52 protein-coding genes (2 of these 52 cut by a window edge) are annotated in these 56527 nt (G+C 65.1%); 28 read left to right on the top strand and 24 right to left on the bottom strand.

All coding sequences use genetic code 11. The features are described from left to right. The 10 genes from trbL to AC07OX_RS04800 form a co-directional block, all read left to right on the top strand. Positions 1-1324: the 3' portion of a P-type conjugative transfer protein TrbL gene (trbL, locus tag AC07OX_RS04845; protein ID WP_495260074.1), read on the top strand. 53 nt of this gene lie to the left of the window's left edge; only the last 1324 of its 1377 coding nucleotides appear in the window; its start codon lies beyond the left edge, outside the window; it ends in the stop codon at positions 1322-1324. Positions 1325-1352: 28 nt separating this feature from the next. Next, entirely contained in the window at positions 1353-2066 is a 714-nt protein-coding gene (gene trbF / locus AC07OX_RS04840; RefSeq protein WP_495260073.1) for a conjugal transfer protein TrbF, read from the top strand. Then, on the top strand, positions 2063-3103 hold the full coding sequence (gene trbG, locus AC07OX_RS04835; protein WP_495260072.1) for a P-type conjugative transfer protein TrbG: 1041 nt from the start codon (positions 2063-2065) through the stop codon (positions 3101-3103). The genes trbF and trbG overlap by 4 nt, the downstream gene beginning before the upstream one ends. After that, positions 3100-4413 (top strand): TraB/TrbI/VirB10 family type IV secretion system protein, encoded by a 1314-nt coding sequence (locus tag AC07OX_RS04830; RefSeq protein WP_495260071.1) that lies wholly within the window; start codon positions 3100-3102, stop codon positions 4411-4413. The genes trbG and AC07OX_RS04830 overlap by 4 nt, the downstream gene beginning before the upstream one ends. Next, positions 4410-4649 (top strand): DUF2274 domain-containing protein, encoded by a 240-nt coding sequence (locus AC07OX_RS04825; RefSeq protein ID WP_495260070.1) that lies wholly within the window; start codon positions 4410-4412, stop codon positions 4647-4649. Before AC07OX_RS04830 ends, AC07OX_RS04825 begins: the two co-directional genes overlap by 4 nt. A gap of 237 nt (positions 4650-4886) precedes the next feature. Continuing rightward, a complete protein-coding gene (locus AC07OX_RS04820) occupies positions 4887-5936 on the top strand; it encodes a nucleotide kinase domain-containing protein (RefSeq protein ID WP_495260069.1) in 1050 nt (349 codons plus the stop codon). A 75-nt stretch (positions 5937-6011) separates the two neighbouring features. Further along, a complete protein-coding gene (locus AC07OX_RS04815; protein WP_495260068.1) occupies positions 6012-6587 on the top strand; it encodes a TIR domain-containing protein in 576 nt (191 codons plus the stop codon). Positions 6588-6772: 185 nt separating this feature from the next. Then, entirely contained in the window at positions 6773-7774 is a 1002-nt protein-coding gene (locus tag AC07OX_RS04810; RefSeq protein ID WP_495263310.1) for a toll/interleukin-1 receptor domain-containing protein, read from the top strand. Further along, positions 7771-8583, top strand: coding sequence for a hypothetical protein (locus AC07OX_RS04805; protein WP_495260066.1), 813 nt, complete (start codon positions 7771-7773; stop codon positions 8581-8583). The genes AC07OX_RS04810 and AC07OX_RS04805 overlap by 4 nt, the downstream gene beginning before the upstream one ends. 297 nt (positions 8584-8880) lie before the next feature. Beyond that, positions 8881-10497, top strand: a complete 1617-nt coding sequence (locus AC07OX_RS04800) for a hypothetical protein (protein ID WP_495260065.1) — start codon at positions 8881-8883, stop codon at positions 10495-10497. Positions 10498-10529: 32 nt separating this feature from the next. On the opposite strand, the gene AC07OX_RS04795 is transcribed toward AC07OX_RS04800, so the two are convergent. The 4 genes from AC07OX_RS04795 to AC07OX_RS04780 all read right to left on the bottom strand — a co-directional run bounded on the left by AC07OX_RS04795 (position 10530) and on the right by AC07OX_RS04780 (position 16642). Further along, the gene (locus AC07OX_RS04795) at positions 10530-13088 is read right to left on the bottom strand and encodes a patatin-like phospholipase family protein (protein ID WP_495260064.1); all 2559 of its coding nucleotides are present in this window, start codon (positions 13086-13088) and stop codon (positions 10530-10532) included. Positions 13089-13193: 105 nt separating this feature from the next. After that, a complete protein-coding gene (locus tag AC07OX_RS04790) occupies positions 13194-13886 on the bottom strand; it encodes an Nmad2 family putative nucleotide modification protein (protein ID WP_495260063.1) in 693 nt (230 codons plus the stop codon). 1 nt (position 13887) lies between these two features. After that, complete coding sequence (locus AC07OX_RS04785; protein ID WP_495260062.1) at positions 13888-14379, bottom strand: TIR domain-containing protein; 492 nt, start codon at positions 14377-14379, stop codon at positions 13888-13890. Positions 14380-15301: 922 nt separating this feature from the next. Beyond that, the gene (locus AC07OX_RS04780) at positions 15302-16642 is read right to left on the bottom strand and encodes a M20 metallopeptidase family protein (protein WP_495260061.1); all 1341 of its coding nucleotides are present in this window, start codon (positions 16640-16642) and stop codon (positions 15302-15304) included. A gap of 237 nt (positions 16643-16879) precedes the next feature. Here AC07OX_RS04780 and AC07OX_RS04775 point away from each other — a divergent pair, with 237 nt between their 5' ends. From AC07OX_RS04775 to AC07OX_RS04760, 4 genes are all read left to right on the top strand, one after another. After that, positions 16880-17839 (top strand): Bug family tripartite tricarboxylate transporter substrate binding protein, encoded by a 960-nt coding sequence (locus tag AC07OX_RS04775; RefSeq protein ID WP_495260060.1) that lies wholly within the window; start codon positions 16880-16882, stop codon positions 17837-17839. Beyond that, positions 17840-18598, top strand: a complete 759-nt coding sequence (locus AC07OX_RS04770) for an SDR family NAD(P)-dependent oxidoreductase (RefSeq protein WP_495260059.1) — start codon at positions 17840-17842, stop codon at positions 18596-18598. A 108-nt stretch (positions 18599-18706) separates the two neighbouring features. Next, positions 18707-19900, top strand: a complete 1194-nt coding sequence (locus AC07OX_RS04765) for a CaiB/BaiF CoA transferase family protein (RefSeq protein ID WP_495260058.1) — start codon at positions 18707-18709, stop codon at positions 19898-19900. Next, positions 19897-20916 (top strand): Bug family tripartite tricarboxylate transporter substrate binding protein, encoded by a 1020-nt coding sequence (locus tag AC07OX_RS04760; protein ID WP_495260057.1) that lies wholly within the window; start codon positions 19897-19899, stop codon positions 20914-20916. Before AC07OX_RS04765 ends, AC07OX_RS04760 begins: the two co-directional genes overlap by 4 nt. Before the next feature lie 107 nt (positions 20917-21023). Here AC07OX_RS04760 and AC07OX_RS04755 read toward each other — a convergent pair whose 3' ends face one another. Continuing rightward, entirely contained in the window at positions 21024-21986 is a 963-nt protein-coding gene (locus tag AC07OX_RS04755) for a Bug family tripartite tricarboxylate transporter substrate binding protein (RefSeq protein WP_495260056.1), read from the bottom strand. 137 nt (positions 21987-22123) lie between these two features. Here AC07OX_RS04755 and AC07OX_RS04750 point away from each other — a divergent pair, with 137 nt between their 5' ends. Further along, positions 22124-23005: an SMP-30/gluconolactonase/LRE family protein gene (locus tag AC07OX_RS04750; RefSeq protein WP_495260055.1), complete on the top strand. Its 882-nt coding sequence runs from the start codon at positions 22124-22126 to the stop codon at positions 23003-23005. Here the strand turns inward: AC07OX_RS04750 and AC07OX_RS04745 are convergent. Continuing rightward, on the bottom strand, positions 23002-23910 hold the full coding sequence (locus tag AC07OX_RS04745; protein WP_062473426.1) for a LysR family transcriptional regulator: 909 nt from the start codon (positions 23908-23910) through the stop codon (positions 23002-23004). The two genes, AC07OX_RS04750 and AC07OX_RS04745, sit on opposite strands and share 4 nt — an antisense overlap. A 102-nt stretch (positions 23911-24012) precedes the next feature. On the opposite strand from AC07OX_RS04745, the gene AC07OX_RS04740 reads away from it, so the two are divergent. From AC07OX_RS04740 to AC07OX_RS04695, 10 genes are read left to right on the top strand one after another with little or no spacing between them, the layout of a single operon-like run. Next, positions 24013-25104, top strand: a complete 1092-nt coding sequence (locus AC07OX_RS04740) for an LLM class flavin-dependent oxidoreductase (protein ID WP_495260054.1) — start codon at positions 24013-24015, stop codon at positions 25102-25104. A gap of 21 nt (positions 25105-25125) precedes the next feature. Continuing rightward, a complete protein-coding gene (locus tag AC07OX_RS04735; protein WP_495260053.1) occupies positions 25126-26067 on the top strand; it encodes a flavin reductase in 942 nt (313 codons plus the stop codon). A gap of 28 nt (positions 26068-26095) precedes the next feature. After that, positions 26096-27256 (top strand): acyl-CoA dehydrogenase family protein, encoded by a 1161-nt coding sequence (locus tag AC07OX_RS04730; RefSeq protein ID WP_495260052.1) that lies wholly within the window; start codon positions 26096-26098, stop codon positions 27254-27256. Positions 27257-27259: 3 nt separating this feature from the next. After that, positions 27260-28369: an acyl-CoA dehydrogenase family protein gene (locus tag AC07OX_RS04725; RefSeq protein WP_495260051.1), complete on the top strand. Its 1110-nt coding sequence runs from the start codon at positions 27260-27262 to the stop codon at positions 28367-28369. Beyond that, positions 28366-29127, top strand: coding sequence for an enoyl-CoA hydratase/isomerase family protein (locus AC07OX_RS04720; protein ID WP_495260050.1), 762 nt, complete (start codon positions 28366-28368; stop codon positions 29125-29127). The genes AC07OX_RS04725 and AC07OX_RS04720 overlap by 4 nt, the downstream gene beginning before the upstream one ends. 1 nt (position 29128) lies before the next feature. Then, complete coding sequence (locus tag AC07OX_RS04715; protein ID WP_495260049.1) at positions 29129-31261, top strand: acetate--CoA ligase family protein; 2133 nt, start codon at positions 29129-29131, stop codon at positions 31259-31261. Continuing rightward, positions 31258-32016 carry an SDR family NAD(P)-dependent oxidoreductase gene (locus AC07OX_RS04710; RefSeq protein ID WP_495260048.1) on the top strand — a complete coding sequence of 253 codons (759 nt, stop codon included), beginning with the start codon at positions 31258-31260 and terminating at the stop codon, positions 32014-32016. Before AC07OX_RS04715 ends, AC07OX_RS04710 begins: the two co-directional genes overlap by 4 nt. Continuing rightward, positions 32013-32393 carry a VOC family protein gene (locus tag AC07OX_RS04705; protein ID WP_495260047.1) on the top strand — a complete coding sequence of 127 codons (381 nt, stop codon included), beginning with the start codon at positions 32013-32015 and terminating at the stop codon, positions 32391-32393. The genes AC07OX_RS04710 and AC07OX_RS04705 overlap by 4 nt, the downstream gene beginning before the upstream one ends. Next, the gene (locus tag AC07OX_RS04700) at positions 32390-32935 is read left to right on the top strand and encodes a nuclear transport factor 2 family protein (RefSeq protein ID WP_495260046.1); all 546 of its coding nucleotides are present in this window, start codon (positions 32390-32392) and stop codon (positions 32933-32935) included. Before AC07OX_RS04705 ends, AC07OX_RS04700 begins: the two co-directional genes overlap by 4 nt. Then, positions 32935-34164, top strand: a complete 1230-nt coding sequence (locus AC07OX_RS04695) for an SDR family NAD(P)-dependent oxidoreductase (RefSeq protein ID WP_495260045.1) — start codon at positions 32935-32937, stop codon at positions 34162-34164. Before AC07OX_RS04700 ends, AC07OX_RS04695 begins: the two co-directional genes overlap by 1 nt. Before the next feature lie 128 nt (positions 34165-34292). Here the strand turns inward: AC07OX_RS04695 and AC07OX_RS04690 are convergent, their stop codons facing one another. From AC07OX_RS04690 to AC07OX_RS04670, 5 genes are all read right to left on the bottom strand, one after another. After that, positions 34293-35759: an amidohydrolase family protein gene (locus AC07OX_RS04690; RefSeq protein ID WP_495260044.1), complete on the bottom strand. Its 1467-nt coding sequence runs from the start codon at positions 35757-35759 to the stop codon at positions 34293-34295. A gap of 52 nt (positions 35760-35811) precedes the next feature. Beyond that, on the bottom strand, positions 35812-36573 hold the full coding sequence (locus AC07OX_RS04685; RefSeq protein WP_495260404.1) for a sulfite exporter TauE/SafE family protein: 762 nt from the start codon (positions 36571-36573) through the stop codon (positions 35812-35814). Positions 36574-36575: 2 nt separating this feature from the next. Then, the gene (locus AC07OX_RS04680; protein WP_495260043.1) at positions 36576-37826 is read right to left on the bottom strand and encodes an MFS transporter; all 1251 of its coding nucleotides are present in this window, start codon (positions 37824-37826) and stop codon (positions 36576-36578) included. 83 nt (positions 37827-37909) lie between these two features. Next, positions 37910-38797: a polysaccharide deacetylase family protein gene (locus tag AC07OX_RS04675; protein WP_495260042.1), complete on the bottom strand. Its 888-nt coding sequence runs from the start codon at positions 38795-38797 to the stop codon at positions 37910-37912. Between the two features lie 25 nt (positions 38798-38822). Then, on the bottom strand, positions 38823-39542 hold the full coding sequence (locus tag AC07OX_RS04670) for a fumarylacetoacetate hydrolase family protein (protein WP_495260041.1): 720 nt from the start codon (positions 39540-39542) through the stop codon (positions 38823-38825). 122 nt (positions 39543-39664) lie between these two features. Between AC07OX_RS04670 and AC07OX_RS04665 the strand changes: the two genes are divergently transcribed. Then, on the top strand, positions 39665-40642 hold the full coding sequence (locus AC07OX_RS04665) for an AraC family transcriptional regulator (protein ID WP_255221086.1): 978 nt from the start codon (positions 39665-39667) through the stop codon (positions 40640-40642). A gap of 182 nt (positions 40643-40824) precedes the next feature. Here the strand turns inward: AC07OX_RS04665 and AC07OX_RS04660 are convergent, their stop codons facing one another. From AC07OX_RS04660 to AC07OX_RS04630, 7 genes are all read right to left on the bottom strand, one after another. Beyond that, complete coding sequence (locus tag AC07OX_RS04660; protein WP_070061255.1) at positions 40825-41985, bottom strand: acyl-CoA dehydrogenase family protein; 1161 nt, start codon at positions 41983-41985, stop codon at positions 40825-40827. A gap of 133 nt (positions 41986-42118) precedes the next feature. Then, positions 42119-43486 carry an MmgE/PrpD family protein gene (locus AC07OX_RS04655; protein ID WP_495260040.1) on the bottom strand — a complete coding sequence of 456 codons (1368 nt, stop codon included), beginning with the start codon at positions 43484-43486 and terminating at the stop codon, positions 42119-42121. Then, on the bottom strand, positions 43483-44418 hold the full coding sequence (locus AC07OX_RS04650) for a polysaccharide deacetylase family protein (RefSeq protein ID WP_495260039.1): 936 nt from the start codon (positions 44416-44418) through the stop codon (positions 43483-43485). Before AC07OX_RS04650 ends, AC07OX_RS04655 begins: the two co-directional genes overlap by 4 nt. A 33-nt stretch (positions 44419-44451) precedes the next feature. Further along, a complete protein-coding gene (locus AC07OX_RS04645) occupies positions 44452-45240 on the bottom strand; it encodes an enoyl-CoA hydratase (RefSeq protein ID WP_495260038.1) in 789 nt (262 codons plus the stop codon). After that, on the bottom strand, positions 45237-46433 hold the full coding sequence (locus AC07OX_RS04640) for a CaiB/BaiF CoA transferase family protein (RefSeq protein WP_495260037.1): 1197 nt from the start codon (positions 46431-46433) through the stop codon (positions 45237-45239). Before AC07OX_RS04640 ends, AC07OX_RS04645 begins: the two co-directional genes overlap by 4 nt. 17 nt (positions 46434-46450) lie before the next feature. Then, a complete protein-coding gene (locus AC07OX_RS04635; RefSeq protein ID WP_495260036.1) occupies positions 46451-47845 on the bottom strand; it encodes an amidase in 1395 nt (464 codons plus the stop codon). Continuing rightward, positions 47838-48032: a hypothetical protein gene (locus AC07OX_RS04630; protein WP_070061249.1), complete on the bottom strand. Its 195-nt coding sequence runs from the start codon at positions 48030-48032 to the stop codon at positions 47838-47840. The genes AC07OX_RS04635 and AC07OX_RS04630 overlap by 8 nt, the downstream gene beginning before the upstream one ends. 126 nt (positions 48033-48158) lie before the next feature. On the opposite strand from AC07OX_RS04630, the gene AC07OX_RS04625 reads away from it, so the two are divergent. Next, positions 48159-48818 carry a GntR family transcriptional regulator gene (locus AC07OX_RS04625; protein ID WP_062469590.1) on the top strand — a complete coding sequence of 220 codons (660 nt, stop codon included), beginning with the start codon at positions 48159-48161 and terminating at the stop codon, positions 48816-48818. On the opposite strand, the gene AC07OX_RS04620 is transcribed toward AC07OX_RS04625, so the two are convergent. Both AC07OX_RS04620 and AC07OX_RS04615 read right to left on the bottom strand, forming a co-directional pair. Then, positions 48784-49704, bottom strand: a complete 921-nt coding sequence (locus AC07OX_RS04620) for a LysR family transcriptional regulator (RefSeq protein WP_495260035.1) — start codon at positions 49702-49704, stop codon at positions 48784-48786. The two genes, AC07OX_RS04625 and AC07OX_RS04620, sit on opposite strands and share 35 nt — an antisense overlap. A gap of 49 nt (positions 49705-49753) precedes the next feature. Further along, on the bottom strand, positions 49754-50692 hold the full coding sequence (locus tag AC07OX_RS04615; protein ID WP_223301353.1) for a cyclase family protein: 939 nt from the start codon (positions 50690-50692) through the stop codon (positions 49754-49756). A 402-nt stretch (positions 50693-51094) separates the two neighbouring features. Between AC07OX_RS04615 and AC07OX_RS04610 the strand changes: the two genes are divergently transcribed. Beyond that, positions 51095-52345, top strand: coding sequence for an MFS transporter (locus AC07OX_RS04610; protein WP_495260034.1), 1251 nt, complete (start codon positions 51095-51097; stop codon positions 52343-52345). Positions 52346-52540: 195 nt separating this feature from the next. Here AC07OX_RS04610 and AC07OX_RS04605 read toward each other — a convergent pair whose 3' ends face one another. From AC07OX_RS04605 to AC07OX_RS04590, 4 genes are all read right to left on the bottom strand, one after another. Then, positions 52541-53836 carry a porin gene (locus AC07OX_RS04605; protein ID WP_495260033.1) on the bottom strand — a complete coding sequence of 432 codons (1296 nt, stop codon included), beginning with the start codon at positions 53834-53836 and terminating at the stop codon, positions 52541-52543. A gap of 73 nt (positions 53837-53909) precedes the next feature. Further along, positions 53910-55523, bottom strand: coding sequence for an AMP-binding protein (locus AC07OX_RS04600; RefSeq protein WP_495260032.1), 1614 nt, complete (start codon positions 55521-55523; stop codon positions 53910-53912). 1 nt (position 55524) lies between these two features. Continuing rightward, on the bottom strand, positions 55525-56508 hold the full coding sequence (locus AC07OX_RS04595) for a Bug family tripartite tricarboxylate transporter substrate binding protein (RefSeq protein ID WP_495263309.1): 984 nt from the start codon (positions 56506-56508) through the stop codon (positions 55525-55527). A gap of 11 nt (positions 56509-56519) precedes the next feature. After that, positions 56520-56527, bottom strand: partial view of a thiolase family protein gene (locus tag AC07OX_RS04590; RefSeq protein WP_495260030.1) — the final stretch only. 1234 nt of this gene lie beyond the right edge of the window; 8 of the gene's 1242 nt are visible here — the last part of the coding sequence; the start codon falls outside the window, past its right edge; its stop codon occupies positions 56520-56522.

Below are 56527 nucleotides of genomic sequence, written 5' to 3'. Positions count from 1 at the left end.
CGATTCGGGCTTCGGGCTGCTGCACGGCGAAGTGGCTTTTCTCACCGCTACGCTGGTCGCGATCGACATGACCCTGGCCGGGCTATTCTGGGCCTTGAGCCATGCCAGTGGTGGCGGCGACGACATCATGGGCAAGCTTGTCAAGAAGGTGCTGTACGTCGGTGCCTTCGCCTACATCATTGGCAACTTCAACAGCTTGGCCGGGATCGTCTTTCGGTCCTTCGCCGGGCTGGGCCTGACGGCTTCGGGCTCGAGCATGTCCCAGGCGCAACTTCTGCAGCCGGGCCAGCTCGCCAAAGTCGGCATCGATGCGGGCCGGCCGATCATGGAACAGATCAGTGAGATGACGGGCTTCCCCGAAGCCTTCGCCCATCTGGACACCATCGCAGTGCTGCTTCTGGCCTGGCTGGTGTTGATCGTGAGCTTCTTCGTGCTCGCGGTGCAGCTCTTCGTCACCTTGATCGAGTTCAAGCTGACGGCGTTGGCGGGCTTCGTGCTCGTTCCCTTCGCACTGTGGAACAAGACCGCGTTCCTGGCGGAAAAGGTGCTGGGCAACGTCGTGTCCTCCGGGATCAAGGTGCTGGTGCTGTCCGTGATCGTCGGTATTGGCACCGGCCTCTTCGCGGAGTTCCGCACGCCGGCCGGGGTCGATCCGTCCATCGACCATGCGCTGACCGTCATGCTGGCGGCGCTCGCGATGCTGGGCCTGGGGATCTTTGGGCCGGGGATCGCGACGGGACTGGTGTCGGGCGCACCGCAACTCGGTGCCGGCGCGGCAGCGGGCACGGCCCTGGGTGCAGCGGGCCTGGCCGTTGCCGGTGGGGCGGCTGTGGCGAGTGCGGGTTCCGCCGTGGCCGCGGGGGCGCGCATGGCGCCCGGCGCAGCGCGGGCAGCGATTGGCGGCGGCGCTGCGGCCGCGCGTTCGGCCAGTGGCCTGGCGAGCGGCGCGAAGTCGGCCTACCAGGCCGGCGCCACGGCCTCCGGCGGTGGCGGCGTGCGTGCGGCCGGTGCCGGTCTCGCCCATGTCGCGAAAAGCGGTGCCGGGGCCGTCGGTCAGAGCGTCGCATCCGGTGCCAGGGCCGCGAGGGACGGCGTGTCGAATTTCGTGGCCGATGCCGTGGCACCTGCCGTCGCGGGGAGTGCGGCATCTGCTGGTGTGGACGAGGCCGGCGCACCGCCCCCCGAGCCTGTATGGGCCAGGCAGATGCGCCGCAAGCAGCAGCTGAGCCATGCGGCCTCGACGACGGCGCACGTCCTGCGCTCGGGCGACCACGGCGGCGGCGGCGGCGCCGGCCCGAGCCTGCGCGATGACTCCAACGCCTGATCCGGTTTCTTTTTGAGGAGAACCATCCATGCGATTCAAGCGACCCCAGGTGCGGTACTCGGACACGCCCGAGCCCGTCACCCCTTATCAAGCCGCGGCGCAGGTCTGGGACGCGCGCATCGGCAGCGCGCGCGTGCAAGCGAAGAACTGGCGGTACATGGCCTTCGGCTGTCTCTCGCTGGCCCTGCTGATGGCCGGTGGACTGGTCTGGCGCTCGGCGCAGTCCATCGTGACGCCCTACGTCGTCGAGGTGGACAGCGCCGGCCAGGTGCGTGCGGTCGGCGAGGCCGCCACGCCTTACAAGCCCAGCGACGCGCAGATCGCGCACCACCTGGCGCGCTTTGTGACCGACGTGCGCTCGCTGTCGATCGATCCGATCGTGGTGCGGCAGAACTGGCTCGAGGCCTACGAGTACACGACGGACCGCGGCGCCGCGACGCTGAACGATTACGCACGTGCCAACGACCCGTTCTCGCGCATCGGGCAGAACTCGGTGGCGGTACAGATCAACAGCGTGGTGCGCGCCAGCAATGCCTCGTTCCAGGTGCGCTGGACGGAGCGGCGCTACGTCAATGGCGAAGCGGCAGGGCTCGAGCGCTGGACCGCGGTGCTCGCGATCGTGCTGCAGGCGCCGCGCACCGAGGAGCGGCTGCGCAGGAACCCGCTGGGCATCTACGTCAACGGCCTGTCCTGGAGCCGCGAGCTCGATGCGACGGATACAGCCAAAGGAGCCAAGCCATGAAGACGGATTTCCGTAAGCGCGTATTTACGCCGATTCTGATTGCGGTGGCGGCCCTTGCCGGCTGTGCCACGCAGGGCAAGCCGCCGCCGGCGATCTCGCTGGACGAGCCGGTGGCCGTCGCCGCGCAGCCGTTGCGGGAATCGACCCCGCCTGTCGAGGTGGTCGAGGTGCCGAAGCCCTTGCCGCTGCCTGGGCAACTGAAGGCGCTGCCGAGCGAACAGGAAGCGAAGCCGGCGCCCGAGCCCGCGGACGAGAAAGTGCGGGTCTCGCGGGCCAACGAAGAGGCTCGCGTCGCGCCGACGCGCGAGGGTTACGTCAATGCGATCCAGGTCTGGCCGTATGCCGACGGCGCGCTGTATCAGGTCTACACCAGTCCGGGCCGCGTGACCCTCATCGCGCTGCAAGAGGGCGAGGAGCTGGTGGCGGTGTCGGCTGGTGACACGGTGCGCTGGATCGTGGGAGACACGCTCAGCGGCAGCGGTGCGAACCAGCGGGTCAACGTACTGGTGAAACCCACGCGCGTGGGCCTGAAGACGAACCTGGTCATCACGACCAACCGGCGCGCCTACCTGCTGGAGCTGTCCTCGACACCGCAGGCCTGGATGGCGTCGGTGTCCTGGGACTATCCGACGGATCGGATGCTGGCGCTGCAGAAGCAGGCGAGGGAGGCGCAGGCCGCGGCGCCGGTGGACTCGGGCCTGTCGGTGGAACAGATCCGGTTCCGCTATGCGATCAGCGGCGATGCGCCATCCTGGAAGCCGCTGCGTGCCTTCGACGACGGGCAGCGGGTTTACATCCAGTTCCCGGGCGGCATCGCGCAGGGCGAGTTGCCGCCGCTGTTCGTGATCGGCCCGCAGGGCGATGGGCAGCTCGTGAACTACCGCTTCCGCTCGCCGTACTACGTGGTGGACCGTCTCTTCGGCGCGGCGGAGTTGCGGCTGGGTGGCTTCAAGGACGGCAAGGCCGAGGTCGTGCGCATCGAGCGCACGGATGGCGCGATCGGCAGCGTACGTGGTGCACGGAGCGATGGATCATGAGCGAGGAAGACACGGCGCCACCACTGTCGCCTCAGGTTACGCCCAAGGTCGCGCCGGAGACGATGGCCTTGCGCGCGCAGCCGCGGTCGGTCGTGCGGCTCAACCGGCGCATGCTGGCGGTTGGCGCCGGCACCCTGGCCGCGGCCGTGTTAGGCGGCACGATGTGGTCGCTGCAGTCGCAGAGACGCGAGCGCAACCCGGCCGCCGAGCTGTACAACGTGGACCGCGTGGCCCGGGCGGATGGGCTGGAGCAACTGCCGAAGGACTATGCCGGGATTTCGCCGGCATCGAAGCCGGTGCCACCGATGCTGGGGCCACCGCTGCCGGGAGACCTCGGGTCGGCCATGGCGAAGGCTCAGCAGCCGATGGAGGCGAGGGCGGGCCATGGCGTCGATCCGGCGCAGGCCGAACAGATGGCGGCCGAGGAGGCCGCGCGGTCCTCGGTGTTCTTCCGGCGCAGTGGTGACGGTGCCGCTGCGAAGCGGGGGGCGGTCGCCGAGAAGGCCATGTCCGCAAGTACCGCCGATGCGTCTGGGCTGACAACGGGTCAGCAGCCGTTCAACCCGTTGGGCACGATGAGCCCGGCCGTGGCTTCGCCGGCCGACCCTGTAGTGGCGCAGAACCGCCAGGACCGCAAGGAAGCCTTTCTTGCGAAGGCCGGTGACACGGGCACACGCAATCCGGGCAGCCTGCAACTGCCGGCCTCTCCGTACCAGGTGATGGCAGGGACCATCATTCCGGCGGCGCTTGTGACAGGCATCAACTCCGACCTGCCGGGGCAGGTGATCGCCACTGTGACCGAGGCGGTCTATGACACGGCCACGGGGCGCCACCTGCTGATCCCGCAGGGCTCGCGGCTGATCGGGCGCTACGACAGCCAGGTGGCCTTCGGGCAGCGGCGCGTGCTGCTGGTGTGGACGCGGCTGATCCTGCCGGACACATCGTCGGTGGCGCTGGATCGGTTGCCGGGTATCGATCCGGCCGGCTACGCGGGGCTCGAGGACGGTGTCGACTGGCACTGGGATCGCATCCTCTCGGGCGCAGCGTTGTCCACGTTGCTCGGCGTAGGGGCCGAACTGGCGGCGCCGCAGAGCCGGACGGACCAGGACGGCAATCGCCTCGTGATCGCCGTGCGCGAGGGGACTCAGGACACGGTGAACCAGGTCGGGCAGGAGATCACGAAGCGCAATGCGAGCATTCAGCCGACGCTGACGATCCGGCCGGGGTTTCCGGTGGGAGTCATCGTGAGCAAGGATCTCGTTCTGCGGCCGTACCAGCCGCTGTTCTTTAATCGGGGAGTACTGCGATGAGTACGACGCGCAAGCTGCGGCTGGGGCCACTGCCCAGGACCGAGAGTGTCAAGCTGACATTCACGTGTACGGCCAGTTTGAAGGCGGACTTGGACCGTTATGCGGCGCTGCATTCGCAGGCCTATGGGGAGGTAGTGGAAGCGGTCGCGCTGATCCCGCACATGCTGGAGACGTTCATGGCCAGGGACCGAGGTTTTCGATGTCCGGATCGGAGGCGTAGCAAAGCTCAACCCTAGCCTCTCGCGATGTGGAGGATGTCGGCGCCGTCTGATCCGCAAAATGCTATCTCCGAACGACGTACTCAGTGCCGACGAACGTTGTATTTTGACGGGAAATCTGCGGCGCGTCGCGCGCCTGCATGAGAAGATGTGGGCTTGGTGGAGGGGCCCGAGGTGTCAGCTCGGCGTTCCCCGTGAACTGGAGGCCGACGAACGGTGACAAAGAGCATACAAGGGCGAGGCACTCGCAAGGACATGACGCATAAGCCTGTGGCCTTCGTGCGCCGCACCCCCCCAACGCCGTCGCGGGTGTTCGACACATACTGGCGTTTCGCTGCGGAGCGTCAAGAGGTGTATCTGCGGCGGGTCAGCGGTCGCGCGGGGCCATGGACAGAAGACCCCATCCTAAGCACGTATAAGTTCACCAATGCATATCGCGCCACCGACCGGGTGAGCCAATATCTCATCCGTAGTGTCATCTACCAAGATACATTTGACGCGCGTGACACAGCCTTTCGAGTACTCCTGTTCAAACTCTTCAACAAGATCGAGACATGGCTGCTACTGCAGGAGCAGGTTGGAGTGCTGAATATTCGAAGCTTCAATGTCGAGCTATTCGACGCTACGCTCAGCAAGGCATTGCGCGCGGGGACTCGCATCTATTCCGCTGCATACATCATGCCAAATGCACCGAGGCTCAATGAGGGTTCATTCAAGCACCGTACGCATCTAGACCTGCTTTCTCGAGTGCTCACCGATGGCACACTTGATCGCATCCTTGCCGGCGGTTCGATGAAGGAGGTCTACGATCTACTTCTCAGCATACCGAGCATTGGCCCCTTCCTTGCCTACCAGTACGCCATCGACCTCAACTACGGGCCACATTTTCACTTCAGCGAGAACGACTTCGTTCAGCCTGGTCCGGGTGCGTTGAACGGCCTTAAAAAGTGCTTCATCTCGCTAGGAGACTATTCGTCGGCCGATGCGATCACCTGGGTTGCCGACAGACAAGGTGAAGAATTTTCCGCGAGGGGCATTGAGTTCAAGGGCCTTTGGGGGCGCTCGTTGCATCTCATCGACTGCCAGAATCTGTTCTGCGAGGTCGACAAGTACGCTCGAGTGGCACACCCAGAATTCAGTGCACTAACAGGCCGCGCGCGTATCAAGCAGCTGTTTTCTCCGACGGTGACGTCTTCGGTGCCGTTCTTCCCGCCGAAGTGGGGTATCAACGTTGTGCTGTCGAAGTCCTGCGGTCCTGGAGCCACGCATGATGCTCAAGTTCGGCAACCTGAACTCTTTGCCTAAGTTTTGTGTGGAGTAGCTCCGACTGTCTGCATTGGACTGGAGGAGGGTATTTGGCCTGTCTACCGCCGGCGAGAAGTGAGAAGGGCCGGTACCAAGCCGCCGAAAGACCTCTATGAGCTACCAGTGGGAACTAAAAGATTTTTCCAACCGCCCGTGAGACACAGAATTTTCGTCAGCTATCACCATTCTCGTGATCAGGGGTACTACGACGCATTTTCCCGCGCCTTCCACGATACGCATGAGGCGATCTATGACAACTCACTCGAGCGACGGATTGATAGTGACGACGTGGACTACGTCATCCGTCGCATTCGCGAGAACTACATCACCGGGACTTCGTGCACTATCGCTCTCATCGGTGCCGAAACTTGGGGCCGCAAGTATGTAGACTGGGAAATCAAGGCTACTTTGGACAGGTGCCATGGGCTCATCGGCGTGTACTTGCCATCGGCGCCACGAGATGCAATGGGACGCGTAACCGTTCCGGATCGCCTGCACGACAACGTCGAGAGTGGGTATGCTCTATGGATGAGTTGGGACGAGCTTTTCTCCAGCGCTGACCAACTGAACCGGCACATTGCTGCAGCGAAGTCGCGACCTGCGTTGCTGATCAATAACATTCGGGACAGACGTCTTCGGAACGCCTCTTAACAGTCATGCCGGATTCCACGCGCCCATTTTTAGTCCTGTATGTGGTTTGGCACCCGGACTTCGCGCAAGGGACTGTCTTGGCCGAGTGCGTGCGTGAGCACTTTAGGCGTCAACTGTATGCCAACGTGGCCGGAGGCGCCGGATTGAGCGTTATATATCGCTCAGCTCCTGTTCCGGGTGGTGACGTGCCGCTGCCGATTCCGCTCGACGACGCCGAGACCACAGCCATCGTTGTCCTTGCTGAGGCAAGCCTCGCTGATGACCCTGCGTGGGTGGCGTATGTCCAACATATTGCGGCACAGACGAACGCGGGCGGACTCGCGACCATGCTCTTTCCGGTCGCCCTACAGGACGGGGTATTGGGCAATCTTGCCATTGATGAGCAGGCGCTACGTTGGGACCTTTGGGGCGGGACGTTGGAGAACCGTCAGCAGCGGCTACTTACTGAGCTTACATACGAGTTCTGCCGCATGTTGCGGCACTACTTGGAGCACTTGAAGCACCCGGAGGAAGATGAGGCGGCACTAGAGAAGTACCTCAAGAAGGTAGAGATATTTCTCAGCCACTCTAAACATGATGAGCACGGCGTTGCAATTGCACAAGCCATTCGAGAGCGACTTCATCAGGGCCATGGGCTGGCCAGTTTCTTCGACGTACACGACATTCCTGGCGGCCTTCGATTTCAAAACGTTATTCTTCAAAAGGTGCGTACGAGCGCAGTCGTAGCAATTCATACTGACTCGTATTCGTCTCGAGAATGGTGCCGCAAAGAGATCCTTGAAGCGAAGCGCAGCAACGTGCCGCTTGTAGTGGCGAACAGCATTCGCAATGTGGACGAACGAGGATTCCCGTACATGGGGAACGTTCCGTTGGTGAGGCTTGAGTCCGGACACGAAGAGCGCATCGACTTCGTGATCGCGCGCCTTTTGGATGAGGTCCTTAAGGACTTTCTATGGCGATGTCAAATTCAGACCTCGCAGAACGAGGATCCTGCAGTGATCTTCGTTCCGCGTCCCCCGGAACTGATCTTGCTTGCAAGCCTTCCTCGGGCGGACGAAACATCTAACCTCGTGGTCGTCTACCCGGATCCGCCGCTAAGCGCTGAAGAAGAACGACTTTTCGACAGAATCGCGCCCCACATTCAATTGCGTAGTCGAGCAGAGTGGCTGGCTGGAGTGATGCGATGAGCTACCAAGAGTCTTTTGATGGACGCACACTGGCGATTTCGGTTTCGGATAGCCCGGATATTGCAGCGCTGGGTCTAAGTAAGCAGCATCTTGAGGACGCGATGGTGGAGATCGCGCGCCATATGCTGGCATTGGGCGCGCGACTGGCTTACGGTGGCGACCTGCGGACAGGCGGGTTCAGCGAACTGCTGTTTGAACTAGTTGCGCGACATCGCCCAGACACCATCGACGCCACCAGCGTGACGGGTGTCTATTCTTACCTAGCGTGGCCAGTTCATATCGGTATGAGCTTCGATCAGCTGCTGAAGGCCAAGGAAGAACTTAGCGGTGTCGCGGAGCTCATCTGCCTTGACTTGGATGGAGCGCGGATGCCGATGGATACGCGACAGCATCTTCCTCGGCAAGCAGCTTCTCCAGCCGAATGGGCTCGCGGGCTCACGGCAATGCGGCGCACCATGCTAGATGAGAGTGACGCCCGTGTGCTGCTAGGTGGGCAGCTCGCAGGATTCAAGGGGGCGTTGCCAGGACTCGCTGAGGAGGCCTTGATGTCGCTAACCGAAAAGCGGCCGGTGTACCTGCTAGGTGGATTCGGCGGTTGCGCGCGTGACATCGCCGAAAGCGTCGGGCTAGCGCCGAGCTGGCCCGGTTCGCGAGGCGATTGGCCGGGTCGAACATCGTTCAAGCAATTTAACCCGGGCGACTTGCATAGTGGTTTGGCGAGGCGAGAGAACGAAATGCTTGCCAAGACGCCCCACATAGATCAGGCCATCATTCTGATGATGCGCGGCCTTCGTCGTGTCTGGGTATAGGGGCGGCTCGACCTTGGCACTGCTCCCAAATCAAAGCTACCGCCTGCGGGCTGCTCGGCAATTAAACAAGATTGCGCGCCAACTTTGACCTAGAAGGGAGTGCGGTAGATGCGGGCTACGAAGAGTTTGACATCCTTCTAAGCTATGCCTTCACGGAGCCGGAGATACTCTGTCCAGCGAAAACAAGATCAACCCCTCACCGTTGATGAAGACCAAGGCCGATAAAGGTGCGCGGCGAACTGCGGCTGGCGCATGATTTAGCGCCTCAATCACGCTATTTAGATGCCCTAATCCAAGATGAAGATATCTACCTATGATCGCTTTGTTGCCGACACGGATCAAGCGGCAGACAAGCCGAAGGCTGTGCGGTGGGATATCGCCATCTATGGACTCGCGAGTGAGATAGGCTCGTTGCTGGCGGCCATTAAGAAGCGCCTGCTTGACGAGGATGGACCGGCGAACTGGAATGTCGTCAATGAGGAAATTCTTGATGAGTTAGGCGACATTCTTTGGTACGGATTCTCTCTCGCCCGCATCGAAAATTCTACGCACCCAGTGAATATCTTCGCGCACGACATCAGGAATCTTCGAGCAGAGATCGAGGCGCCAGATGCTCGCGGCGAGAGGCTGCGCGCAATCCTTGATAAGAGCAAGTGCGAAGAGTTCCTGGTTCGCGCGGCCAGCTTTCCAAGAGCGACTAGGGTCATGACATTTGATGACTATCAGACGCTGGCTTTTCTGACTGCTAGAACGGGTGACCAAACTCTGATCGAAGTTTGCATGGCTGTTCTTTGGCAGCTGTCGGCGCAAATCTTGAGAAAGAAGCTTCCGGATATTGAGCTGGAATTGAACAATGGTGCAACTGATCGTCCTATGAACGACCTTCTAGGCGGAATTGCGTGGCATGTAGCAGCAGTTGCGAGTTTGTACCGTGTCAATTTGAGCGATGTCGCTCAGCGCAACATGGAGAAGGTCGAATTCAGAAAAAAAGGTGTCCCAACACCGCTGCATGATGCCGATGCGATTGGATCTCAGCAGTTTCCGAGGAAATTTGAGATTGCTTTTGTTAGCGTAGCTGAACATCGGTGCAGAATGTATTTCAATGGACGGCGATTAGGCGATGAACTATCGGATAACTCATACGTTGATGACGGCTATAGGTATCACGACATTATGCATCTCGCCAATGTCGCGAAACTCGGATGGTCGCCCGTCCTGAGGGGGTTAATGGGCCGAAAGAGAAAGTCTAATCCACAAGTGGACGAGGTGGAAGACGGCGCACGCGCGCAGATCGTTGAAGAAGCAGTAATCAAAACCATCCATTCGGTAGGCATGCGTGCGGCTCAATTTTCCGGCATCAATCGAGATCAAGTTCCATATAAACTTTTCTCCCGATCGTCAGATATCAATTTCACGTTTCTCAAGCTGTTGAATACGCTGGTGCAGGGTCTTGAGGTTTCGAAAAATCGTTTTTGGGAGTGGGAGGACGCCATTCGTTGTGGTCACGAGATCTTCTATTTTTTGCGACTGCATGGACAAGGCACCGTCACCGCTGATTTGGACGCTAGGACACTTTCATTCTCGCCACATGTAAACGTAATGCTGCACAGGGGAGGTGTAGCAGGGCTCGGCTCAGGCGCGGTCCAATTGCCGCCGGCATCTCAAGCCGTCCCCGATATTGCCCGGTGGCGGGCGGCTGCAGCGCAGTTGGCCATCAATGACGCGTTGGGTCTCCCCGTAACCGATCTCGACAGCGTCTCTGTCGAGGAACTAAAGGAGGGGGGTTTTAGTGTGAGTACAACGGGTTCCGCCCGAAAAGTCATGTGGGAAAGAGGGATCGTCAGCTACAGGACCACAATAATGGAGCTGGACTCACACACGATTCACTGCACTGCGATCGCTCTGTCCGACTAACCCGAGAGCAAGTCGTTGTATTCGATCGTGACTCAAAGTTTCGGCAAAAGACTTTTTTCTAGGCAATGGAGCCAACTGGCTGCATCATTATATTTTCTCCCGGTCAGGACGGGATCGAATGCGGCCTCTGCCGCATGCTGTCCTAGCTCTCGATAGGCCTCAAATTGCGCTTCGCTGAAAAGCTGCTGAAAGGTGCTTTGATGAGGAAAGGCTGGATGTTGTTGTCGAAATCGCATGATCAACTCTGATTCATTTCCAGTCAATGCAAGCTTGAAAATGAAAAGTAAGCCCTCGGATGACGTGGAGTCATCTGTAGATGGATATGAGATTCGCGTCATTGCAAAATGCGCGCGTTTGAATGGCTCAATCCCGTCTCGCAAGTCGGAGAAGTCTGGGCTGATGCTTACGCCAAAGTCAATATTGGCCATCCTGATTGCATTAAGCAAGCCCGCAAAGGTGTGCTCGGGATCGGCTTCACCGTCGATTGCAATGATGTAGCGGCATCTCCGCCGGAGCAGCTCGTAAATTCCCGAGTTTTCAATATGGCCACCGTCGGACAAGTTGAGAAAGTTTAGGCGTTCGTGGACTCGACCCGTTATCTCGCGCATAAAGTGGAGACCCCCAGGTACACGATCCCACTTTTTTTGACTACCCGGTTTTGCCAGCCAGTAGCCAAGTCTGAAATTTAGGAGGGCGAGTAAGGCCGTGTATTTGACGGATGTCAACGTGCCCATTCGTGGTGCTGCGGCGGCACCAGATATTGCCATAGCGGTACCAAGATCCAAAGAAGGATCGGCGTCTTCCCATTCAGTGGTCGGCCTCCAACCAGTCAAAGGGCCTCCACAATACAGACTACTAAAAGTGAATAAGTCTGCCCCTCGGCCCCGCAACTCGTCACTCTTGGACGCAGGAACATTCAGCGATGCGCACAACAAGTGAAGTGGTGCCTTCGCGTGCGGATTTAACCCGGATAGCGGTTGTGGGTCGGGGGAAGCGGTGTTGTCCGCACGGCGCAGGAAGGTCCTAGCAAGGCGACCTCGATAGAACCCGTGCAGCGATGTGAAGTTTGCGTTGAGAAAGAACCACCCGTAGCCCACCACGGCCGCGACAACGCCACTAACGACCCAGAGGTCCAACTTCGACAGAACATCGACAGCGAGCACCCACGCGAAAAAGAAAAAGATCGGACCAACAAGTGCTAGGCACATGAGAGCAGCCCGCCCGGCAGCGCGCAATTCGCCAAGCCAAATGCCCGTCGTTCCGAGCATCAAAAGAACTGACGCAAAGAGCAAGAAGTACGTCACGGCGCTGCCCGCAAAGAGAGCGTAGGCATCCGGCAGCAGCCGAAGGGCCAGCGTTCCTGCGACCCAGACAAAGAAGACTACCGCCATGCGCTCCAGCCGAGGCCTCCAGTAGGGACTGCGCACGACGGATAGCAATACCGCAGAACCGAGCAGTCCAAGCCAACCAACGCTGCTTACCCATATCAGTGCGCCGTCGGGTAACAGTTTGCCCCGGGCTCCTCCAATGCCGAACCCATAGATGGCTATCACGGCAGCAATCAGAACGGTGGGAGCTGACAAGAGCAGGGACATTGCAATTCCATATAGGATCAGAAATGCAATGTGAGCGAAAGTAGAGAAACCTCCTTCCGCAAGGTACTTGCTGTGATTGCGGATGTGCCTGATTGGCGAGGACTCGGCTGTTCCTACCTTTCCGAATGGTTGATTGCCTGGCGCTAGACCAACATTCGGATTCGGGTCGCTTAGTACGCAACTCAAAAATGAGCCGATATAACCGCCACCAGATACGGTCGACATGACGTCGATATCCTTCATTACGCCTTTTCGGGCTAACTCCTGAACAATGCCAAGTGCGAATGTGGCAGATCGAAGCCCGCCGCCAGAAATCGCTAGGCCGACGACATTCTCCACCGGGGTCGATTGAGCTTCTGATGATTGCCTGCGCCGTTTCCGAATGAACCTCGACTCCGCTTCATTCATATCAATTATTTGTGCCGCCCATGGCCCGGTTTGAGGGGTACCATACGCCAGATCATTGGTCTTACTGTCGCTAGACTTCACCTCTGCAGCGAATGGGGTGCAGGGGCTCTCGTGCTCCAAATCGCCCGCCAGGGCTCCAAATACCTGATTGAGCGCGCGGAGCGTTTCCTGAAGGTCCTCCAGCTCTCTTCGAAATAGGTAGCGCTTGTCGAGGCTCTGGAGCTTGTCTGCTTTAGCATGCCACCGCGCCGTAAACGGCCGAATACGACCGTTCAAGGCATGCACCATAAGTGCACTCGCATGTAATGCACTGGAGTGTTCTACGATCGCCTCCCTCGCAACTTGGAAGAACTCTACGAGACTCTGGAGCGCGGCCGCTTCGTCGCCGTAACCTATTGGCAATGGCTGCGTGGTAATGCGCGTCCGCAGTTCGTTATATAAAATCCACGCCAACTGGACATCTTGATTTTGAGGCACCCAAGACAGAGTGGTGCGACTCGCTGGCACTAGGTGAGCAGCCATTGCGGAATCGCTGCACGCTTCGGTGACCCACTCCAACCAAGTTGCGCTTCGTGCCGCATCATTCATAGCTGTTTCTCATATCCCTACTGCGATCTGTACGAGGCACTGATGGATTTGGCGCTCTATTGTGGTGCGAGCCGGCCTGCGATCATCCATGGCTTTGCTTGATCGTTATTGTTGCATCGCGCCCGCTATTCCGGCGCCAGGGCGCGGCGCGACGTCCGGGGCCTTAGTGACTTTGTTTTTGTGGACGCTGTACCTGGCATCAGCCGCGCTGAAATCATACGGATCGGCTACGACCTGATTGAGCCTGCCGGTTCGCTCGATATAGGAAATTGCAGGCTGGGCGATCGCGAGTGGGAACACACGATGATGCCTGCCGTTTTTATACCCGATTTTCGAAAGAATTTCTGGCGGAATGGAAGTTGCAGATGAGCCAAAATAGTAGAAGTAATCGGAAATAAGGATCAGATTTGATTTGGTGTCATTTTTTACGTTGTGCAAATTTGGTGAGCCGTCTGGATTGCTGTGATGGGAGTCCGCTTGATTCCAGTGTCCATCCTGCTCCCAATAAATGTTATCCCCAACTACCATTTTCCTGCTCCCGTTTCTGACGGGTTTTTTGTCACGATAGCTCGGATCGTTCCAATAGTCATTGAAAGTGATCTTCTTTGACACCTTCATGGCAAATATGCACTTGCCCGTAGCCTTCAGTCGAGAACCACCCATTCCTAATATCCAGTCCCCCGTCTTTGCCACCCGTCGCACAACTGGTTTGCAAGTTGCCAACGTACAAATACCATGGAACGGATTCGGGGCGAATCCAAAGTCGCGATCTACGACGTAGAAATAAATATTGCTCACTTCAGCACTGCGATGTTACGCGCACAGCTGAGGGCGACCGCTCTGAACCGTCCGAGTTTTGGAAGAGGACCTCGCCATCTATGGCACGCTGAATACTCTCTGTATTCCAAGCCACCATGGTCGATGCGTACTTCTCCAGGCTTGGCGGTACATCAGCGTCCTTGCCACCATGCTCGAACACGCCCACGATCCGCTTTCCCTGCGCATGCGCTTGTTCAATTTCCCAGTTAACCCAAGGCCGACTGTGCGTCTCAGACCCAACCAAGACGACCACGGTCGACGCCCAAGATATTTTCATCCGCAGTAATCGCTGTATTACCGCCGGCTTGATCAAACCCTTTTCGATCTTCTCTTGATTCGCAGGCTTCGCGCGAATTGAACTGTTTCGAACATCCCAGCCCTTATTGCCGAGGAGGGATACGAATTTGTCCACCAGCCCATCATCTTTGTGATGATGACTGATGAACAAATGGCGACGCTCTGCTGATGGCACTCGGAACCTCCACTCTGCGAATCGTCGGTGACGCGTGCCTGTGCGAACCACAAACATTTACCGACTTGTGAAAGTTGTATCCGAATTTTCATACTGTGTAAATACCCAGCATATGTGATGCCGCGAGGGGTGTAGACGGTGCTGGCGATTTGTCCGATGTTTCCAGTTTCTGCTGGACGTTATATAGCCGCCGACTTCGCTGCGATGCCGCAACCCTAGCCGCTGCTGGAGAGGTGCAGACTGGCGCGGACAGTTTTGCGCCTGCTGGGCGCGATCGCCTTAGTCTGACACCTCGTCGATTCACTGGATGATCGAACAGGACTGTGCTTTGCGCGATCACATCCTCGCCGCATGCTGCGGTGTCGAGATGCCGAGGAGTGCGCTTGCATTGAGGAGCCAGCCGGGCTGAAACGGCAATCGCCTTGTGATCGGCGCGTGAGGCGGAAGTCGGCACAAAGCGCTGTTGGGGTACAAGAGGGGGTACAAAAGCTTTTTCGAATCGGCCGAAGCCAGTATTCATGCGGTCTATAGGCCATCTTTAGATCGGTTTCACACGACCAAAATTGACAGGGGTTAGCAGCGTAGTAGTTGCTAACCCCTTCGTCATTTGTGCTGCCCATGCACCTAGAGGTCCCCTCAATCGTGACGCTTCGACCTCGTCGAGATGTCAGCACGACCGCCAGAGCGCGAAGACATTTCCCAAGGAAATGGACCGGCTACTGGGGCTAGGCTAAGGGCCCGGCGCTCGCTCGGCGAATCGGAGTGGCGCCAACAGAAACACACATCAAGCCGCTGCTCACTTGAGCGGCGGCTTTTTCTTTATGCGTCCAGTGGAGGCGCGTTTCCTGATACGCAAATCCTTCAGCGAGTTGGGGGCGAAGTTTCAAGGGCATGTGCCGCGCGGCTTGCACCATCCGATTCATCAGGGCGTGCCTGTCCTTGCACGTGTCACTTGCGCCAGGGTCGCACTGGTCAAGGCTCTCACCCCGATGCGCATCGCGGACTCATCGACGGTGAACAGCGGCGAATGATTGGTCGGGCCAGCGCGATCGGGGTACGGCGAGGCGTTCAAAATCCAGAACACCACCGGCACGCCCGTGCCGCCGAAGGCGCCAAAGTCCTCCGATCCCATCGACGGCAAGATCTCCGCGACCTTGTCTTTTCCTGCTGCAGCCTTCAATGCATCGACGAGCGCCAGCGTGGTCGGTGCATCGTTGACAAGCACGCCGTAGCCCCCGCCGGTATCGATGCGGACACTGGCCTTGACGCCGTAGCTGGCCGCGATGTGCTCGGCTTTCATGCGAATCTGCTCGTGGGCGACCTTCTGGTTCTGCGCCGACAGCGCGCGTACCGTGCCTGAGAGTTCTGCGGTCTCGGGCAGGATGTTGAAGCGGTTGCCACTTTGCAGCATGCCCACCGTCACCACGGTGGCGCCTCCATCGATCGTCGGGTTGGTGCGGTGGCTGACGATGTTCTGCAAGCCCAGGGCAATTTCCGCCGTCGCCAACATGGGAGAGTTGGCCGCCCATGGCGCGGCGCCGTGCCCGCCAGCGCCGTTGAGCTTGATGTTGAACACGTCGATGCTGGCCAGCATGGCACCAGGTCGATAGGAGATGGAGCCCTTGGGCGCTTGTGCGCCGATGTGCTGGCCCAATACGACATCGACCTTGGGATTGTCCAGAACGCCGGCCTTGACCATTGCCAGCGCGCCGCTGGGGTTTTCGGCGCCGGGGCCGATCTCTTCGGCTGGTTGGAACAGGAAGACCACCGTGCCGGGCAGATCCTCTCGCATGGCCGAAAGGGCTTGAGCCGCGCCCAGCAACATGGCTACGTGTGTGTCGTGGCCGCAGACATGCGACACCGAAACTTCCTGGCCACGCCACAGAGCCTTGGCCGTTGAACGGAACGGCAGGTCGTTGCGCTCCTCGACAGGCAGGGCGTCCATGTCGGCGCGCAACGCAACCACCGGGCCGGGCTTGCCGCCACGCAATACGGCCTTGATGCCAGTCTTGGCAATGCCGGTCTGGACTTCGACACCTGGGATCTTGTCCAATGCGGCAGCAATGTACTTGGCCGTCTCGACTTCTGCGTACGCAAGTTCTGGATGCTGATGGAGATGGCGACGCCACGCGATGACGTCGGGCTCGGCTGCATCGGACAAGGCGAGCGCGCGCTCGAGCAAGGGCTGCGGTGTCGCCGCGGAAGCGGTGGCCATTTGCATGGCGATTGCCGCTGCACACAGGAGTGGTTTCAGGACGTTCACGATGTCGCTTTTCCTTCTGATGGATGTGAGGCTGTGAAATCTTGCGAAGATGAAGCTGCGTTTCCTCCCCGTGCAGCGCCGGTGGCTTCCTCCGAGGGCGGTTCACTGTAGGTGGACACCTCTCGGACGTTCCTCCCGAAACTACAAAGCACCTTTTCATCCCTTGATGCATGCCGCCGAGCCCGCGCTCCTAAACTGAGGAAAGCCATCTCGGCACCCCATTCAGGAGACATCGCCATGCAATCCCGGAAGCGCCTCGGCGGCTTTCTGCTCGGCCTCGTCCTCGCCGTCGGCACGGCGCAGGCCCAGCAACCCCTTCGCATCGTCGTGCCCTTTGCGGCCGGCGGCGGCACCGACCAGTACGCGCGGCTGCTGGCCGCTGAACTCACCAGGCGCGGCACCCAGACCATCGTCGACAACAAGCCCGGCGCCAGCGGCATCGTGGCCGCCGACAACGTCGCGCGTTCCAAGCCGGATGGCACCACGGTGCTCATGAGCTCGCTGAGCATCCTGGCCAGCAACACGGTGATGTACGACAAGCTGCCTTACGACCCGGTGAAGAGCTTCGCGCCCGTCACGCAGATCGCCTACCAGCCGACCATCATCGTGGGGCGCTCGGACCTGCCTTACAAGAACATCAAGGAAATGGTGGCCTATGCCAAGGCCCATCCGGACAAGATCAACCGCGGTTCGCCGGGCGCCTCCATCCTGACCAACCTGGCGCCGCTGGCCTTCGAGGGCATGGCCGGCATTCGCACGACGCACATTCCGTTCAATGGCGATTCGCCCGGCTTGCAGGCGCTGCTGGGCAGCCAGATCGACATCCAGGGGACCTCCATCACCGGCCCGTTGCAGCACATCAAGGCGGGCAAGATGCGTGTGCTGGGCGTCATGGACGCCAAGCGCCTGCCTCAGGTGCCCGATGCGTCCACGTTCAAGGAGCAGGGCTACGACATCGAGGCACTGCTGTGGTACGCGCTGTCCGCGCCAGTCGCCACGCCCACGGACACCATCGACAAGCTCAATCGCGCCGTCAACCAGGTGCTGGTCGATCCGGACTTCATCGCGCGCTCCCAGGCGATCGGCATGGAGCCGCGAGGCGGAACGCCGCAGGCGCTGGCCGCCTATGTGAAGGCCGAGACCGAGCGCTGGGTTCCATTGCTTCAGCGCCTGGATCTGCCCAAGCAGGGGCATTGAATGCGTCCGTTGTTCGATGACACGGTGGCCCTGGTCAGCGGGGCGAGCCAGGGCATCGGCTTCGCCATTGCGACCCGCCTGCTGGAGGCCGGCTGTCGCGTCGCGTTGACCGACATCGACGCCGACAAAACGCGCGAGGCCGCCGCGCGCACGGGCCATGCGGCGGACCGCGTGCGCCCGTACGCGCTGGACGTGCGCGACGCCGCGCAATGCGAGGCCGTGGTCGCCGACCTGCAGCAAGCCTGGGGCCCCGTGGGCGTGCTCGTGAACAACGCGGGCGTCGGTGGCCGCAGCGCGGCGTTCGATGCGCAGTCGCTCTCGGATGACATCGACCACGTGATGGCGGTGAACGTCAAGGGCGTGCTCAACCTGACGGTGGCCTGCACCGAAGGCCTGCGCAAGACGCGGGGCGCCATCGTCAATGTGGCGTCCATCACCTCGCTCGTCGCGACCTCGGCCCACATGGCCTATGGCGCTTCAAAAGGGGCGGTCGGTCAGCTCACGAAATTCCTGGCGCGCGACTTCGGTCCGCACGGCGTGCGCGTGAATGCCGTCGCGCCGGGCCTGGTCATGACGCCGATGACCGCCCACATCACGAATGACGCCGAGCGTCACGAGCGGATGGTGCGCCGCACGTTCCTGCGCCGCGTGGGCGATCCGCAGGACATCGCGGGCCCCGTGGTGTTCCTGGCCTCGGAGCAGGCGCGCTACGTCACCGGAACCATCCTGCCGGTCGACGGCGGCTACACCGCCAACTGATGGAGGCCGCGCAGCTGCGCCGTGCGCGGTCGTCCGGCGATCGCCTGGGCGAACAGGCGAACCGCATCGAAGACAAGACCCGAGAACCATCGAATGAACCCAACTTTCATGCAACCCCTTGCAGGCGTGCGCGTGCTGGACCTGTCACGCGTCATGGCCGGCCCTCTGTGCGGCATGGCGCTGGCCGACCTGGGCGCCGACGTGATCAAGGTCGAACACCCTGAGCGCGGCGACGACACGCGCGACTGGGGCGTGCGCATCGGCAGCCACAACACGTCCTACTTCAACAGCTGCAACCGCAACAAGCGCTCCATCTGCGTGGACCTGCAGGACAAGGAGGGCCAGGACATCGTGCGCCAGCTCGCCGCGCAGTGCGACGTGGTCATCCAGAACTTCAAGTACGGCGGCGCGCAGAAGATGGGCCTGGGCTACGACGACCTGCGCAAGCTCAACCCGAAGCTCATCTACTGTTCGATCTCGGGCTACTCGGTGCTCAGCGAGGAAAAAGCGCGGCCGGGCTACGACCTCGTGATCCAGGGCGAGACGGGCTTGATGGCCATGAACGGTGAAGAAGGCCAGGGCCCACTGAAGTTCGGCATTGCCGCGGTCGACATGTTCACCGGCATGTACTCGGCACAGGCCATCCTGGCCGTGCTCTACGAACGCACGCGCACCGGCGAGGGCCGCCACATCCAGATGTCGCTGTACGACAGCGGGATGATGATCACCTCGTACTACGGGCTGACCGCCTGGCTCAACAAGGGCGACCCCGCCAAGTTCGGCAACTCGCACCCGTCGATCGTGCCCTACGGCGTGTTCGAGGCCGCGGATGGCCCGGTGGTGATCGCGGTCGGCAACAACGGCCAGTTCAGGAAGTTCTGCGACGAAGTGATTTTTTGCCCCGAGCTGCCGGTCGATCCGAAGTTCGCCACCAACACCGAACGCTCGAAGCACCGGCATGAGTTGCTGCCGCTCCTGCTCGCGAAGATCGGGCAGTTCTCGCGCGCCGTTCTCATCGAACGCATGAACACGGCGGGCATTCCCTGCGGGGAGGTGCTCGGCCTGTACGACGCGCTGCAGTCCGACCGCACGGCGCAGACGCAGGTCTGGCACCGCTTCGAAGACACGCAGGCGGGGCCACAGGCCGTGCACGCGCCGCCCTACATCATCGACGGCGCACGCGCGGGCGTGCGCCACCACCCGCCGCACCTGGGGGAGCACACGGCCGAAGTGCTGCGTGAGCTGCTCGACATGGGCGACGGCCAACTTGATTCCCTGAGCCAAAGAAGCGTCATCAAATGAACGAACACCGCATGCGCGAAACCGAATCAGCCGCCCCGCGCCGGCTCCTGCTGAAGTCGTGCCTCGCGGCCGGCGCAGCGCCCTGGCTGGCGTCGCTGTCCGCCGGCGCCAACGCGGCGAGCCGCTGGCCCGAAAAAACCGTTCGCATGGTCGTGGCCTTTCCGGCCGGCGGCCCGACCGATGCGACCGCGCGCCTGGTCGCGCAGAAGCTGACCGGCGCGCTCGGCCAGCCCGTCATCGTGGACAACCGTCCCGGCGCCTCGGGGTCCATCGGCACCACGTCGCTGATCAAGTCGGCGCCCGACGGCTACACGGTGTCGATGTTCGGCATGCCCGCGCTGGTGGCGCCGATCGTCTACAGGAACAACCAGTACGACGTGCGCAAGGATTTCACCTGCGTGGCGTCGGTCTACGACTTGCCGCTGGTCTTGATGATCAACCCGCTGGTGCTGCCGGGCGTGAACGATCTCAAGGGCTTCATCGCGGCCGCCAAAGCGCAGCCGGTCAACTACTCCACCGCGGGGTCGGGCAGCATCGGCCACCTGGCGATGGAGCAGCTCAAGGATATGGGCGGCTTTCCCATGCAGCACGTGGGCTACAAGGGCAGTGCGCCGGCCATCACCGATCTGCTGGGTGGGCAGATCGGCGCCATGTTCGTCGACCTGGTCGCGGCCATGCCGCACATCCGCAGCGGACGCCTCAAGGCGCTGGCGCTCGGCTCCGCCGATGCCCGGGCCTTCCTGCCCGAGGTGCCGTCCATCGCGCAGCAAGGCTTCGCCGGTTTCAACGTGAGCAGCTGGAGCGGCCTGATCGTGCCGAACGGCACGCCGGCCGGCGTGGTGACCCGGCTCGACTCGGAACTGCGCCGCATCCTGGCCGAAGCGGACACGAAGCGCGGGCTCGAAAACATCGGCGCGCTCAGCGCCTACCAACCGCCGGAAGTCATGAAGCTGCGAATGGCCAGCGAGTTCGAGCGCTGGAACAAGGTGGCGTCGGAGAAGGACATCTCGATCTGATTTGGGGTTGGCACCCTCGGGTGCCGGCGCCATCGCAGCAACGCCCTGGAACCCGAAGCCGCCCTTCGAGGCTTGAGTTCCGGGGCGTTGTGCATGGGGCCCGAGGATCAGTGCGATTGCTTCGGCAGATTCAAACTGCGCAAGATCGGAAGCCAGCGGTCCGCCTCGACCTTGATGAACCGGGCCAGCTCTTCGGGCGTGCCGCCGCGGGGCTCCATGCCGATGGCGCGGGCGCGGGCCACGAAGTCGGGGTCTGCGATCACCTGGTTCACGGCCTTGTTCAGCCGGTCGATCGCCGGCTTGGGCGTGCCGGTAGGCACCGAGAGCGAGTACCAGAGCGTGGCTTCCATGTCGAAGCCCTGTTCCTTGAACGTGGGGGCGTCGGGCACCTGCGGCAGGCGCTGTGCATCCATCACGCCGAGCACGCGCAATTTGCCCGATTTCACGTAGGGCAGCGATCCCGTGATGGACGTGCCGTGGATGTCGATCTGGTTGCCCAGCAGGGCCTGCAGCGCGGGGGCGTCTCCGTTGAAAGGAATGTGCAAGGTGCTGATGCCTTGCTCCTTTTCGAAAGCGATGGGTGCCAGGTTGGTCAGGATGGCCGCGCCGGGCGAACCGCGGTTGATCTTGCCGGGGTTCTGCTTGGCGTAGGCCACCATTTCCTTGATGTTCTTGTAGGGCAGGTCGGTGCGGCCCACGACGATGGCGGGCTGGTAGGCGATCTGCGTGACCGGTGCGAAGTCCTTCACGGGGTCGTAGGGCAGCTTCTCGTAGAGCACGCTGTTGTTCGCGAGCGTGCCCAGCGACGACACGAGCACGGTCTGCCCATCCGGTTTGGCGCGGGCCACGTAGTCGGCGGCAAGGATGCCGCTGGCGCCGGGCTTGTTCTCGATGATGACGTTCAGCCCCTGCTTGCCGAGTTCCTGGGCCAGGATGCGGCAGTACTGGTCGGTGCCGCCGCCGGCCGCAAAGGGCACGACGAGGCGGGTCACCTGTTGGGCAAGGGCGAGGGCCGGGGCGAGCGCGCAGGCACCCAGCGCCAACCCCATGACGAGTTTTCGATAGCTCATTCTTGTCTCCTGTTCTGGTTCGAATCGAACGCTGGATTCAGTCTAGGGCGCAGCTCCCAGCAGTGATCTGCAAGGAATGAAAAGCAGCTTTGCGGGATGCGCCGACAGGGGCGCCAGCGCGCCCGCACACTTGCCCGATGACCGTGAAGATCACCCGGGTCGGGACGACCAAAGACCAATTGGGCGAGAGCCCCTGCTGGGATGCCGATGCACAGGCGCTGAACTGGATCGACGCGCTGGCCGGCACGCTGTGGCGGTTGAACCCCGAGGGCGGAGTGCCCGAGCCGCACCCGTTGCCCGCGCCCGTGGGGTCGATCGCGCCGTGTCGCAGTGAGGCCGTCGTGGTGGCGCTGCGCCACACCTTTGCGCGCTATGACTTCGCCACGCGCACGCTCGAACATCTGGCCCGCATTCCCGTCGACCATCCGAACGTCCGCTTCAACGATGGCAAGTGCGATCCGGCGGGCAACTTCCTGGCGGGCACCATGCACGTCGATCGCCAGGCCGGCGAGGCGGTGAAGGGCGGGCTCTACCGGCTGCGCCCCGACCTTCGCGTGGAGCACCTGGCCGACGACATCGGTTTTGCCAACGGGCCTTGCTTCAGCCCCGACGGCCGCGTGCTGTACCTGGCCGACAGCCTGGAGCGAACCATTTGGGTCTATGACTACGACCCGGATGGCCCCTTGCGCAACAAGCGCCTGTTTGCAAAGACGCACGCCTTCGACTCCGGGCCCGACGGGGCGACGGTCGATGCACAAGGGTTCCTCTGGACAGTGCTGACCCGCGCCGCCAAGCTGGCGCGCTATGCCCCGGACGGCACGCTGGAGCGCCTTGTCGAGTTGCCGGTGAGCTACCCCACGAGCATCTGCTTCGGCGGGCCCCGCCTGGAGCACATGTACCTGACCAGCATTTCACGCAGCGCGCGGCTGGAGGGCAACCAGGCGCAGGATGGCGGGCTGTTCGTGATCACCGGCCTGCCCGCCACGGGGCGTCTGCCCCATCATTTCGCGGACGTCTAGCGGGTCTCGCTTCTGAGTGCGTCTGCCACGTAGTCCACGAAGGCGCGCACCTTCAGCGGCAGCACGCGGCTCTGCCGGAAGACGGCGAAGACGCCGTTGGAGAACGCCCGCACGGCAAAGCGGTATTCGGGCAGCAGCCGCACCAGCGTGCCGTCGCGCAGGTCGTCGCGCACGGTGGCCTCGGACAGCAGCGCCACGCCCATGCCGCCGATGGCGGCCAGCCGCAGCAGCTCGCCGTTGTTGGCACTCAGCACGCCCTGTATGGCCAGTTCCTGCTGTTCACCCGCCGGGTCGATGTACTTCCAGGTGATGACCTCGCGCTCGCGCCGGTAGGTGAGGCAGCGCACGTGCGGCAGGTCGCTGGGGTGGCGGATGCGCGAGTAGGTCTTCACGAAGGCCGGGCTGGCCACCAGCACCTCGTCGCTGGACTGCAGCCGTTTGATGACGAAGCCTGAATCGTTGGACTCTCCCGTGCGGATGTCGACGTCGAAGTCGTGCTCCACCAGGTTGATCGGATGCTCGGAGAGTTCGAGCTCGACACGGATGTCCGGATAGAGCTCCGCGAAGCGCGGCAGCAGCGGCGCGAGCACCCGCAGGCCGATGTGCGTGCGCGAATGCACGCGCAGCCGGCCTTCTGGTCGCTGGCGTGCGTTGTGCACGGCCTGCTCGGCCTCGCTCATGAGTTCCAGCATCGCCTCGGCCCGTTCCAGGAAGGCCTGGCCTGCTTCCGTCACCTTGAGGTTGCGGCTGGTGCGGTCCACCAGTTGCACGCCCAGTTCTTCTTCCAGTGCGCTGATGCGCCGCGAGATGGTCGCGGGCGAGAGGCTGAGGCTGCGGGCCGCGGCCGAGAGGCTGCCCTTTCTCTGGGTGGCCACAAAGATGCGCAGCGAGTCGAGGGCCTTCATTTCGAAAGACGCAAAGAAGCTGTGCGTTCGCTGGTGATCCACGCAGGCGTTGAGTTCCTACGATGGACCTCGATCAACACCAGCCAACCAGGAGCAACAGCGATGGATTTCGGAATCTTCATTTTGATGCAGCAGCGGAACAAGCATAAGACCTCCCACCAGATCCTGCGCGACGCCATCGAGCAGACGCGTCTGGCGGACGAACTGGGTTTCGGGGCCGCGTGGTACGCCGAGCACCACTTCAGCAACTACGGCATGTGCTCGTCGCCGTTGACCATGATCGCGCACTGCGCCGCGGTCACCCGCAACATCCGGCTGGGAACCGGCATTGTCGTCGCTCCGCTGTACACGCCGGCCCGCCTGATCGCCGATGTGGCGATGGTCGACCAGTTGTCGAACGGCCGTTTGAACCTGGGCATCGGCTCGGGCTACCAGCAGTTCGAGTTCGAGCGTTTCGGCGTGTCGCTCGAGTCCGCCAAGGGCCGCACCTTCGAGATGCTCGACATGCTCGAGGCGGGCCTGAAGGAGCCGAAGTTCAGCTACGACGGCGCGTACTACCAGCAGCCGATGAGCGCCATCAGCCAGCGCGCGGTGCAACGCCCCATGCCGCCGATGTGGATCACCAGCGTCGACCCGGCCTTCCTGTCGCGCGCCGTGAAGTCCGACCACCATGTGTTCGTCTCCGGCGGCGACGGCGGCCTGGAGAAGCTGGCGGGCACCCGGGCGCTCATCGACAAGGTGGCCGCGGCGGAGGGCAAGGACCCGGCCGGCGTGCAGGTCGGCCTGTTGCGCGCGGCCTATGCCAGCAACAACAAGGACGAGGTCGAGAGCTACCTCGAGTGCGCCCGCTACCAGCGCCGCATCGCCGTGAGCCTGAAGCGGCGCACCGCGCAGATCGCCGACGACTACCAGGTCGAGGAAGGCATCGTCGAGGGCGAGCCCACGCTGAACGAGATGCGCGCGCTGCTGCCCGTGGGCGACATCGACACCGTGATCGAGCGCGTGATCAACGAAATCCGCACGCTCAAGCCGGTGCACTACTGCTTCCAGACGCAGATGGGCGATTTCGACCACGCCACGATGCTGCGCCAGCTCGAGGTCTGGGGCAAGGTCATCATTCCGACGGTGCAGCAGGAGATCGCCAACGATCCGCCGCACCGGCCTGTGGCCCAGAGCGAACTTGCTGCGGCCTGAGGCCGAGCGCCAGGAGACGCCATGTCCGAAGTCGCTGAAGAAGAAAGCACCCGCGGCGCCATCGAGCCTGCCCAGTTCCGTCAGCTGCTCGGGTGCTTTCCGACCGGCGTGGCGGTCATCACCACCTGCACGCCGGACGGCCAGCCGGCCGGCCTGACCTGCAACTCCTTCAGTTCGGTCTCGCTGGACCCGCCGCTGGTGCTGTTCAGCCTGCGCAATGCGAGCCGATTGCTGGGCACGTTCCAGGCGGCGGACGGCTTTGTCATCAACATCCTTTCCGAGCAGCAGGATGCGCTGTCGGGCCGGTTTGCATCGAGCAAGATCGAGGACAAGTTCGAGGGCGTGCCGTGGCGCACCGGCGCGCTGGGCATGCCGCTGATCGACGATTGCCTGGCGAGCTTCGAGTGCCGCGTGCATGCGGCCCACGAAGCTGGCGACCACACCATCTTCATCGGCGAGGTCCGGCACCTGAGCGCCGGAGCAGCCGACCAGGCGCTGGTGTTCTACAAGGGCGCCTACATGAAGCTGGCCGAGTCGCTGCGCAAGCTGGTCGTGGAAGGGCGGCTGGGAGACGCCGACATCGACGAGGCCTATCGCACGCTCTATGGCACGTTGCTGCGCCTGGCCAGCGAACGCGCCACCGAGGCCGAGCTGGACGCCGTGCATGAAGCCGCCGGTGCGATCGAGGCGCATCCCGACGACGCACCGCTCAAAGAGCGCATCGCCTCCGCCAGTGCGTTCTTCTCCTCGATCGCCACGGCCGGCCACAACGAAGCGCTCACGCTGATGGCGCAGACCATGACCAGCGTGCTGCGCGAGCGCATGACGCATGTGCTCTCGGTGCGCCCGCGTCCCGACCTGTTTCCGCTGCGCCGCAAGGTGGCGCACAACCTGCACCAGCGCGACGCCGCCGGTGCCACCGCCGCCCTGGACGAGCTGATCACGCAGCTGCGCAAGGGTTGAGCCTTTCCGAAATTCCACAGGAGACAAGATGTCCATCGACTACGCCGGCTTCCGGCGCGAACTCGAATCGTTCGTGCGCAGCGCCTGCCCGCCAGAGATCCGCGCCGTCGTCGCGGCCGGCCAGAAGATCACCAAGCGCGAATACCAGGCCTGGCAGCAGATCCTCAACGCCCAGGGCTGGGGTGCGCCGAGCTGGCCGCGCGAAGCCGGCGGCACGGGTTGGGACATTCGCCAGCGCCTCATCTTCGAGGAGGTGATGGCCGAGAACGACTGTCCGCCCCTGTATCACCATGGGCTGGGCCACATCGGGCCGGTGATCATCCGCTTCGGCACGCCCGAGCAGAAGGCGCGGTTCCTGCCGCGCATCCTCGACGGTTCGGACTGGTGGTGCCAGGGCTACTCGGAGCCCGGCTCGGGCTCCGACCTGGCCTCGCTGTCCACCAGCGCACGGCGGGAGGGCGACGAGTGGGTCGTCAATGGCCAGAAGATCTGGACCTCGCATGCCCACGAGGCCAGCATGATCTACATGCTCGTGCGCACGTCGAAGGAAGCGAAGAAGCAGGAAGGCATCTCGCTGCTGCTGGTGCCCATGGACACCCAGGGCGTCACCGTGCGTCCCATCAAGACCATCGATGGTTGGCACCACCTGAACGAGGTGTTCTTCGACGAGGTGCGCGTGCGCGCCGACAACCTTGTCGGCGAAGTCGGCAAGGGCTGGACCTGCGCCAAGTTCCTGCTCGAGCGTGAACGCCTCCCGCCGGCCAACGTGGCGCGGCTGGAACTCATGCGCCGCCAGGTCACGCAGCTGGTGGAAGAGGCGAGCCGTGCCACTGCGGGGCTGCGCGACTTCAGCGGCCTGCACCACAAGCTGCTGCTGTGCGAGGCCGACGTGAAGGGGGCGCGCGTGATGATGGCGCAGGCCACCGACGACCTGATCCACCAGCGTCCGCTGGGCGTGCAGCCCTCGGTCATCAAGATGACCTGCGCCGACGTCGCGCAGCGCCTGACGACCATCGCCCTCGATGCGGTCGGTCCCGATGCCGCCCATCGTTTTCTCGCCGAAGCCGGGGACGACGTGCCCGACGCCACCTGGATCCAGAACTACATGTTCACGCGCGCCCGCACCATCGCCGGCGGCACCTCCGAGGTGCAGCGCAACGTGGTCGCCAACGAACTCCTGGGAGCCTGAGCCATGTCCACCTCTTTCCCGTCGCTCTTTCCCGGCATGCTGCTGGACGCGGCGAGCCGCTATGCCGAAGACCACATCGCCGTCGCGATCCAGGGCGACCCCGTGCGCGAACTGGGCTGGACGGCCACCCTCGTGCCCGAGGAGACCGGCGGTGTCGGCGGCAGCCTGAGCGATCTGGCGTCCATCGTGGAGGGGCTCGCCACGCACGGCCTTCAACTGCCGGTGGTCGAGACCTGCGCCGTGGTGCCGCTGTTGCTGCAGGCCGCAGGTGCCGAAACGGCTCGGCGCTGGCTGGAAGCCGTGGCCGAGGGCAGCGTGCAGATGGCACCCTTGACCGCCTTGTCTTCCACGCCCGACGTCCATGCCGTGACGGCCAGGCACCTCGACATCGGCTATGAGCTGAGCGGCGCCGTGCAGGGCGTCGATGCGACGCTGCCTGCCACGCATTACCTCGTGCCTGCGCAAGTCGATGGCGAGGACGCCATCTTCCTGGTCGATGCCGAACGTGTCGGCGCACCGAAGGCCCGATACCGGACGATGGAGGGCCGCGCGGGCGCGGACTTCACGCTGGCGCAACTGGCCGTGCCCGAGAGCGCGTGCATCGCGCGCGGTGCCGCTGCGCGCGATGCGTGCGCCAAGGCCACCGATGCCGCGTTGCTGCTCACGGCCGCCGACACCGTGGCCGCGCTGGCCACCCTCATCCGCCAGACGGTCACCCACCTGAAGGAGCGGCGCCAGTTCGGCGTGGCGCTCTCGAGCTTCCAGGTGCTGCGCCATCGCGTGGCCCACATGTACGTGAAGTACCTGGGCGCCAAGGGTCTGGTGATCCATTGCTTCAACGAATACGAGCAGGACGCGCCCGATCTGCGCCGCACCCTGCGCCTGGCCAAGGTGTCGCTGGCCGAGTCGGCGCGCGCCTGTGCGGAGGCGGCCATCCAGATGCACGGGGGCATGGGCGTGAGCGAAGAGGTGCTGGCCACGCGCACCGCGCAGCGCCTCATCGCCTCCGAGTTCCGCTACGGCGATCGCCTCCTGCATGTCGCCCAGCTGCTGGCGCCACAGGCGTGTGCACCGCAAGTTTCTTTTTCCAACCAAACCGGGAGTGTGCGATGAGCATCAATCTGGAAGTTTCCGACTACATCGCCGTCGTCCGGCTCGACAAGCCGCCGGTCAACGCGCTGGACCGCGCCACGCGCCGCCGCCTGATCGAGATCTTCGATGAGGTCTCCGAGCGCCCTGACGTGCGCGTGGCGATCCTCACGGGCACCGGCAAGTTCTTCTGCTCCGGCGCGGACCTGAAGGACCGCCCCAATGCCGAGAAGGCCGGCGACTTCCTCGACCACAACCGCTGGACGCGCGAGACGGGCAATGCCATTCGCGAATGCGCCAAGCCCGTGATCGCGGCCGTCAACGGCCCCGCGCTGGGCGCGGGCTTCGGCCTCATGGCCGCGTGCGACATCTTCCTGGCGAGCGAGGACGCCACCTTCGCCATGCCCGAGATCAACGTCGGGCTCGCAGGCGGTGTCTCGATGCTGCGCACCATGGTCGGGCGGTCGTTCACGCGCCGCATGTTCTTCACCGGCATGAAGGTGCCGGCCGCCGAGCTGTACCGCCGCGGCGTGATCGATGAAGTGGTGCCCGCCGAGCAGCTGATGCCGCTCGCGATGGAAATCGCGCAGGAGATCGCCTCCAAGGCGCCGCTGGCCATCGCCTATGCCAAGCAGGCCGCCAACATGATGGACCTGATGCCGCAGCGCGACGGCTACCGCTTCGAGCAGAACTTCACCATGGCGCTGGCCCGCACCGAAGACGCGCAGGAAGCCCGCACGGCCTTCCTCGAGAAGCGCAAACCTGTCTACAAGGGGCGCTGAGATGCCGGTCGTGGAAGTGGGGCGCGGCATGGACGCGCTGTTCAAGCCGCGCTCGATCGCCATCTTCGGGGCGTCGGACGACGTCACCAAGATCGGCGGCCGGCCCTTGCAGTTTTTGCAGAAGTACGGCTACGCGGGTGGCATCTATCCGATCAACCGCAAGGCGGGCCTCGTGCAGTCGCTGCCGGCCTATGCCAGTCTGGACGACGTTCCCGCAGTGCCCGAGCTGGCCGTGGTCGCCGTGCCGCCCGCGGGCGTGCTCGATGCAGTGAAGGACTGCGCCCGGCGCGGCGTGAAAGCCGCGGTCATCCTGTCGGCCGGATTTTCCGAGATGGGCGAGGAGGGCAGCCGCCTGCAGGCGCAGATCGGCGATGTCGCCCGCGCCACCGGCCTGCGCGTGGTCGGCCCCAACTGCCTGGGCGCGATCGGTGTGCCCGACAAGAGCATCGCCACCTTCTCGGTGGCGCTGGAGTCGTCCTTTCCAGTCGCCGGCCCGGTGGGCATCGTCTCGCAAAGCGGCAACCTGGGCAGCTTCACCCTGCGCCTGGCCGGCGAGCGCGGCCTGGGCGTCAGCCGCATGCTGACCACGGGCAACGAATGCGACGTGGACATCGCCGATGCCATCGCTTCGCTGGCAACCGACCCTGGCACGCGCGTGATCCTTTGCTGCATGGAAACCTGCCGCGACGGCGCCAAGCTGACGCAGGCCATGGCCATGGCCCGGGAGGCGGGCAAACCCCTGGTGGTTCTGAAGGTCGGCGTCTCGGAGGCCGGCAGCGAGGCGGCGGCCTCGCACACCGGCGCGCTGGCCTGTTCCGACGCGGTGTTCGATGCCGTGCTGCGCAACGGCGGCGCCATCCGCGTGCCCAGCATCGAGCAGCTGCTCGAAGTTGGCCATGCGCTGTCGGTCGTCGGTCCTGCGCATGTGCCCGGCGGCCACCGCGTGGCCGTGCTCACGGCCTCCGGCGGCTTCGGCGTGCTGCTGGCCGATGCGGCCAGCGCGCAAGGCCTGGCGCTGCCCAAGCTCGCCGCGCAGACGCAGGAACGCATCCTGTCGGTCGTGCCCTTCGCCGCGCCCTCCAACCCGGTGGACATGACGGCGCAGGTGTCGAGCCGGCCCGAGGTCCTGGCCCAGATGCTCGATGCGGTGGCGCGCGATGCCAGTTGCGATGCGCTGATCCTGCAGTCGGCCAATGCCTTCCATGTGCCCCGGCTGCGCGATGTGTTTCTTGCCGCGCTGGAACAGGTGCGCAAGGACCATCCTTCGCGCCTGATCCTCCTGTGCGCTCGCGCGCCGCAGGAGGTGCGGGCCACGCTCAACGCGATGGGGTTCCCCGTGGTCGAAGGCACCGACGCGGCCTGCGCGACCCTGGCGGCCCTGCTGCGCTTCGGAGCGCGCGACGCTGCACGGGTGGCGGTGCCGGCCATCGAGCGCGCGCCGTTGGCCGCACAGGCCTTCGCCACCGAAGCGAGCGCCAAGGCCGTGCTGGCCGAAGCCGGCCTGCCCGTGCCGCGTGAGGCGATTGCCGCCAACCGCGACGAGGCGCTCGCCGCGGCGCGCGCAATGGGCTTTCCGCTGGTGCTCAAGATCGTCTCGCCCGACATCGCCCACAAGACCGAGGTCGGCGGCGTGTTCGTCGGCGTGCGGTCCGAAGCGCAACTGCTCGAGGAGTACGACCAGCTGCTCGCACGCGTGGCGCAGAAGGCGCCCGCGGCCCGCATCGCCGGCGTGCTCGTCGCGCAGATGGTGCAAGGCGGCGTCGAGCTGATCCTGGGTACGAAGAAGGACCCGATGTTCGGCCCGATGGTGATGGTCGGCCTGGGCGGCATCTTTGCCGAGATCTTCAAGGACGTGGCGCTGCAGCCGGCGCCCGTGGACGAGGCGCAGGCCACCGCCATGCTGCAGTCGCTCAAGGCCTTCCCGCTGCTCGACGGCGCGCGCGGCCGGCCGAAGGCCGATGTGCCGGCGGCGGCGAAGGCCATCGCGGCGCTGTCGCGATTCGCCGTGCGCCATGCCGACAGCGTGTCGGAGATCGATATCAACCCCTTGATGGTGCTGGACCAGGGGCGCGGCGCGCATGCGCTGGACGCCCTGCTGGTGCCCGAGCCACCCCTCACGAAAGCCCACCCATGACCATGTCTCTTTCAGGCCGAGCGGCCTTCATCAGCGGCGCCGGCCACGGCATCGGTCGCGCCACCGCACGCGCCATGGCCCGCCTGGGCGCCACGGTCGGCATCAACGACCTCAAGCCCGAATTCGTGGAGGAGGCCGTGGCCGAGATCCGCGCGCTCGGCGGCCAGGCCATCGGGCTGCCCTGCGATGTGTCGACGCGCGAAGGCATGCGCGAGGCCGTCGCGCAGTTCGTGCGCGACGCGGGACGGCTGGACATCATGGTCAACAACGCCGCCTGGGTGCGCTACCAGCCGCTCGCCGAGATCACGCCGGAGGTCATGGACCGCATGGTGGAGATCGGCTTCAAGTCGGTGATCTGGGGCATCCAGGCCGCGGCGGAAGTCATGGACCCGGAGCGCGGTGGCTCGATCATCAACGTGGCGTCCATCGCGGCCTTCAAGTCGCCGATGCGGTCGGTGGTCTACAGCGGCATCAAGGCCGGCGTGCTGGGCATCACCCGCGCATCGGCGGCCGACCTGGGCGCGCGCAACATCCGCGTGAACGCGGTCGCGCCCGGTGCCGTGCCCACCGAGGGCACGGCCAAGCATCGCAACGCAGAGCTCGATGCCAGGCGGATCGCACGCACACCGCTGGGCCGCCTGGGCACGGTGGAGGACATCGCCGATGCGATCTGCTTCCTGGCTGGTGACGGCTCGCGCTTCTTCAACGCGGATGTGCTGCGCCTGGACGGCGGCGCTTCGGAGACCTCGCTGTGAGCGGCGCCGTCGCATCGCCCAAGCGCGTGCAGAACGTGTTCGTCGTGGCGAAGGAGCCCGCCAGCCTGAATGCCTTCTACGAAGGCGCGCTCGGCCTGCCGATGAAGTTCCGCGATGGCGACCGCTGGATCCAATACGGCCTGGGCAACACCAACGTGGCCCTGGCCTGTCTTGAAGAGGCCGCACCCGCGACCAGCGGGCTGGTGATGGTGCTGGAGGTGGACGACTTCGAGGGCGCGCAGGAACGCATCGTTGCCGCCGGCGGGCAGGTCCTGGGCCTGCGCGACATGGGCGACCACGGGGCCGTGCTGTCGCTGCGCGATCCCGAGGGCAACCTGGTGCTGCTGTTTCGGCGCGCCGCGCCCACTGCTGCATGAGTACACCCAAGCCGATGCCGGTGGCCTTGCAGTCGCTGCTGGACCGCGAGGCGATTCGCGATTGTCTGCTGCGCTATTGCCGCGGCATCGACCGCTGCGACGAGGCCGCCTTGCGTTCGGCCTACTGGGAGGACGCCACGGACTGTCACGGCGCGTGGAACGGCAGCGCCGCCGGCTTCATCGCGCAGGCGCTGCCCAGGTTGCGGCAAGGCGGACGCCGCGTCCACCAGATCACCAACGTGCTGATCGAACTGCATGGCGAGGTGGCTGCGGTGGAAAGCAGCTTCTTCGCGCTGCAGGCCACGGCCACACGCCCGGACCTCGAGACTTTCCTTTGCGGGCGTTACGTGGACCGTTTCGAACGTCGTGGCGGCGAGTGGCGCGTGGCCGCGCGGACCGTGGTCTACGACTGGATCGAGGAGCGCACACGGCCCGAGCTGACGCAGGACGACGCCGCCCTGTTCGGCGTGCGCCAGCCGGTCGGCAGGGCCGCGCCGCACGACGCCGTGTACGCGCTGTTGCGCGACGTACGCGGCACCTGATGCCCACCGTTCTGCTCACCGGCGCTGCTGCGGGCATCGGCCGCGCCACGGCCTTGGCCCTGGCGCGCGCAGGATGGCGCTGCGTGCTGGTCGACGCCGATGCGCAGGCGCTGCAGCGCCTCGAAGCTGCGTGGCCGGCCGATGCCGTGCCACCGATGCGCCTCGTGGCCGACCTGACGGATGCGGCGCGGATCGAGCGCCTGGGGCACGAGATTCCGCCGCTCGATGCATTGATCAACAACGCTGGCCTGTCGGCCGGTGGCGCCGAGGCCACGTCGGGCCATGACGACGGCTCGGCGGCTCGCCTTCTCGCGCTCAACCTGGCCGCGCCGGCGCGCATGGTGCAGGCCTGTGCGCCGCACCTGCGGCCCGGGGCGCGCATCGTCAACGTGGCGTCCGGTGCAGGCCTGCGCGCCATTCCGTGGCGCGGTCTCTACAGCCCCAGCAAGGCGGGACTGATCGCGCAGAGCCGGGCGTTGGCGCAAGCCCGGCCCGACTGGACGGTGACCACGCTGGCACCGGGCTTCGTGCGCACCGAACTCGTGCAGCGCCTGATCGAGGGCGGTCGGCTGAACCCGGCGCAGGCGGTTTCGAAGATTCCCCTGGGTCGGATGGCCGAGCCTGAGGACATGGCGCACGCGTTGTGCTTTCTGGCCAGTCCCGGCGCGCGCGTGCTCACCGGACAACTGCTGGTGCTCGACGGCGGCTCGTCCGTGTGCGGAGGAAGCCAGCCGCTGCCGGCCGGCGCGCATCTGCTGCTTCCGTTCGATGCGCCCTTGCGCCCGCATCTCGAGTCCGTGCGCGAGCCGGCCTGGCATGCGGCACTGGGCGTGTGGGTGCGCGCGCATGCAGGCCACCTCGACCGCGCGGGCTGTCTGGCGGTCATCGACGCGCGCGCGCTAGAGGCACAGCCCGGCACGCGGCTCGATGCCGTGTTCGATGCGGCTCGCTGCTTTCGTTCGCGCCACGCCGCGCTGGCCAGTCTCACGCTGCTGCTGCCTGCGTCCGAACCGGGGCTCGATTGGCCACTGGCCGGCGACGCCGATGCGGCCCGCATGCTGGTGGCCACGCTGGCCGCCGAATGGGGCGCGCACGGGCTGCGCATCAATGCGCTGGAGCTGTCGCACGGCCTGGTGCCACAGGCCTGCCTGCCGCTGCTCGACTACGTGGCCGGCCCGCGCGCGCAGTTTCTGACCGGGCAGGTGCTGAGGCTCGGCGCCGGGCATTGAGTTCCTGCGGCGGGCGCGTCGCCATCTGCTGCAGCCGTTCGTGACTCGGTGACTCGGTTTTCCCGGTGTCGGCCCGCCAACCGCTCGACCGCCGACGTGTACGCCGCGTGCGAATGGCAGCAAGAGCTTCAGGCCTTCAGGGCCTCGCTCGCCGCAGCGCGAATCCGGTCCGCCGATTGCCGCGCGCGCCGCATGATGCCGCGTGTGTCGTAGGCCAGCAGTCTGCCGTTGCGCTTCACGATCCGCCCGTCGACCATCACGGTGTCGACGTTGGCGGCACTGCCGCTTTGCACGATGGCGGTCTCGACATTGCCGACCGGGCCCATGTTCAGGTCTTGCGTGCGCACCAGGATGAGGTCGGCGCGCTTGCCTTCGGTGATCGAGCCGGTGACCTCGCCCAGCCCCATCGCGATGGCGCCGTTGAGGGTCGCCATCTCGATCGCCTCGGGCACGCCGATCGCCTTCGACTGCGCGCTGGGCGTGCCGGCCCACGGCACGCCCAGGTTCCAGGTGAAGCGCATGGCCTCGAACATGTCGGGCGGTGCGATGGAGGTCGCATCGCTTGACAGCGAAATGGTCAGGCCCGCGTTGCGCATCGCGAAGAGCGCGGCACGTGCATCGCCGGTACCGCTGAGCCGCAGTTCGGAATGCGTGGCAAAGGACAACGGCGTTTTCGTGCGCGCCATCGCCGCCAGGTCGGCCGTGCTGGCGGGCACGTAGTGCGCGAGCATGAAATCCGGGCCCAGGTAGCCGCGCCGTTCATAGTCGACCGCATCGACGTTGTTCGGTGCCTCCTGCGGCGCGTGAATCGCAACGGGCAAGCCGCTGGCCTTGGCGGCCTTCATCTCTTCGTGGAACACGGCGTCGGTGCTCTGCTGCGGCCCGCGCAGGTTCAGCCCCAGGTGCACCAGCCCGTCGAAAGGCGAACGCTCGCCGAACCATTCGCGTCGCACGCGGGCCAGATCGTCATAGCGGTTGAGTTCGTCGGCGGGCATCTTGTCGACGTGGCCGTAGGCGTAGCGGGCGCGCAGCAGCGCGTGCTGGTGCGCACGCAGCTCGGCATCGGCATGGGCGGGAGAGCGGGTGTTGTGCGACCAGTTGTGCACGGTCGTCGTGCCGTCGTTCGCCAGCTCGGCGCAGCCCAGCATCACGCTGTTGTAGAAATCGTCGGGCGTGTACAGGGTCGAGGTCGCGTTCTTGGCGGGGTAGTACGAGAAGCCGCCGTCGCGCGCGGTGAAGCTGCGCCCGATGGCGCTCCACATGTGATAGTGCGAATTGACGAAGCCCGGCATGACGATCATGTCGGTCGCATCGATGATCTCTGCGCCAGCCGGTGCGCTCAGGCCGCGCCCGATCTTCTCGATCACGCCGTTGCGGACCCACACGTCGGCTCGCGGCAGCACGCCCTTGCTGCGGTCGACCGTGATGACCGCGCCGTTGCGGATGAGGTAGCTGCCGCGCCGGATGGCGGGCGATGCGGGCGCACGCGCTGTGCGGGCCGATACCGATGCCGAGCCGACGAGCGCCGGCGCACCGGTGGCGGCGACCATCAAGGCGCCGACAAAACGGGTGAAGTCTCTCTTGGTTGTTTTCATGGGTCGACCGAGTGATTGAAGTGACGGAAAGAAGAAAGAAACGAAAGTCCGTTCAATACGCCTTGAGAAGAAAGGCCGCCGTCATCGCCAGCCCCGTCAGCACGACGAAGCCGCGCACCACCTCGGGCTTCAGCCGCCGTGCCGCCATGCCGCCGGCATAGCCACCCACCGTGGCACCGAGGGCCATCCACAGCGCGTGCGTCCAGACGATCGCGCCGCTGGCCGCGTAGATGGCGACGGCGATCAGCGTCAGGATCGCGGAGACGAAGTTCTTGATGCCGTTCATGCGTCCCATGTCCGTGTGCCCCAGCGCACCAAGCACGGCGAGCAGCAGGATGCCGAGGCCGCCGTTGAAGTAGCCGCCATAGACGGCGACCGCGGCGATGCCCAAGTCGGCGATCCAACGGCCTCGCGGCTTGTTGTTGTTGTCGGCGGCGGCGAGCCTTCGGCGCACCAGGCCGGGCCCGATCGCGAAGAGCAGCGTCGCGGCCAGCAGAAGCCACGGCACGATGCGGGCAAAGGCATGGTTCGAGGTCGACAGCAACAGCGCCGCACCGGCCGCGCCGCCGAGCACCGACAGCACACCCAACCGCAGGAGCGAAGGCGACATCGGGCCCGAAAGTTCCTTGCGCAATGCCCAGGCACCGGCCAGGTAGCCCGGCAGCAGCGCGGCGGTTCCGGTGGCGTTGGCCGACACCAGCGGCACGCCGACCATCGCCAGTGCCGGCAGCGTCAGGAAGCTGCCGCCGCCCGCCACGGCATTGAGTGCGCCGGCCAGGGCCGCGGCGCCGCCGAGCAGCGCCCCGTCGAGCAGCATCACGGCTTGCGTGCCGGCAGCGACATGCGGTCGGTGTGCAGCAGCAGCGTGAGCAGCACGCCGACAGCCGCCAGCAGCGTGATCTGCACCAGTCCGGCCGTGCTCCAGCCGAAGCGCGAGGCGATGCCGCCGATGATGAAGCCCGCGACTGCACCCGCGCCGTACAGCGTGGTGACGAACACGCCCGTGGCGCGGCTCGTGAGCGAGGCATGCACCGCCTTGATGTGATACCCCGCCAGATTCACGTACAGCACGCCGCTCACCACGAAACCCCACGCGAAGGACAGCGCCGACTGCACCACGATGTCGGTGGGGCCCGAGAACATCAGGAAGCCCAGCAGGCCGGTGCCCATGAAGCTCGCCGAGAGCACGAGCTTGGGATGGAAGCGGTCGCCGAGCCAGCCGCCGAAGATCGATGCGAACACACCGAAACCGAAGATGCTCATCACGCGGCCGGTGTCCGATGGCGTGTAGTGCAGGTGCTCGCGCAGGAAGGTCGGGTACATGCCCAGGTAGCCGTAGATGCAGAGCCCACCGATGACGCTCATGCCAGTCAGCAGGGCTGTGTTGCGGTTCCACAGGGTGGTGGCGCCGCGCTGGTCGGTGCGCCCGCCGGTGGCCGCCACGTTCTCGGTCATGCGCTTGCTCACGGTGAGCGCGATGATCGCCATGGCCGCGAAGCCCGCGACGCCGAACACGATGAGCGGCAGGCGCCAATCGCGCTCGACGCCGATCAGGTGGCCGCCGAGCAGCGGCCCCAGGATCGCGCCGATGCCGAAAGAGAAGTTGATGGCGCCCACGGCGGTGGCCCGGTAGCGCGCGAAGTAGCTCGCGGCAATGGCGATCACCACCGTCAGTTGCATCGCTTCGCCGATGCCGGTGACGGCCCGGTAGACGATCATGTCGGCGAAGCCGTACGAGTAGGCCGCCAGCAGCGTGCCCAGCGAGAAGATCGCAATGCCGATCTGCAACACCGTCTTGCGCGACAGCCGCGCCAGCAGATAGCCGGTCGGAATGCCGGCCACGGCCATGCCCAGCGTGAAGATGGTGGACAGCAAGCCGGTGTCTGCCAGGCTGAAGCCGAACTCCTTGCGCACGTCCGCGGCGATGAGCGGAAAGATCTGTCGGTCCATCGCGTTGAGCGCGTACGAGGCGAGCAGCACCAGGAACATGCCGATCTCCAACGCGGTGATGGGGGCCTCGCGGCGCGCGCCACCGGCCGGGGAAATGACCGAGGTTGAGGAATGCACGTGTTGTCTCCTTCTCGCCGAGCGAGAAATCTGCTTGTTGTTCGTTCGTTGCACGGGGTCGCCGGCGCTGTGCCGGCGAGGGTTCACGCAGCGGTGCTAGCGGGGCTCGCCGCGCCGTACCAGTCGAGGATCTGCTCGCCGGTCAGGAAGGCCACGTCCTCATGCTGCTGGATGTGCGCCAGCGCTTCGCGAAAGTAGCGCAGGCGGTGCGGCGCGCCCATGATGTACGGGTGCACCACCAGCGCCATGACACGGGCCGAGTCTTTTGCGTCTGCGTAGAGCTGTTCGAACTGGTCGATGGCGCGGTCGCGGTACTCGCTGGCCTTGTGATGCTGGATCAGCATCATTGCCACGTCGTTGCATTCCTGCGTGTAGGGCACGTTCACGATCGTGCCGCCGTCGCGCGTCTTCAGCCGCACCGGCTGATCGTCGAGCACCCAGTCGCACACGTACTCGTAGCCCTGCTCGGCCAGGATGTCGGGCGTGTGCCAGGTCTCGGTGAGCCCCGGGCCGAGCCAGCCGCGCGGGCGCTTGCCGGTGTAGGCGCGAATGGCCTCGGTGGTCCTGGCGATGTCCTCGACCTCGTCGGGGACCTTCTGCATGTTGCGTTGCCCGAAGCCGTGGCCGATGAACTCCCACTGGCGTTCCTTCGCCGCCTTGGCGATGGGCTCGTAGGCGCCGATGGCCGAACCGTTGATGGCGAGCGTGGCGTTGATGCCGAGTGCGTCGATCACTTCGAGCATGCGCCAGAAGCCGACGCGGTTGCCGTACTCGTGCCAGGCCCAGTTCGGGATGTCGGGCATCGGCGAACCGCCGGCCGGTGGCGTCAGCACGGTGCGGGGCATGGTCTCGTCGATGTTCCATTCCTCGACGTTGACGATCACCCAGACGGCCAGTCGTTTGCCGCCGGGCAACTTCAGTGCGGGGCGATCCGCGATGGACGAGTACGAGATGCGTTCGAGTGGTTTCATGGTGTCTCCGTGTGCTGTTGCGGGCTCAGACGATCTCGACCTGCAGGGGCGCGAGCCCGTCGATGCGGCCGGTGAGCTTGTCGCCGCGCTGCACCGGGCCGACCCCTTCGGGCGTCCCGGTGAAGATCAGGTCGCCGGGCAGCAGGCGGTATTGCTTGGACAGCTCGCTGACGATCTCGTGGACGTTCCAGATCATCTTTTCGAGCACCGAGTCTTGCCGCACCGCGCCGTTGACCGAGAGGTTGAGTGTTCCCGAGCGGATGTGCCCGACCTTCGCCACCGGATGGATCGGGCCGCAGGGCGCCGAGTGATCGAAAGACTTGCCCTGTTCCCACGGCAGGCCGCGCTTGTTGCATTCGCGCTGGCGGTCACGCCTTGTCATGTCGAGGCCCGCAGCGTAGCCAAAGACGTGATCCAGCGCGTCCTCGGGCGTCACGTTCGACGCATGAGTGCCGATGGCCACGACGAGTTCGAACTCGAACTGGAAGTCGTCCGTCAGCGTGGGGTAGGGCACGCGCCCGTCGGTCACCACCGAGTCGGACGGCTTCTGGAAGAAGAACGGCGGATCGCGCTCGTCGCCTTCCTTCATCTCCCGGATGTGGGCCAGGTAGTTGCGGCCCACGCAGTAGACGCGGCGCACGGGAAAACGCTGGTCGCTGTCCACGATGTCGATGGAGATGGGCTGGACTTGAAGGGCGTCGGTACGGGTATCGGTCGCGCGCTCGGCCGTCGGGTGGGGGGACATGGGTTTGTCTCTCTGGAAGGTTTGGAAAGGAGTGGCTAGAGTCTAGGAACGAGGCCTTCTCACCTCAACGCGCAGGCTTGCGCAAAGATATGCAATCCTTGCGATCTTGAGATCAGCTCTTCATGCCACCCACGCCTTCCCCCGACGAATTCGTGCCGCCGCCCCGCGCCGGTGCCGCGCGTGCCGCCATCAGCAACTACACGATGGCAGCGCGGGCGCAGCGCGCCTATTTCGGTATCCACGACCAAAGCAACTGCCTGCCGAATCCGGTGCCGCACCGGCACGAGTACTTCCAGATCTACGTCAACACGCGGGGCGAGACCACGCACTACATCGGCGGCAACCAGCGCGCCATCGGCGCCGGCACGGTGAGCTTCGTGCTGCCCTTCCTGGTTCACTACATCCCGAACGCGGCCGACGGCGTGTTCCATGTGATCAACATCAGCAAGGACTACCTGCTGCCGTCACTTGACCTCGACGTGTTCGAGCTGTCGGAGGTGCCGTTGTCACGCGCGCCCGAGCTCGCGCCTTTCCGGTTCCAGCATTGCCTGGATTTCCGCTTCGATGAAACCGAGACCCACCAGCTCCAAGCGCTGTGCGAACACATGGCGCAGGAAGCGCAGCGGCCGCCGGGCGAAGACACCGCCAGCCACCTGCTGATTCGCAGCCATCTGCTTCACCTGATCGGCATGGTGTGGCGGCGCTACGGCGAGGAGTTTCGCAACTGCGAGGCGCAGGGGATGGCCCTGCAGTCGTACCGGCCGGCGGTGCTGCGCTGCATCCGCTACATCAGCCGCAACCTCGCGCAGGAGCTGACGTTGGGCGATGCGGCGCATGCGAGCCATGTGTCGCCCACGCATCTGGCCCACCTGCTGAAGAGCGAAACGGGCAAGACCTTCCTGGAGCTGGTGACCGAACGCCGGATCGAGCGCGCCAAGACGCTGCTGGTCTTTACCGGCGCCTCTGCGGCGGAGATCGGTGAAAGCACCGGTTTCGGAGAGCCGACGCAGTTCGCGCGCCGCTTCGGACAGATCGTGGGGGCGACGCCTTCTGCGTACCGGCGGCAATTTCAGCGAGGAGGGAATCGGACGTGGGACTGACGGCGCGATGCTCCCAGTAGCAATCAGGCTCTCGAGCTTGACGTCGGTGGCTGCAAGTCCGACGTGGGCATTCGTTGCATGGCAGTCCTTCGCGTACGGCGGCTCCAGGCGGGTTGCCGACACTCAATCTGGCCCGCCTGAGTGTCCGCTTCCACTTGTGTTGCAGCCCCAGCCTGGCTTCTTCAGAACGAGCGCGGCAGACCGAGCAGATGTTCCGCGACATACGCGAGGATCAGGTTGGTCGAGATCGGCGCCACCTGGTAGAGCCGGGTCTCCCGGAATTTGCGTTCGACGTCGTACTCGTTGGCAAAGCCGAAACCGCCATGAAACTGCAGGCACGCATTGGCGGCCTCCCAGCTGGCCTTGGCTGCCAGGTACTTCGCCATGTTCGCTTCCGCGCCGCAAGGCTGTCGGGCGTCGAAAAGCTCGCAGGCACGCCAGCGCATGAGGTCGGCGGCTTCCACCTCGATGTGGCTCTCGGCAATCGGGAACTGCACGCCCTGGTTCTGACCGATGGGGCGGCCGAACACGACACGGTCCTTCACATACCCGGTCACGCGGTCGATGAACCACTTGCCATCGCCGATGCATTCCGCGGCAATCAGCGTGCGCTCTGCGTTGAGCCCGTCGAGGATGTAGCGGAAGCCCTGGCCTTCCTCGCCGATCAGGTGGTCTGCCGGAATCTCCAGGTTTTCGATGAACAGCTCATTGGTCTCGTGGTTCACCATGTTCGCGATCGGCTGTACGGTCAGGCCGTTGCCGATGGCCTGGTGCAGGTCGACCAAAAAGATCGACATGCCTTCGGATTTCTTCTTCACCTCGGCCAGCGGCGTGGTGCGCGCCAAGAGAATCATCAGGTCGGAGTGCTGCACGCGCGAGATCCACACCTTCTGCCCGTTGACGACATAGGTGTCGCCCTTGCGCACGGCCGTGGTCTTGATCTTCGTGGTGTCGGTGCCGGTGGTGGGCTCGGTCACGCCCATCGACTGAAGCCGCAGCTCGCCGCTGGCGATCCTTGGGAGGTAGCGGCTTTTCTGCGCCTCGCTGCCGTGGCGCAGCAGCGTGCCCATGTTGTACATCTGGCCGTGGCAGGCGCCCGAGTTGCCGCCGCAGCGGTTGATCTCCTCCATGATCACCGAGGCTTCCGCGAGCCCGAGGCCGGAACCGCCGTAGGACTGCGGGATCAGCGCTGCCAGCCAGCCCGCGGCAGTCAGTGCATCGACAAAGGCTTCGGGGTAAGCGCGTTGCTCGTCGATCTTGCGGTGGTATTCGTCGGGAAACTCGGCGCACAGCGCGCGCACGGCGTCACGGATGTCCTGGTAGTTGTCGGAAGAACGGTTCATGGTGTATCTCGATGGCAGGGTGAGTGGGGCATCGGCCGCGCGAGCGCGCGCATCCCTTGCGGCCACGAGGGCGCAATGAACGACCGATGCAGGGAACGGAAAGAAGCGAAAGGGGCCGGGCGGCCCCGGGGTGTCAGGCGGGCGCCGTCATCATTGGGATGAGTTCGCGCACGTCAGGCAGTTCCTCGAGCCGGCGCAGTGCCGAATCCAGTGTTTCGGCCTGGGACGGCGGCAGGCGCGGCTTGGCCGAGGCGCAGCAGGCCATGAACTTGGCCTGCTGATCCGGCGCGGGCAGCGGCCGGCCGGGGCTGCCGAGAAAGTGCGGCACGGCCAGCCGCAGCGTGTCGCCCCGTTTGAGCACCACCTCGACCACTTGCGGGCCCAGGGCGTTCGGGTTGGGGTTGCCGTCGTCCAGCACCTCGACCCGGCGTGCCAACTCGAAGGTGCGCGCGTCGTTCAACGCGGGCGGGTCGAAGGCCTCGATGCCCACCCGGCCCTTGCGCAGTGCCGTGGCCACCACGTAGCCCATGCTGAGCTTGGCGCTGGCCGAGTCCATGCCAGGCTGCGCCGGCCGCCCCACGAGTCGCGCGATCAGCGCCGAGGCATGCACGCGCACGGTTTCCACGTCGTCCGCTCCGAAGCCGTGCGCGGCCATGAGATCGACGACCGCATCGACGCCCGCATGGGTCGCGCGGCCGGTGGGGTAGGGCTTGTGGCTCATGCGCGCGATCTGGAAGACCTGGCCGACGTCGTTCGCCACGTCGGCCCAGCGCGACTGGCCGAAGTCATAGAGCGCGAAGTAGCCGAACGGGCCCTCCAGGATGTCTCGTGGTCCCGGGAAGCCGGCACGCGCCAGTTCGAAGGCGGTGACGGCTGCGCGTGCGTTCAGGCCCACCTGCAGGCCGACCGCGGGCGAGCCCTCGGCATGGGCCTGCATGGTGCCGGAGAGGTGGCTGTACATGAGGCCGAGTGCGTTGTGCATCGTGTCGGCGTCCATGCCGGCGAGCTTGCACAGTGCGGCCGTGGCGCCGAGGCCGCCGCACATGGCAGGGCGGAAGAAGCGCATCGGCGCACGCTGCGCCAGCGCGACGTAGATGGCCACGTCGAGTCCCAACGTCACCGCCGTGATCAACGCCTTGCCCGAGACGCCGCCTTCGCGTTGGGCATAGCCGAGCGCGGCCGGCACGATGCAGGCGAAGGCGTGGACCACGGCGACGTCGTGCACCGCATCGAACTCCTGGTTGAACACCTGGTAGGCGTTGAGCATCACGGCCGACGGGAACGGCAGCTTCTCACCGCTGCCCCAGACCGTGACGGCGTCGCCGTCGCCCAGGGACTGCGCGGCCTGCTTGAGGGCCGGCATGCGCGGATGGCGCGAGCCGGAAATGCCGACACCGATGGTGTCGTAGATGAACATCCGCGCCGCATTCACCACTTCGGGTGGCAGGGAGTCGAAATCGCGCGAGCGCACGTGGGCGATGAGGGTGTCGATGGCGTTCATTGAGGCATCGGGACAAAGGGGACGTCGCCGGACCGGGCAACGAGCGGCGCCGGCGCGGGGACCTGCGCGGCGTACCAGTCATGGAGGGACGAGCCCGTCACCACCCGCACCATCGGGTGCGCGAGCAGCAGGTCCAGCATGGCTTCGAAATCGCCGAAGCGGTGGGGCACGCCCATCAGGTGCGGATGCAGCCCGATGGCCAGCACCCGGGGCTGGCCGAGGCGGGCGACTTCGCGCGCAAAGACCTCCAGGGTGCGTTCGAGCCGCAGCTTCATTTCGGGCGAGGAGTGCTTCTCGACCGCATAGATCACCGAATCGTTGACCTCCAGCATGTAGGGCAGGGCCATCAGCGAACGGTGCTCGGTTTGCATCCAGCACGGCAAGTCGTCCAGGCACCAGTCGAACACATGGTCGATGCCGGCGGCGGCGAGGATGTCGGGTGTGTCCGCCGCTTCGCGCAGCCCGGGCGAGAGCCAGCCGCGCGGACGAACGCCGGTGAAGACGGCGATGCGGTCGAGCGACTTCACGATGGCTTCCGCCTGGGCGTGCCCGTCGAGTTGCGCCAGCGACTGCTGCTGCACCCCGTGGCCGATGAATTCCCAGCCGGCCTCCAGGATGGCCTGCGCGGCGCTCGGGTGCGAATCGATCACGGAGGCGTTGAGGCTGGCGGACGCGCGCAATCCGCGACTGCGCAGCGCCTCGATCATGCGTGGCAGCCCGCAGCGCAGGCCGTACTCGGCCCAGCTGAAGTTCGGCACGTCGGGCACCGTCTCCTTGCCGTGCGGCGGCGTCAGCAGCGTGCGCGGCATGGGGCGGTCGAAAGGCCAGTGCTCCACGTTCACGACGATGTGCGCGAGGATGTGGCCGCCGTCCAGCGGCATCAACGGTGGGCGCTCGGACGAGAGTTGAAAGGGGACGCGTGGATTGCTCATGACGGGTTCTCTTGCAGGGTGGCGGTCATCGGTTCAGCTCCCTTCGAAATGCGGCGCGCGCCGCTCGGCAAATGCAGCCTGGCCCTCGGCGTAGTCCCGGCTGGCGAAGCACTGGCGCACCATTGCGTCGATCGCTTCCCGGGCCTGCGCTGTCGGGGGCTCCAGCGTAGCGAGAATCGCGGCCTTTGCGGCCCGCAACGCCAACGGCGCGTTCTGGGCGATCAGCGCCACGCGTGACGCCACTTCGGCGTCGAAGATCTCGGCGTCGATGCAGTCGTTGACCAGGCCCAGGCGCATCGCCTCGGGAGCGTGGAGGCTGCGCGCCGTGTAGAACAGGTCGAAGGTGGGCGGTGCGCCCAGCAATCTCACCAGCCGCTGCATGCCCTCGAACGCGTAGCCCAGGCCGATGCGCGCGGCCGGCATGCGAAAGCGCGCGTTCGATGCGGCGAAGCGAAGGTCGCAGGCGAGGGCGATGCCCATGCCGCCGCCCATGCAGATGCCCTGGATGCGTGCCACCGTTGGCTTGGCGCATTCGGCCAGCACGCGCTGGGCGGTCGCCACCGCGTGGTCGTAGGCGGCCACGGCGTCGGTGCCACTGCGCTGTTGCGCAAACTCGCTGATGTCGGCGCCCGAGACGAAAGCGGCGTCGCCTTCACCGGTGACGACAATCACGCGCACGGCGCGGTCGTCGGCCAGCGCCTGTACGGCTTCGGTGAGCTGCTGCCACATGGCCAGCGTCATCGCGTTGTGTTTGCGCGCATGGCTGATCACCAAGGTTCCGACCCCCGCTGCGGTCTCGGTCCGGATGTGTCCTTCGCTCATACCGCAGCCTTCGCTTGCAGCTGTTCGATGTCGGAAGGCGTGTAGCCGATCTCGGTCAGCATCTCGGTGGTGTGCTCGCCCCAGGCCGGGGCGGCGTGCGCGATGCGCGCTGGCGTGCGCGCCAGCGTGATGGGCTGCGACACCAGCCGGTAGCGCCGGCCATTGCCCGCTTCCACATCCTGCGCGATGCCCAGATGGTTCACCTGGGCGTCCTCGAAGACTTGTGGGATCGAATAGACGGGGCCGGCGGGCACACTGGCGCGGTTCAGCAGTTCGACCCAGTGCGCAACCGTCTGGTTCTTGAAGACCTCGGCCAGGGCCTCGTTGAGTGCCAGCCGGTGTTCGACACGCAGCTTCTCGGTGGCGAATTCGGGCACCGCTCTTAGCTGCGGAGCCTGCAGGCATTCGCACAACCGTACCCAGTTGCCTTCGCCGGACGCGCCGAGATTGAACACGCCGTCGCTGGCCTGGAAGAGGCCCATCGGGCTGCTCGTCGGGTGGTCGTTGCCTGCCTGGGCGGGCACGTCGCCGTCGTTGAGGTAGCGCGCGGCCTGGAAGTCCATCAGTGCCACTTGCGTGTGCAGCAGCGAGCCGTGCACCCATTGCCCCTGCCCGGAACGCTCGCGCTCCAGCAGCGCGATCAGGATGCCCGCTGCTGCATAGACGCCGGTGCCCGAATCGGCCACCGCGAGGCCGGCGCGCACGGGGCCTTGCGCCGGAAAGCCGGTGACCGACATCAGTCCGCCCATGCCCTGGATGATCTGGTCGAAGCCAGGGCGCCAGGCATAGGGACCGTCCTGGCCAAAGCCCGAGATGCTCGCGAGGATGATCCGGGGGTTGACCGCGCGCAGCGCCTCGTAGTCGATGCCCAGTCGCGCCTTGACGTCGGGGCGCCAGTTTTCCACCACCACGTCGGCTGTTTCCACCAGCCGCATGAAGGCCTCGAGCCCTTCCGGCTTCTTGAGGTTCAGCGTCATCGATCGCTTGTTGCGGTTGAGGTTCTGGAAGTCGCCGCCCCAGCGGTCGGCTGCGAACATCGCCTCGTTCGGGTCGACACCCGCCGGGGGCTCGATGCGGATCACGTCGGCGCCGAAATCCGCAAGGATGCGCACGCATGTGGGGCCGGCGCGAACGCGGGACAGGTCGAGCACGCGAAAGCGTGCGAGGGCAGGGGAGGCGTTGATCTTGGGCATGGTTTCTCCGTGGGAAGTCAATGAAGCAGGGCGCTGGCGCGACGGACGTTGCGCGCCGCGGGAACGGAAGGAGCGCCCGTCGGCGCGGCGAACTGGTGCCCGAAGGCCAGCAGCTCGGCCTCGGCGCCCGGCGCACCGATGGCCTGGATGCAGACGGGCCGGCCGCGCGCATCGGTGCCGATCGGGAACGACAACGAAGGGAGCCCTAGGTAGTTCACGAAGGCGTGGTAACGGTGCAGCGCGACCAGTTCGCGCGGGTCGAAGCGGTCGGAGGTGGTGGTCACCGTTTGCGCGTCGGGCACGCCGCGCGGCAGCGAAGGCAACAGCAGCACGTCGGCTTGCGAAAGGTGCCCGGCGACGAAGGCGTCTCGCCAGCCCGCGCGGGCTTCGCAGGCTTGCCGGTACCAGGCGGCCGGGACGGCCCAGCCCGGCAGGAGAATCGACTGCGTGATCGGCGCCAGCGAGCCGAGTGCTTGGCGCACGCTGTGCGCATGCGTGGCCGCGGCCTCGACGTGGAGCACGATCTGGGCAAGACACGACAGTTCGTCGAGCCCGTGCAAGGACGCGCGGTGCCATGCCACTGCGTGCGAGGTGGCGCGAGATTCGAAGGCCCCGAGCCGGCTTGCAACGTCGTCGCGCAGGTCGGGCTGGTCCAGTGCCGACGCCACGCGCCAGCGGCGGTGGCGCGACAGGTCTTCCTCGATGCCTTCCATGCTGAGCAGACGCTGCGCCATCGGCGCTTCGTCGGGCAGCAGCGCCGCGAACACATGGGCCGCATCCGACACCGAGCGCGCCACCACGCCGACGGTGTCCAGCGACGGCGCCAGCTGCGACACGCCACCCGCGTCGATCGCGCCGGCGCCGGGCTTGAATCCGACCACGCCGCAGGTGGATGCGGGAATGCGCACCGATCCCGCGGTGTCCGTCCCCAGCGAGGCCCGGCACAAGCCGGCAGCCACCGCCACCGCCGAGCCGCTGGACGACCCGCCGACCGCCGCCGCCGGGTCCAGCGGATTCAGCGGTGCGGGAAAGTGCGGGTTCTCCGCGGTGGCGCCGCAAGCGTACTCCGCCATCACAAGGGCGCCGAGGTAGGTCGCGCCACGCTCGGAGAGGCGTTGCAACGGGGCGGAAGGAGGGCTGATCAACGCATCGGCCGCAGCGCCTTCCGGTCGTCCTTGCCCTGCGGCGCGCAGCCCTGTGCCGAACACATCCTTGTGCGCCATCGCGATGCCGGAGAGCGGCGCATGCGCGACCGGCCGGCTGTCCGTCGCGCGCTCGACCACGCAGCGATGGATGGCAGCGCCGCGCTCGAAGGCCTCGCGCTGCAAGGCCAGCGCTTCGTCGGCCGAGCTGGCACCCGTGGCAATCGACCGGCGCAGCGCGGCGATGGAGGGCGTGCCCGCATCACTCATGCGCGTGCTCCACGGGGCGGATGTCGAACGGCGGTGTGGTGCCGGCGGCCAGACGGCTTGCCATGGGCGCCAGCCGTGCCAACGTGCGCGCCGCGCGGACCTGAAGTCCGGGTGCGGCATCGATGCCATGCAACTGCAGGCTCAGCGTGACCCATGTCTTCCATGGCTCGAGGGTGGGGTCGGTCAAAGCGGTCTCCTGGCACCGTGCGCTCTCTCTGGAGCAGGTAAAATTAAAAGATGGATGAGGTCTATAAATATATTTATAACTCACAAAAATGTTTTATTCAATCGTTGTTTTACGGGAGCTCGCCCCATGAAAACCGCTGAACGCATCCGCCTTGCGGTCGAGGAGTCCATCCGCGACGGCACGCTCCTGCCCGGAGACACGGTGGACGAACAGGCGCTGATGACGGCCTACGAGGTCTCGCGCACGCCGGTGCGCGAGGCGCTGCTGCAACTGCAGGCCCAGGGCCTGGTGGAAAGCCTGCCGCGTGGCGGCATGGTCGTCGCGAAGATGGACATGACCCAGCTGCTGGCCATGTGGGAGCTGCTGGCCGAGCTCGAGGGCCTGTGCGTGCGGCTGGCCTGTGAGCGCATGACGCCCGAAGAGCGGCTCGACCTCGCCAAGTCGCACGAGCGCGCCGCCGCCGCGGTCAAGAAAGAAGACGTCAAGGCCTGGCAGGAGCACAACCGGCGCTTCCACGAGGCGCTCTACCAGGGGGCGCGCAATCCCTACCTGCGCCAGGAAATCCTGCGGATGCGTTCGCAGACCGGCGCCTACAGGCGCCACGCCTTTGCCGCGTTCGGTCGCCTCAAGTCGTCATGGGAGCAGCATTCCAAGCTGCTCGACGCGATTCAGCGGCGCGATGCCAGGGCGGCGGCCGAACTGATGGTCGAGCACATGAGCCCCGGCCAGGGCTCGACCAACTTCGCATCGTTCATGGCGGCGCTGCCGAAGGAACTGATGGGGTGAGCGGCGGCAACTGCTGCTTCAGGAAGGTGACCAGCGCGTGCACCTTCAGCATCAGGTGGTCGCGCGTCGGGTAGACCGCAAAGAGGCGCCGCGGCGGCGCCACGTAGGCGTCGAGCGCGGTCTGCAGCGAGCCATCGGCCAGTGCATCCTTCACCATCACCGACGGCACCAGGCCCAGCCCGACGCCCCGGCGCATCGCGTCGATCAGCAGCAGGCTGTTGTCGGCGCGGAACGTGCCGCTCACCCGCACACGCGCGCGTCCGTCCGGTCCGTCGAACACCCATTCATCGCGGTCATCGCCCAGCAGGTACTGCAGGCAGTTGTGGCCCGACAGGTCGGCGGGTGTCGCGGGCCGGCCGTGGCGCTCCCAATAGGCGGGTGCGGCGCACACCACGCGGGCCAGGTCCATCAGCGGCATGGCCACCAGGCTCGAATCTTCCAGCCGCGCCTGGCCGCGCAGCGCGACGTCGATGCCTTCGCGCACCAGATCGACCGGCCGGTCGTTCAGCCGCATCTCGAGCTCGATGCCCGGGTGTTGCGCCTGGAACGCATGCAGATACTCGTGTAGATGCGACAGCGTGAGAGAAACCGGCGCCGCCACGACCAGCCGCCCGGTCAACCCGCGGCTCACCGAGCGGACATCGGTCAGCGTGCGCTCGGTGTCTGCCAGCGTTCGCTGGCAGAAGCTGTAGAAGCGTTCACCGGCTTCGGTGAGCTGCATGCTGCGCGTGGTTCGCGCGAGCAGGCGGCAATCGGTCCAGGCTTCCAGCGACTGGATGGCCTTCGTGACAACCGAGTTCGAGAGGTTCAGCGCGCGCGCGCCAGCGGCCAGGCTGCCCTGCTCGACGACGCGGCAAAAGTACTGCATGGCAGCGTAGCGATCCATGGCGCCGAGCGTACCAGCCGACGAGGCCAACGCAGCACGCGCGAGCGTCTCAGCGCCGCAGCGGGATGGCGATGGGGCGCATCGGTGCGGCGTCGCCGCCACGCAGCTTGAGCGACGCACCGATGAACGCGAACTCGTAGACGCGGTCCTTGGCGAGCGCCTCCAGGTTGACCAGCTCGATGATCGGCGCGCCCTGCTGTGCGAGCAGGTAGGTGTGCACCGGCACGTAGTTGTCGTCGGCATCGGGCGGGAAGGTTTCAAAGCTCAGGTTGTCGGCACCCACGACCATCGCGCCACCCGACTCCACGAGAAAGCGCGCGGCATCCACGCTCATGCCCGGTGGCGAATCCATGTAGGCATCGGCCTTGTCGTAGAGCTTCATGCGGCCGGTGCGGATCAGGACCACGTCGCCTGTCTCCAGCTTCACGCGCTGCTTGTCGAGCGTCTCCTGCAGATCGGCCCGGGTGACGCGGTAGCCGGGCGCCAGCATCTCGACGCCCTTGGCGGCGGCAACGTCGATCAGGACCCCGCGGGCCACGATCGGCGGGATGGTCTCGGCGCCGGTCTTCTTCCAGCCGCGGTCGCCCAGGTGTTCGCGCGCCTCGAAGCCGTTCCAGATCTTGCCGTCGAGGCCGAAATGGTTGAGCGCGTCGATGTGCGTGCCCATGTGGGTGTACATCGAGATGGCCGCGCCGGTGTAGCTCACGTGCTTGTTCTGCGTGTGGCCGACGCCCATCGGGTCGTCGACCACGGTGCCGTGCGGCGTGTGCGTCATCCAGATCTGGTAGCGCGGATCGCCGATGCCGTGCCAGCTCGGCATGCCGACGAAGTACTCGACCGACAGGTCGTACACACGCGCACCGTCCGCGCGGGAAAGCACCTGGGCCTTGGTGCTCGCGGTCATGAGGTTGAGTCGGCCGAGTTCGTCGTTCGGGCCCCACGGGCTCTTGCCCACGACGGGGGCTGCGAAGGCGAGGGTGACGCTCATTGCACCCCATAGAGACGCTGCGGCGCCGATCTTGCGTATCCATTGCGACATTGAAAACTGCTCCATTTCGTTCGGTTGCTTGGTTGGCTTGGCACGCACTGCGCGGTGCCAGGTGCTGACCTTAGGAGGAACGAAGTCGCGCGGAAACCGCGCCGGCGGCAAAGGACCTTTCTCGATTCGCGAACGATGAAACCGGTGAAGAAAGATCCCACGGAGGGTAACTACCAATGTGCGATGGAGTGCCTATAAATATATTTATAAACATTATGCGTACACCATAAAGGGCGGCGCATTCCTGGAGTTCTGTCATTGAAGAAAAAGGAAACTGCTGTGGACGCTACCTCCGTCTCATCCCTCGCGCGGCCTTCGGCCGGCGCCCATTCCCCCTCGGACCACGACCGCATGCACCGCAAGATCGCATGGCGGCTGGTGCCGTTCCTGGTGTTCCTGTTCCTGCTGGCGTGGATCGACCGCGTCAACGTGGGCTTCGCCAAGCTGCAGATGCTGCAGGACCTGCAGTTCAGCGAAGCGGTCTACGGGCTGGGTGCCGGCATCTTCTTCATCGGCTACTTCCTGTTCGAGGTGCCGAGCAACCTGCTGCTGCAGAAGATCGGTGCGCGCAAGACGCTCGCGCGCATCACGATCCTCTGGGGCCTCACGTCGATGGCGATGATCTACGTGGAAACGCCCACGTCCTTCTATGTGCTGCGCTTCCTGCTCGGCGCATTCGAGGCCGGCTTTTTCCCGGGCGTGATGCTGTACCTGACGTACTGGGTGCCGGCGCATCGCCGCGGCAAGATCAACGGGCTCTTCATGACCTCGTTTGCCATCGCGGGCGTCGTCGGCGGGCCGCTCGCAGGGCTGATCATGAGCGGCATGGAAGGCGTCGCGCCGTTTCGAAACTGGCAGTGGCTCTTCTTGCTCGAAGGCATTCCTTCGGTGCTTGCCGGCTTCGCGGTGCTGGCTTGGCTGCCGGACCGGCCCCAATCCGCACGCTGGCTGACCGAGGCCGAGAAGCACGCGCTGGCCGCCGAACTGCAGAAGGAGAACGCCGACGCCCCCAAGCAATCGAGCTTCGGCCGGGCGTTGCGCAACCCCATGCTGTGGCTGTGCACCGCCGCCTATTTCTGCATCGTGAGCGGCAACGCCACCATTGCGTTCTGGACGCCCTCGATCGTCAAGGAGCTGGGCGTGAAGGGCACGCTGAACATCGGCCTGCTGTCGGCCATTCCGTTCATTCTGGGAACGGTCGCGATGGTGCTCAACGGCATGCATTCGGATGCCACCGGCGAGCGGCGGCGGCACTGCGCCTATGCGACGCTGATTGCTGGCGTCGGGCTCGTGGCCACCGGCGTGTTGATCGAGCAACCTGTGTTCGCCATGGTCGCGTTGAGCTTCGCGACCATCGGCATCCTCGCCGCCTTTCCCGTGTTCTGGTCGATCCCCGCTTCCTTTCTCACGGGCACCGCTGCGGCGGGTGGCATCGCTTTCATCAACTCGGTCGGCAACCTGGCGGGGTTCGCTGCGCCCTTCACGATGGGGTGGCTGAAGACGTCGACGGGAAGCGTGGCCGTGGGCCTCTATGCGGTCGCGGGACTGGAAATCATCGCGACGCTCGTGCTGTTGTATGCGATGCGCAATCGAGCACGCTAGACAGTGGTGCATCGCTCCCTCTGGATCCTTGCCGTTGCACCGCATGCGCCTTGTGAGTCAAAGAGCGTTGCCCTTCTGGGCCGGAAGAGACGGCCCCTGTGCGGGCCTTCCCTTTGCCCGGCAAGCGCGCAGCGCTGCAGCACGCGGGAGTTCAGGGCCGACCACCTGGAAGGTCCGCAGTGCGAGTCGGTGCCCTCAGAAGGCGTGCCGAATGCCCATGTCGTAGCCGGTGGTGCTCGAGGGGACATAAGGTGCGCTGATCCCGGCGATGCCGTTCGCAAACCTCACCCCGCCTCCGGGACTGATGGCCATCGCCGCATTCACAGACCCGTTCCACTTCATCTTGGTTCGCGCAACAGTGGCATAGAGCGCGGTGCGCTTTGACAGGTTGTACACATAGCCGACGGCGAACTTCTCGATCCTGGCGTCGTTGTCTTGCGCCCATGCAGCGGGATTCAAGGCATTCACCGCATGAGGAGATGCGTAGTTCACGCGCGAATAGGACGCACGGATCAATCCAGGCCCGACCGGGGCCGTGATGCCGATCAAGCCGCCGGTGTACTTTCCATTGCTCTCGTTCCTGAAGGGATACGGAATACCGCCGATATTGGCTACGTTCATCTTGCTGCGCTCATCCCTGATCTGCGACAACTGGCCGAACAATTTGACGACATCGAAATCGTAGGAGACCCCAGCGTTGAGGATCTTCAAACGGTCCTTGTCGAATCCGCTGAGATCGTCCTTGGTGTCTTCCTGGTAGGCGATGGCCAGGTTGAGCGGGCCACGTTGATAGCCGAAGCGCCCCCCGACGTTTCGTCCGCCCTTGCTCGGACTGTGGCTCACGCCACTCTGCTTCAGGTTCTCATGCAGCGAGTACATGACCTGGCCGTAGAACCCGCCAAGATGGCCCGGCAGGAAATAGCCGACGCTGTTGGAGGCGCGAACGTAGTTGTCAAAGGGCATCAGGTTCGTGGGCGACTTTCCGTGGCTGGTGGTGAGCCCCGTGCCGATCGGATTCCATAGGTTCGCGCCAACCCCGACCGTGCCGAAGGGATCGAAGACCGTCAGATTCCAATAGGTCGGCACGTAGTCGCGGCCCAGGCGCACTTCGCCAAACGGCCCCGACAGGCTGACCGTCGAGCGGCGGTCGAAAACGCCAAGCCCCTGGGCTCCGTCGTCCGGTGTGAGTGTGGATTCCAGCCAGAAGCCTGCAGCAAGCCCGCCGCCCAGATCTTCCTGTCCGCGAATGCCCAAGAGAGAAGGGGTGTGCGCGCCCGACGCGAGCTTCGTGGCGCCTTGCGAGATGGATGCCGGCGCTGCCAGGGACCACCAAGGCAGGCCTGCGGGCAGCACGCTCTTGGTCTGGTAGTGGCTCACCGAGATGTCGATGACGCCGAAGAGCGTCACAGAAGACTGCGCCCAGCTCGAAGGCCCGATGAACAGCGATGCAAGTGAGATGGGAAGAAAAAGCTTACGCCCGTGGTTGTGCATGAATGTCTCCTTCGTTGTTGTTGATTGCGCAGGGGAAAAACGGCCTGCCGCCGCCTGCGCCCAGGTCTTGTGTCTAGGCTGAGGGCGCCTCGAACACGGTCGCGACCGTCCCGTCGCGCAGCCATTCCTCCAGAACCCGCGCCAACGGCTTTTCCGACGCGGTCTTGGGGATCGCTTCGATGGCCATCAGCCGCCCGGGAAGGGCGTTCTTCGACAGCGTCTCGCGCAAACGCGCATGGAGCACCGAAAGGTCCAGGTCGGCGTGATGGGGGACGACGGCTGCGACGACATCGCGTTCGCCAGGCGCCCCCGAGGCCGCTGCCGTGCCGAACACAAACGCATCGCGGACCAGGCCGGTGTCCGCGATGGCTTTCTCGATCTGAGCAGGGTCGATGAATTCGCCGTTGCGGCGAATGCCATGGCCGCGGCGGTGCTCGAAGTAGAGCCAGCCGTGCGCATCGGCGCGCACGATGTCGCCGGTCCAGAGCCAACCATCCTTGCCTTTGCTCTGCGAGGCCTGCGGGTCTTCGAAGTACGCGATGTCGAAGGGCGCGCCGCTGGCCGGCCGGAACGCCAGTTCGCCGGGCGTGCCCGCAGGCGCATCGCTGCCGTCTTCGGCAACGATGCGGACGGAGAACGCCGGGTGTGGGCGGCCGATGCTGCCGATCGGTCCTTTCCCGAAGGGGTTGACCGTCAGCCCGCCTTCGGCGGTGCCGTAGAACTCCAGAACGTGGACGCCGAAGCGCTGCTCGAAGTCGCGCCAGATGGCCTGCGGCATGCCCGCGGCGACGACGAAGCGCACGACATGATCCCGGTCGCCGGGCGACGGCGGCTCGCAATAGACGGCGGTGGTCATGCCGCCCAGCAGGGTGAAGGCGGTGCACCGGTGCCGACGCACGATCTCCCACAACCGCGACTTGGTGAAGCGGCGCGACATGACACAGGCGATCCCGAGCCTCAGGGCTGCACCCAGCGTGACCAACTGGGCATTGGCGTGCGTCAGCGACAGGCCGGAGTAGAGGCGATCGTCGTCGGTGTAGCCGAAGGCGGAGGCCGCCAGTGCCGCCGTGTCGACGAAGCGGCGGTGGGTGATCACGATCCCCTTGGGCTCTCCGGTCGTGCCGGAGGTGAAGAGAATCTGCATGGGGTCATCGGGATCGACGGGCGTGAAGTGTGCCGAGGGGAGGCCTGCCTGTGTGTGGCGGGCCAGCAGTTGCGCGTAGTCCAGCGCTTCGCAGGCGTGCGGCGCATCTGCCGCAAGTTCGCCCGAGACCACACGCACGACCCAGCGCAGGTGGGTGGCGCGCGGTCGAATCTGCGCGACCGCAGCGGCGGCATAGTCCGCCGCGATCACACCCACGCAGTGCGTGCGATCGATCAGTGCGGCGAGCCTGTCGCCTTGCGCCCGCGCATCGATCGGTACCAGCACCGCCCCGAGGTGCGCGGTCGCCACCATGGCTTCGACGAACTCGGGGTGGTTCGCCATCACCAGTGCGATGGCGTCGCCGCGTCGGACACCGAGACCTTGCAGGGCCCGGGCCAGCGCCAGGCCGTTCTCGTGCAGTTGCAGGAAGCTGCGCTGCTGCTCGGGCAAGGCCGGGCCCGCCTCGAACGTGAGGGCGATCGCATGGGGACGCGTGCGTGCGTGATGGCCGACGAGATCGGCCAGGGTCTTGAAATCCGTCATGTCAGTCTGCCTTGATGCCCGTCTTGTCGATCAGGGCCTTCCATTGCGCCGTCTCTTGCGCCGTCAGCGCAGCCAGTTCAGCCGGTGTCGAGCCCTCGGGTGTCAGGCCGAGTTGCAGCAGATGGCTTCGGAATGCGTCGCTCTTCAGGATCTGCTGCACTTCGGCGTTGAGTCGCACGATGACCGGCGCGGGCGTGCCCGCCGGTGCCCACAAGGCGTTCCAGCCGCTCAGCTCGAATCCGGGCAGGGTCTCCCGGACCGTCGGCACTTGCGGCAGGACGGGGAGTCGCGTGGGTGTGGTCACCGCCAAGGCCTTGACGCGACCGCCGCGAACGAGCGCCAGCGCCGAGGCCTGGGGCTCGAGCCGGACCTGCACGCGCCCCGCCATCAGCTCGGTGTTGGCATTGGCGCCGCTGCGGTAGGGCACATGCAGCAGATCGATGCCGCACTGCGCCTTGATCAGTTCCATGCCCAGGTGGAAAGCACTGCCGTTGCCGGTGGAGGCATAGGCCAGCTTGCCGGGCTCGCGCTTGGCCAGGGCGATCAGCGACGGAAGGTCGGAGGCCGGCAAGCCGCTGTGGGCGAGCAGCACGTACCCGCCGCGCGCGACCAGGCTGATCGGCGCCATGTCCCTGGCCGGGTTGTAGGGCAGCCGTGGGTAGAGGTGCGGGTTCATCGTCGCCACCTGGTTCATGGCGTAGAGCAGCGTGTGCCCGTCGGCGGGCGCCTTGAGCGCCTTGTCGGTGCCGATGATCCCCGAGGCCCCCGGCATGCCTTCCACATAGACGGGGTTCGACAGGCGTGCCGACAAAGCTTCGGCGATCAGGCGAGCCACGATCTCGGGTGCGCTGCCGGTGGTCGCGGGCACGATGACCTGGATCGGTTTGGACGGCCAGGCCGCCGTGGCGGCTCTGGCAGCGTTGCCGACGAGGCTGGACAAGCCCAGGGCGAGCGATTGCCCGAGGAGAGTGCGTCTGGAATACATGGTGGCGTGCTTCATGTGC

The sequence above is a fragment of the Variovorax sp. GW821-FHT09D07 genome, assembly GCF_059416345.1.
Note: the sequence above shows the minus strand (reverse complement) of the source record. Positions and strands in the feature narration are given on the sequence as shown.

Bases quoted from the DNA above. Each gene is read 5' to 3' on its own strand.
- trbF (WP_495260073.1), top strand. From the start codon at position 1,353: ATGCGATTCAAGCGACCCCAGGTGCGGTACTCGGACACGCCCGAGCCC.
- trbG (WP_495260072.1), top strand. From the start codon at position 2,063: ATGAAGACGGATTTCCGTAAGCGCGTATTTACGCCGATTCTGATTGCG.
- AC07OX_RS04830 (WP_495260071.1), top strand. From the start codon at position 3,100: ATGAGCGAGGAAGACACGGCGCCACCACTGTCGCCTCAGGTTACGCCC.
- AC07OX_RS04825 (WP_495260070.1), top strand. From the start codon at position 4,410: ATGAGTACGACGCGCAAGCTGCGGCTGGGGCCACTGCCCAGGACCGAG.
- AC07OX_RS04820 (WP_495260069.1), top strand. From the start codon at position 4,887: ATGACGCATAAGCCTGTGGCCTTCGTGCGCCGCACCCCCCCAACGCCG.
- AC07OX_RS04805 (WP_495260066.1), top strand. From the start codon at position 7,771: ATGAGCTACCAAGAGTCTTTTGATGGACGCACACTGGCGATTTCGGTT.
- AC07OX_RS04800 (WP_495260065.1), top strand. From the start codon at position 8,881: ATGAAGATATCTACCTATGATCGCTTTGTTGCCGACACGGATCAAGCG.
- AC07OX_RS04795 (WP_495260064.1), bottom strand. From the start codon at position 13,088: ATGAATGATGCGGCACGAAGCGCAACTTGGTTGGAGTGGGTCACCGAA.
- AC07OX_RS04775 (WP_495260060.1), top strand. From the start codon at position 16,880: ATGCAATCCCGGAAGCGCCTCGGCGGCTTTCTGCTCGGCCTCGTCCTC.
- AC07OX_RS04770 (WP_495260059.1), top strand. From the start codon at position 17,840: ATGCGTCCGTTGTTCGATGACACGGTGGCCCTGGTCAGCGGGGCGAGC.
- AC07OX_RS04765 (WP_495260058.1), top strand. From the start codon at position 18,707: ATGCAACCCCTTGCAGGCGTGCGCGTGCTGGACCTGTCACGCGTCATG.
- AC07OX_RS04760 (WP_495260057.1), top strand. From the start codon at position 19,897: ATGAACGAACACCGCATGCGCGAAACCGAATCAGCCGCCCCGCGCCGG.
- AC07OX_RS04755 (WP_495260056.1), bottom strand. From the start codon at position 21,986: ATGAGCTATCGAAAACTCGTCATGGGGTTGGCGCTGGGTGCCTGCGCG.
- AC07OX_RS04750 (WP_495260055.1), top strand. From the start codon at position 22,124: ATGACCGTGAAGATCACCCGGGTCGGGACGACCAAAGACCAATTGGGC.
- AC07OX_RS04745 (WP_062473426.1), bottom strand. From the start codon at position 23,910: ATGAAGGCCCTCGACTCGCTGCGCATCTTTGTGGCCACCCAGAGAAAG.
- AC07OX_RS04740 (WP_495260054.1), top strand. From the start codon at position 24,013: ATGGATTTCGGAATCTTCATTTTGATGCAGCAGCGGAACAAGCATAAG.
- AC07OX_RS04735 (WP_495260053.1), top strand. From the start codon at position 25,126: ATGTCCGAAGTCGCTGAAGAAGAAAGCACCCGCGGCGCCATCGAGCCT.
- AC07OX_RS04730 (WP_495260052.1), top strand. From the start codon at position 26,096: ATGTCCATCGACTACGCCGGCTTCCGGCGCGAACTCGAATCGTTCGTG.
- AC07OX_RS04725 (WP_495260051.1), top strand. From the start codon at position 27,260: ATGTCCACCTCTTTCCCGTCGCTCTTTCCCGGCATGCTGCTGGACGCG.
- AC07OX_RS04720 (WP_495260050.1), top strand. From the start codon at position 28,366: ATGAGCATCAATCTGGAAGTTTCCGACTACATCGCCGTCGTCCGGCTC.
- AC07OX_RS04715 (WP_495260049.1), top strand. From the start codon at position 29,129: ATGCCGGTCGTGGAAGTGGGGCGCGGCATGGACGCGCTGTTCAAGCCG.
- AC07OX_RS04710 (WP_495260048.1), top strand. From the start codon at position 31,258: ATGACCATGTCTCTTTCAGGCCGAGCGGCCTTCATCAGCGGCGCCGGC.
- AC07OX_RS04700 (WP_495260046.1), top strand. From the start codon at position 32,390: ATGAGTACACCCAAGCCGATGCCGGTGGCCTTGCAGTCGCTGCTGGAC.
- AC07OX_RS04695 (WP_495260045.1), top strand. From the start codon at position 32,935: ATGCCCACCGTTCTGCTCACCGGCGCTGCTGCGGGCATCGGCCGCGCC.
- AC07OX_RS04690 (WP_495260044.1), bottom strand. From the start codon at position 35,759: ATGAAAACAACCAAGAGAGACTTCACCCGTTTTGTCGGCGCCTTGATG.
- AC07OX_RS04675 (WP_495260042.1), bottom strand. From the start codon at position 38,797: ATGAAACCACTCGAACGCATCTCGTACTCGTCCATCGCGGATCGCCCC.
- AC07OX_RS04670 (WP_495260041.1), bottom strand. From the start codon at position 39,542: ATGTCCCCCCACCCGACGGCCGAGCGCGCGACCGATACCCGTACCGAC.
- AC07OX_RS04665 (WP_255221086.1), top strand. From the start codon at position 39,665: ATGCCACCCACGCCTTCCCCCGACGAATTCGTGCCGCCGCCCCGCGCC.
- AC07OX_RS04660 (WP_070061255.1), bottom strand. From the start codon at position 41,985: ATGAACCGTTCTTCCGACAACTACCAGGACATCCGTGACGCCGTGCGC.
- AC07OX_RS04655 (WP_495260040.1), bottom strand. From the start codon at position 43,486: ATGAACGCCATCGACACCCTCATCGCCCACGTGCGCTCGCGCGATTTC.
- AC07OX_RS04650 (WP_495260039.1), bottom strand. From the start codon at position 44,418: ATGAGCAATCCACGCGTCCCCTTTCAACTCTCGTCCGAGCGCCCACCG.
- AC07OX_RS04645 (WP_495260038.1), bottom strand. From the start codon at position 45,240: ATGAGCGAAGGACACATCCGGACCGAGACCGCAGCGGGGGTCGGAACC.
- AC07OX_RS04640 (WP_495260037.1), bottom strand. From the start codon at position 46,433: ATGCCCAAGATCAACGCCTCCCCTGCCCTCGCACGCTTTCGCGTGCTC.
- AC07OX_RS04635 (WP_495260036.1), bottom strand. From the start codon at position 47,845: ATGAGTGATGCGGGCACGCCCTCCATCGCCGCGCTGCGCCGGTCGATT.
- AC07OX_RS04625 (WP_062469590.1), top strand. From the start codon at position 48,159: ATGAAAACCGCTGAACGCATCCGCCTTGCGGTCGAGGAGTCCATCCGC.
- AC07OX_RS04620 (WP_495260035.1), bottom strand. From the start codon at position 49,704: ATGGATCGCTACGCTGCCATGCAGTACTTTTGCCGCGTCGTCGAGCAG.
- AC07OX_RS04615 (WP_223301353.1), bottom strand. From the start codon at position 50,692: ATGAGCGTCACCCTCGCCTTCGCAGCCCCCGTCGTGGGCAAGAGCCCG.
- AC07OX_RS04610 (WP_495260034.1), top strand. From the start codon at position 51,095: ATGCACCGCAAGATCGCATGGCGGCTGGTGCCGTTCCTGGTGTTCCTG.
- AC07OX_RS04605 (WP_495260033.1), bottom strand. From the start codon at position 53,836: ATGCACAACCACGGGCGTAAGCTTTTTCTTCCCATCTCACTTGCATCG.
- AC07OX_RS04600 (WP_495260032.1), bottom strand. From the start codon at position 55,523: ATGACGGATTTCAAGACCCTGGCCGATCTCGTCGGCCATCACGCACGC.
- AC07OX_RS04595 (WP_495263309.1), bottom strand. From the start codon at position 56,508: ATGTATTCCAGACGCACTCTCCTCGGGCAATCGCTCGCCCTGGGCTTG.